The following is a 57671-nucleotide window of genomic DNA, read 5'->3' as shown; positions in this document are numbered from 1 at the left end:
CCCTGATGCCTGAGCGGCAGGTCGGCCGCCGGGCGTCACCCCGCCTTCTTTCCCGGAGGGTTGCCGCCCGGCACGCCGTCCAGCCCCCGGGAGAACTCCTCCAGGGCGTCGAGCAGCAGCCCCGCCCCGCTGCGCACGACCGGGTCGGCGCCCCCCTCGGCCGCTTCCTGCCGCGCGTCCCACCGCGCGAGTACCTCGCGCACCTCCGTCCAGTCCGGTACCCGTCGCTCCCGCACGTCCTTCGCGGCCCGCTCGGTGGACCGGCGCAGCGCCTCGGCCAGCGGCCCGGCCTCCGCTACGGGGGTGGCGGCGCCGCACGGGAGATGCGCCTCCAGCAGCATCGCGACCCGCCCGAACTCGGCCAGGGCGTGTTCGGTGTCGTCCGCGGCGGCACGGGAGAGACCGCGGCTGCGCACGGGTTCGTGCTGGGCGGCGGCCACCGCCTCCTGCCAGGCGACCCGGGCCTCACGGGTGTCGAGCAGGGCGGACCGCACCTCGTCCGGTCCGCGCTCGGCCGGTACGGCGTACTGGCCGACGACCGTGGCGGCGTACTTCCCGCCCGCCTTCAGCCAGTCACCGAGCCTGCCGCGCAGCCGCGGGGTCTCCCAGGCCGGGTAGACGGCGTACGAGGTCATCGCGAGGAGACCGCCGACGAGGGTGAGGATCACCCGCTCATGCACGGTCTGCGACAAGTTGTCGCCGCCCATGCCCAGCAGGAACACGACGTAGGCGGAGACACACACCTGGCCGACGACGTACCCGGTGCGCATCAGCAGGTACATCAGCAGGGCGCAGCACACGGCGAGCACCGCCGAGAACGTCACACCGGGGTGGGCGTTCCGGACGATCGCCGTCGCGAGCGAGACCCCGACGATCGTGCCGCCGAAGCGGGCCACGGCACGCCCGTAGGTCTTGGAGAACTCCGGCCGCATGGTCATCACGGCCGCCATCGGCGCCCAGTAGCCGTGGCCGAACGGCAGCGCGGTACCGATGAGATATCCGACGGCGGCGACGACGGCGACCCGTACGGCGTGCCGCAGGATCGGGGAGCCGGGACGCAGTTCGGCACGCATGGCCCGCGCCACGACGGGGACCAGACGCAGCAGCGTCGGACGGCGGCGGTGCGGGCGGTGCGGGGAGACCGGGGCCGCCTCCTCCCCCGCCGCCCTGAGGGCCTCGACGGCCTGTTCGGCACGGGCCTGGTCCTCCTTCGTCCCTTCGCCCTCGGCGGTCTCGATGACGTCGGACAACAACTTGTCGAGCCGCTCGGCGGCGCGGCGGGGCGGGCCTTCGAGGAGGGAGCCGGTGTCGGGGGTCTTCAACGCGGCGACGGCCGAGGGGGACAGCTTCACCGGGTCGCCGTGGCGGATCGCGCCGGCCGCCGAGTCGAGCACGGAACCGGCGGCGGCGAGAAGTTCGCGGACCCGGTCCCGCTCGGGACCCTCGGGCGGTACGCCCATCGCGGGGTCCGCGAGCGAGGCGAGCACCGGCCTGATCCGCTCGGCGACACCACGCGAACCGCGCAGCTCCGGCGGACGGCGGCGGGCCTGCCAGGGCGTGACGGCGGCGGCACTGCGGGCGGTCATCAGCGGTACCGGGTCGAAGGGGGCCAGCGGGTCATGGCGCAGCCGACGGGCGTAGTCGGCCTCGGCGGCCAGTGCGTCGGAGAGGGCGTCGCGCTGGGCACCCCATCTGCGGACCGGGAACAGCACGATCAGGGTCGCCTGCACGACGCCGCCGAACAGGATCACCGCGGCATGCACGGCCGAGTTCGCGACGGACGTGGGCAGGGTGACCGTCACCAGCATGATCGCCACGTTCGACGACGCGATGAGCCCGCCCGTCGGCCCCGCCGCCCATGCCAGGCCCGCGAGAAAGGTCCAGAGCACCAGCAGGGCCAGGAACAGCGGCAGGTGGGCACCGGTGAGGTAGCCGAGAAAAGTCGACACGGCGAGGCTCGCCCCGGAGACCAGGGCAAGCACGGGCCGGGGGCGCCAGCTGCGCTGGAACGTGGCAACGGCGGCCTGGAACGCGCCGAACGCGGAGCTGGCGGCGACGACCGGCCCGAAGAACACGAGGCTGATCCCGATGACGAGGGCGAGGCCGGCCGCACCGCGGATCGCGACGAGCGGCTCGAGACGCCGCCGCTCGATCGTCAGCCCCGAGCGGGCCGTCTCCTTCAGCGCCCGGAGCCAGCTCACGCCCAGAGCGTAACCGGAATTATCCTATTCACCCGACTTGCTCGACTTTGGGGTCGCATCCCCTCGCACCGGTGCTCCGTATCTCGACGTCCCGCATCTCGGTGTCCCGTGGTGCAGCACATGTTCGGGGACCGGCGTCCCGTGCTTCAGTACGCGCCCAGGCGTCCGGCATCCCGTGGCTCGGCGTCCCGGTGATTCTCCCGGCGCCTGCGGTCCCGATGCCCGCGGGCCGGTGCCCGCCGCCTCAGTACGCGCCCAGGGGCCCGGCATCCCGGCGCCATGGAACCACCGCGCCCCGGTACGCCGGGGGCTCGGCCTCCCGCCTCACGTCCGCCTCCCGGACCCGCGGCGCGGCTTGCGCCCGTCGGGAAGGCCGGGCCCCGGGCCGCCCGTCCTGGCACGGTCGGCGGCGGCCGTTCCGTCGTTCCATCCGTCGAGGTCGGTGACGCCGCGGACCCTGGTGGTCGTGGTCTGCGGGAACATCCGATCGGCGGCCTCCGTGACGGCGACATCGCGAGCCGCGAGGACCGGAAGCAGCCGGGCCGCCGAAGCGCCTTCACCCCCGGCCCCGGTTCCGGCTTCCGTTTCGGCCTCGGCCCGGGCCTCGGTGACGCGGGCGGTGTCGGCCGCGAGCCGGTCGCCCAGACGCTGGGCGTACGCCATGAGGAAGGACTGCCGGAACGTCTTGGTGCGCTTGCGCCCACCGGCCCGCTGCCCGGCCTCCGCCTTCGTCATCGCCGCCGTGCCCTGGACCAGCAGGGACGTGTACAGCAGTTCCGCGGCCTCCAGGTCCGGCTCGAAGCCGACCACCGTGGAGAAGCCGAGGTCGCCGTTCCACACCGCGCGGCAGCGGTTCGCCGAGGCGACCGCGTCGAGCAGGATCGCCTTCGCCGTCTCGTACGGAGCGTCGACCCCGATGCGGCACGCGCCGGGGGCTTCCGCGCGGTGAGTACGGGCGGCGAGCAGGGCCTCGTCGATGGAGTGCCGGGCCATCAGCTCCTGCGCCTTGGTGGTCAGGGCCTCCGCCTCCTCGGGGTAGCCGGTCGCCTCCGCCTTGGCGAGCAGGGCACGGATGCGGGTGAGCATCCGGGGTTCGTCATGCGCGGGCGGCAGGGGCCGCACGAGGGAGGAGGTGCCGGGCGGCGGGCCGACGGGTTCGATGGCGGGGAGCCGAAGCAGCAGCCGGTAGAGCCCGAGGAGGGCGGAGGCGTAGGAGAACCGGTCGGGCCGGTTCCGGGCGGGCGCGTCGGGCAACCTGTCGATCTGCCCCCGCCAGCGGGGCGGCAGCCCCTCGTACCGTCCGGTCTCCGAAACGATCAGCCCTGCGACAAGTCCGACGGCCGTCTCGCCGAGTTCACGACGGACGAAGCGTATGAGGTCGGCAGGCTGCCAGCCGCGTTCCCAGGCTCGGCGGACGAACTCCTCGCCGCGCCGGACGAGCTCCGCGTCGGCCGCCGGCGCGGCGGCCAGGAACGAGGCCCCGGTGTCGAGACCGGCGTCGCCGTCCGAGTAGAGGGCAGCCGCGAATGCCTGGTCGATCACCGATTCCATGAGGTCAGCGTAGGCAGGGCGCCGGACGGGCGGGGCACCGGACGGATCCGGCCTGCCCCCGTCCCGGCAGGTCGGGCGGTCTGCCCACACCGCCGTCCACAACCTGTGGATATCGCGGTCTCACATGATCACCGGCCGCTCCTCGCCCCGCCTCCCCCTCCTCTCCCACCATCCGCCCGACCACTCACCGGCCGGCTCAGGTCCGCGGTTCCCATCGGAAGCGGCGGGCCGCGATCCAGGCGAACACACCGGTCCAGGCGAGAGCGAGTACGGACCTGCCCAGCACACCGCTCATGGACAGCTCTCCGGTCCACCCCGAACGCACGAGATCGACCGTGGAGGAGAGGGGGGCGAACAGCAACGCCTCACCCAGGGCGTCCGGCAGCACCTCCCGGGGGATGTAGACCCCGGAGATCATCGGCAGGATGAAGATCGCCGGCAAGGTGGCGACCAGTACGGATTCGACCGTACGACACAGAGCCGCCGTGGCCGCCGCCATCGCCGTCATGAGCGCGACCCCGGTGATCAGCCCCATCACGGCCGAGAAGGGCTGCCGCGGGACCGCTCCGAACATCACGGACAGCACCACCGCCACCGCGACGATCTGAACCACACAGATCGCGACGTACATGGAGGCGCCACCCGCGAGGATCACCGGATCGGACACCTCCCCGGTGCGCAGCCGCTTGAGGACGAGCTCCTCCCTGCGCGCCACGTACAGACCGGTGACGGACGAGTACAAGGAGAAGATCAACAGAATCCCGGTGGCGGTGGACACCATCAACGGCCCGGGTTGGAGACCGTGCTCCCCCAAGTCCAGCTGTTCCTGCACGAACCGCATCGCCATGAGAATCATGACCGGGACGAGAAGCACGAAGATGTAGTTGGACTTGATCCGGTTGAACAGCTTCCATTCGATCCGGAACAGGGTCCGCATGTGCCGCATGGCCGTACTGTTCACACCGCTCACGCCGCCCGCGTCATGATCGCCGCCCGTGCGTTCCACCTCGTCCACGCCGCTCACACCGCCCCCAACGCTCACACCGTCCACGCCGTCCACGCCGCTCACACCGCCTCTTCCTGTCGTCGGCCCTCTTGTCGCCGGTCGTCCTGCCGCCGGCCCTCCTGCGGCTGGTCCTCCTGCGGCTGGTCCTCCCGCCCCTGGCTCCCGCCGACGCCCGCGATGCTGATGAACGCCTCTTCGAGGGAAGCGGGCCGTGCGGTGAACCGGTCGAGCACCACATCGTGGTCCTCGGCCCACGCGAGAAGGCGGGCGGCGTCCTTCTGCAACTGCCCGGTGGTGACGGTCACCCGGCCGTTGCGTTCCCGCACCGTCCCGCTGACGGGCAGTTCGGCGGCCGTCCGCCCGTTCAGCCCGAAGGACAGGGTGGACGGATGATCGGCGACGATCTGCGCGACCGAACCCGAGGCCGCGATCCGCCCACGGTGCATGATCGCCAGTTGGTCGGCGAGGGATTCGGCTTCTTCCAGGTAGTGCGTGGTGAGCAGGATCGTCGCCCCCCGGGATTGCAGCTCCCGTATCAACTCCCAGGTCGCATGGCGCCCTTCGGGGTCCATGCCGGCGGTGGGCTCGTCGAGGAAGAGGATCTCGGGCCGCGACAGGGTGGAAATGGCCAAATCCAGCCGCCTCCGCTCCCCGCCGGACAGGTTCTGCACCATCACATCGGAGCGATGGGAGAGGCCCGCGAGCTCCAGGGCCCGACCGACCGGGCGCGATCTGGAGGTCAGCTCGGCCCACATCCCGACCGTCTCCCGCACGGTCAGATGGGAGATGAAACCTCCCTCCTGCAACATCGCGCCGGTACGCGGACGCACCCGGGCACGGTCGGCGACGGGGTCGAGAGAGCCGAACAGGCGGATGCTCCCCTGCCGCGGCGCGGCCAGACCTTCCAGGAGTTCGACGGTGGAGGTCTTGCCGGCCCCGTTGGTGCCGAGCAGGGCGAACAGCTCACCCGGCCGCACGCTGAAGCTGACACCACGCACGGCGTCGAACGCGTTCTTCCCGCGTCCATATCGGCGCCAAACATCGTGGACATCGATATGAGCGGCTTTCGCTTCCTTCACTTCCGCCATGTTCTCGTCCTCCTCGCATGCGGGGGTGAGGCGTAACAGATCCTCACACGACGACCGCCTTCCAGCTAACCGGATTGAGTGATTCCGAATTGCCTACCAGGCACAAACCTCTCCTCTTTGAGCTTCCCTTGAGGTTCGAGCCCCTTTACATTTCCCGAGACCTCAAAATTCGGACATTTTACCCGATCATTAACAAATGGCAATACATAAAGGTTTCGCCAAGTTGACCTTGACTCATGCTTTGCGGTCGATTAGCTTCATGTCTCGCAGGACGGCTTGGCCATCTGACCTGGGCACTTGCCGTCAAGCTCAACGGGGTACGGGGAATCAAAGCAAATGGTTGGGCATTACCATGCCCGAATCCATTCGCCATCTTCCCCGATTTTCTTCACCACCCCTTTGCCGCCCACTGCACATCATGAAGCCTGACCGGATTTTTCCCTCAGGCAGCAGCGCGTAATTCATCACAGGCCATGAGAATTCATATCCGCCGCCTTGATTGAACAATGCGACGGGATTCTCCACGCCTGAACACACGGAAAAGGGAATCCATGCTCACCAAGAAGGTAAACGCCAACTCGTCCCTCGCGGGAATCCTTGAGGCAGGCGCCCCTGCCGGCGGTGCGGCCCCGGTCATGGCCACCCCGGCCCTGATCGCGACGCCCGTGGTCGCCAAGGCTGCCGGTGCCGTCGTCGGCGCCGCCGCGGTGACCGGTGCGGCCTACGTGGCGTACAAGGTCGCGACCGGCTGACCCTGGTGACCGCGCCCGCTCCGGGCGCCGGCCATGGGCCGGCCCGTGGAAGGGCCGTTCACCACGCACCACCCCCACACACCCGCTCGGCACGGTCGTTCCGGCGCATGGACGGCATCGGCCCACGCCCGGGAAGCAGTCATTGCCCGGGCAGCCATTCCCTGGCAGTCGTTCCTCGGGCGGCCGTTCCCCGGCGCCCGTCCGCTCATGGCCAATTCTGTTCGGTCCGTTGCGTGAGCGTGTGGTGGACCCCATCAGCAGCCCCGTTCGGGCTGCGCCAGACGGTCCGGTTCTGGCAGGCAGTGCTGGTGCCTGCCAGAACCGGCCCCAGTCCGATTTACCAGATCAAAGGAGGAAGCACCATGTCCGTGCTCATTGAGAAGGTCAACGCCGGTATCGGCCAGTCGGCCGACGGTTCGGTCGCCCCTGTCATGGCCACCCCGGCCGCCTTCGTGGCGGGCGTCGTGGCGGGCGCGAAGGCGTCCGCCATCCTCACCGCCGCCGCCGGTGTCGGCGTCGCGGTCAAGACCGCCCAGAAGTAACGGGGACACCGGCGGGGAGCCCTCTGGTCAAGGGCTCCCCGCCTCCTCCTTGCTCCGCCACCGCAACAGCCAAGCGATCAGGAACAGATCATGTTGTCACGTCTCCGCAAGGTGGCTGAATCGGCATGCGCCAAGCCGCTCACCACCGCCGAACGGCTGTCCGCCGCCACGCATCTCCTGTCCAGCCTCGAATACATGGTGCGCAGGACGGACCGTGAACCGGGCGGTCTGAACGACTGGACCCACACCAGGGCACAGGTCCCGGCCCGGACCCGGGGAATGCAGGCGGTCAGGGACTTCATCGCCCGCGAACCAGTCACCCAGGCCATGCACGGTTCCCGCGCCCTGGCGGCGGCGCTGCTCATCTCGCCGGTGCGGAACAACAAGGTACGGATGGCCGCCAACGCCTATCTGGCCGTCAGCCAGGTCCTGGTATACCCCCGGCATCTCTTCGGCACCGACGGCTCCGACCAGGTGTCCTTCCTGGTGCAGACCGCGGCGGCGCTCGGCCGCGCGGGCGGTACGGACGCCACCCGCCGCGCCGCCGTGCAGTTCATCGGCGCCCAGACCGTGTTGTCGTACGGCGCGTCCGGATGGGCCAAACTCCCCGGTGACGCCTGGCGCTCGGGCGACGCACTGGCGAAGATCATGCGGACGCAGACCTACGGCGACGAGTGGTTCTTCAAGCAGCTCGACCGGTATCCCGCCGTGTCCCGCGCGATCTGTCACGGGGTCCTCGCCCTGGAGTCCGGTTTCCCGCTGCTGCTGCTCAAAAAGGGCAAGTACATCGACGCCGGTCTGCTGGTGATGGGCGCCTTCCACCTGGCCAACGCCCGCTTCATGGGTCTCTCCCGCTTCGCCTGGGCCTTCGTGTCGACCTACCCGTCCGTGCGCGCACTCGCCAAGGGCACCGGGGAGGCGTCGTGAACACGCGACCGGCACTGACCTTCCCCACACTCACGACGGCGGGACTGGCGGCGTGCCTGGCCGCCGGCCTGGCCCACCGGACGTACGCCAACTTCGTTTCCCGCCGCGGCCACGCGGGGTTCGAGGAGCACCGACGGCGCTGCTCCAGCGGCAACATCCTCACGTACCACACGCGCCGCGGCACCCCGGGGGGACCGACCCTCGTCCTCGAAGCCGGGCTGATGAACACCTCGGCGTCCTGGCTGCTCATGGCCGACCACCTCGACCCCGGCATCTCCCTGCTGCTGTACGACCGTGCCGGGTACCGCGGTTCGCTGCGCCGCTGCCCCGAGGACTACTCCCTGAACGAGTCCGTGAACGATCTCCTGGAGATCATCGACGAAGGCGTGGGCAACGACGGCCCCTGCCTGCTCGTCGGTCACTCCCTCGGCGGCTACCTCGTCCACCGCACCGCGGCGGCGGCCCCCACCGGCCGGATTCACGGCCTGGTCCTCGTCGACCCGACCCACCCCGGCGAGCTGTTGAACTCCCGCAAGCAGCGCGAGGGTTCGCGCGGTGTGAACCTGACGATGAAACTCGGCCCCTGGTCGGCGGCGTTCGGCGGCGGTCTGCTGATCGACAAGAAGGGCCTGTTCGCCTTCGCCGAGGGCAGCCCGCACTACCGGACCCTGCGGCTCGAAAGCTCCTCCACCTCGACCTGGCACACCACGCGCCGGGAGTGGGACTACTCGTACGCGTTCATGCTCGACGGCGGCCGACCCCTCGACTCCCTGGAGATGCCGGTCCGGGTACTGGCCGCCGAATCGACCATGCGGAGCACACCCGAACACGGCGAACTGTACGAGGAGTACGTCGCCTCGGGCACCGGGGGCAGCGTCCTCACCATCCCGGGCTCCACCCATCTGTCCATCACCGGCGGGACCGAGCACGCCCCGCTCACCGCCCGGGCGATCGAGGACGCGGTGGCGGAGGTCACCAGCCGGTTCTCCGCCGGGCACCAGCAGCAACCGCAGGAGGCAGTGTGAGCAGGACGGCGAAGGCGATGGAGCGGGCGGTTCCCGCGATCTTCGCCGGATGGTTCGTGGCATCCGTGCTGGCCCAGCACCCCGACCGCGGCTTCGACAAGGTCCGCAAGGCGGACAAGACCGGCACCGGGATCGCGATCCCCAACTGGCGGTTCTTCGCGCCCACGCCTGCCATGGAGGACCAGCACTTCCTGTACCGGCTCGCCAGCGAGGACAAGAAGCGGCACACGGAGTGGCGCGAGGTGTACGCGATCAACCCCCGGAAGATGATCCACGCCTTCTGGTTCCCTGGCCGCCGCATCGAGAAGGCCATCTTCGACGTCGCGTCGACCCTCGTGCACAACCCCGGCGCGATGACCCCGTTGCACGAGGAGGCCAAGAAGTCGGCCTACCAGCTCGTCAACGAGTTCGTGCGGACCCGTCTGACGCCCGAGCCGGACTATCCGCTGTTCCAGGTCATGCTCGTGCGCTACTCCGGCTACGACCACAGCGAGGACCCCAAGTACGACCTGGTCTTCGACTACGAAAAGGTGAACCCGTGACCCACGACGTGCAGTACGGCACCGCGGTGGCGTCCGTCTACGACTCCCTGATCGCCCCGGCCATGCCGACCGAGGAGGCCGTCGACCGGCTGCGCCCGTACGTCACGGACGCGCGGGTGCTGGAGATCGGCGTGGGCACCGGCCGCGTGGCGCTGCCGGTGGCCGGCATCGCCCGCGAGGTGACCGGCATGGACAACTCCCCGGCGATGCTGGACGAGTTCCGCCGCAAGGACGTTCCCGAGAACGTGACGCCGGTGGAAGGCGATTTCCGCCGCCCCCTGCCTTTCGACAGCCCCTTCGACGCGGCCTACTCCACCATGGGCTCGCTCGCCTGCGTGCGCTCCCGTGAGGAGCTCACGACCGCCTTCGAGCACATCTTCCAGGTACTCGCGCCGGGCGGTTCCCTGTCGCTGGAGTACTACTCCACCAGCGCCTACCGGCCCCTCGTGGAGCAGCACACGCTCACCGTTCCCATGCCCCACCATGGCGGAACGACCACCTTCACCGTCGTCCTCGACGAGGCGGACGTGCTCACCATGGACACCCGTGTCGACAAGGACGGCGAACCACCGGTCGAGTTCAGCGAGCGGATTCTGCTGATCGAGCGTGAAGAGGTCGAGGCATGCCTGGTCGAGGCCGGGTTCACGATCGACCGCGTCTATCCCGCCGAGGGCTTGCAGCCCTATGACTGGTACGTGGCGCACCGCGCCGACTAGGAAGGAGCCGGCCAGTGTTGACAGCAAGCCGCGTGGCGTGGTTCTTCTCCGCCCTCGCGTTCACCGTGCCGAGCATGTTGGTGCTGTTCAGAGGGGACGGCGGACTGACCCGGCGCACATGGGTCCTGAGCCTGATCTTCGCGGCCTGCATCGCCGCGATCGTCGCGATCTTCTTCGGTGAGGGCAAGTCGTGAACATATCCGTGATCGTGCGCCGCCACCGGCTGCTGCTGGCCGTCGGCATCTTCCTCGGGCTGCTGGGTACGGCCGCCACCCTGCTGCAACCTCTGCTGATCGGTGAACTGATCGAAGCGGTCGCGCTGGACGAATCGGTGGGCCGGCCCATCGCGTTCATCGCCGCCCTGTTCGCCGCCGACGCGTTGCTGGCGGCCACCCACTTCTACCTGATCGGACGGGCCGGCGAGAACATCGTCCTGGACATGCGCACCACGCTCACCGGGCGACTGCTGCACGCCCGGGTGAGGGAGTTCAACAAGCTCGAACACGGCGATGTGTTCACCCGCACCGTGGCCGACACCTCCATCGCCCGGGTCGCCCTGTCGTCGTCCGTGGCCCAGGTCGTCACGGCCGGGTTCACCAGCGTGGGATGCATCGTCGTCATGGCCTGGATCGACTGGCGGATGCTGCTGGTCACGGCGGGCTGTCTGGGTGTCGCCTCCGCGGTGGCCCTGGGGCTGGCCCGAGCGGTCCGCAAGGCGGCCGTGACCAACCGCGAGGACACCAGCGACTACGGCTCCGGGCTGCTCAGGATCCTCGGCGCGCTCACCACGGTGAAGGCGTCCCGCGCCGAGCGGCGGGAGGCCGACCGCCTCAAGGAACTCGCCGACGCCGCGCGTGACAGCGGTGTCCATGTGACCCGCCTGTCGGCCATGCTCATGCCCGCCATGAACGTGGGCACCCAGGTCTCCCTTGCCGTGGTGATCACCTGGGGCATGGCCCGGACCGCCACCGGGGACCTGCCCATCGAGGACCTCACCGCGTTCATCATGTACCTGTTCTACCTGGTGTCTCCGCTGGTGATGCTGTTCATGGCCCTCGGGGAACTGCAACAGGGCCGGGCCGCCATCGACCGGGTCCGGGAGCTGGCCGCGGTGGAGCAGGAGACCACCGAAGGCGACGCCGAGGAGAGCGCCGATTCCGCCGCCGGCACGGATGTCTCCGGCAAGGATGTCTCGGTCGTGGCCGTCACCGCCGAGGACGTGTCCGTCGCATTCGACCAGGTGACCTTCGCCCACAGCGGTCAGACCGTCCCCGCCGTGCAGGAGGTGTCGTTCTCCCTGCCCCCCGTCGGCGTGACCGCGATCGTCGGCCCGTCCGGCGCGGGCAAGACCACACTGTTCCAGCTCATCGAGCGCTTCTACGCCCCCGACCGAGGCACTGTACGCGTCGCGGGCCGCGACATCACCGCCATGCCGCTCACCGAGCTGCGGGGCCGGATCGGCCTGGTGGAGCAGGAGGCTCCGCTGATGCGCGGCACCGTACGGGAGAACCTGGTGTACGCCCAGCCCGATGCCACCCCCGAGGACATCGCCGAGGCCCTGCGGGCGGCTCATCTCACCGACGTGATAGCAGCCCTGCCCAACGGCATGGAAACGGAACTCGGCGAGGGCGGCCACGGCCTCTCCGGCGGCCAGCGTCAGCGCCTGGCCATCGCCCGCGCGCTGCTGACCAAACCAGACGTCCTCCTCCTCGACGAAGCCACCTCCAACCTCGACTCCGACTCCGAGAACGCGCTGCGGGACGCGCTCACCACCATCGGCGCCCACTGCCAGGTCCTCACGATCGCGCACCGTGTGTCCACCACCGTCGGCGCCGATCACATCCTGGTCATCGAAGACGGCCGGCTGCGCGCCCGCGGCACCCACGCCGAGCTGATGGACCGGGATGCCACCTACCGCAGGCTGGTCACCCGTCAGCTCGCCGCGGCCGAGGCCGTGTCATGACCGACGCGGCGGTCGTCGGCACCGGACCCAACGGACTCGCAGCTGCGGTGACCCTCGCCAGAGCGGGCCTCCAGGTCGCCCTGTTCGAGAAGGCCGACACCATCGGCGGCGGCCTGCGTACGGCGCCGCTGTTCGACAGCGACGTAGTGCACGACATCTGTTCGGCCGTGCACCCGATGGCTGCCGCCTCGACGTTCTTCCGTGCGTTCGATCTCGGGGCCAGGGGAGTACGGCTCCTGCAGCCCGGCATGCCGTATGCGCACCCTCTCCCCGACGGGCGCGCCGCGGCGGCATGGCGTGACATCGCACGCACCGCCGAGGGCCTGGGCGCGGACGGCCCGCGCTGGACCCGGCTCATGGCTCCGCTGGCCGAACGGTCCGGCGCGGTCGTCGACCTGGTCCTGTCCTCTCAGCGTTCCCTGCCCCGGGACCTGACGGCCGCCGTGCTGCTCGCCTCCCGCGCCCTGGCCCACGGCACGGCACGTACTCCGTTCGCCACCGAAGAGGCGCGGGCTCTCCTGACCGGAGTGGCCGCCCACGCGGTGGGGAAACTCCCTTCACCGACGTCCGCGGTGGTCGCGCTGCTCCTGGGACACGCCGCCCACAGCAGTGGCTGGCCGCTCGCGGAAGGCGGAAGCGCGCGCATCGCCGACGCGCTGGCGGCCGACATCATCGCTCACGGCGGCACCATCCACACCGGTCACCATGTCCGCGACCTGGCCGAACTCGGCGATGTCCCGCTGGTCATGCTGGACATCAGTCCCAAGGAATTCCTCGCCGCCGCCGGGCAGCGGATGCCCAGCCGCTACGCACGTGCCCTTCGCCGCTACCGGTACGGACCGGGCGCGGCCAAGGCCGACTTCCTCGTCAGCGAACCCATCCCCTGGGCCAATCCCCTCGTACGGCAGGCCGGCACCGTACACCTCGGCGGTACCCACAGCGACATCGTCCGGCAGGAAACGGCCACCGCGGCAGGTCGCGCGGTTCCCGACCCCTTCGTCCTGGTCGTGGACCCCGCCGTCACCGATCCGTCGCGCGCGGCGTCGGGCAGGCGGCCCGTATGGGCCTACGCCCACGTCCCTCATGGTGACGAGCGCGACCCGACCGACTTGATCCGGCGGCGCATCGAGGAGTACGCGCCCGGCTTCAGCGACACCATCGTCGCCTCCCGGGGGCTGCCCGCCGCCCAGTACGAGGAGTACAACCCGAACTACGTCGGGGGCGACATCGCCGCCGGTGCCATGACGCTGCGCCAGTCCCTCGCCCGGCCCGTGGCACGCTGGGACCCGTACAGAACGCCACTCCCAGGCGTGTATCTGTGCTCGGCGTCCACGCCCCCCGGGCCTTCCGTACACGGCATGTGCGGCTACCTCGCGGCCCGGTCCGCACTCCGGACCCGTTACGGGCTGCGCACCCCACCCGATCTCTCCCCGAAGCCGAAGGAACGCGTCTGATGCTCAGATGACGCCCAGGCGTGTGCCGTGGCCGCAGCACCCACGTGCTCCGCGTCGGACACACGCCGTTCCACCATCTTCCCACCGGCCACCCGGTGTTCGCGGCAGGGGGCGCCATGCGTACCGTGCCCCCGCGCCTCGCCACAGGGCCGCGTCCGGTGGGCAGTCAACGGGGCCGCTCACGCCCCGTCCCCCCATGAAAGGAACAGAACCATGAACGGCATCGACAAGAACACCCTGGACGAGGTCATCGCCAAGACCTTCAAGGAAGTCAAGACCGCAATCGACACGCACAGCGAGAAGAGCATTCACATGTACAGCGAGGCTCTTCGCGCGCTGGTGGAACTGCGGCAGCAGGTCGTTTCCGAGGAGCGCGCCAACGGCTGACACCGCCATGCGCGGTGGTGAAAGCACCACGTGAGGAAACCTCATGCGTGCTCGGTCCTCAGCCCCGTCCCCGGTCGGGGCTGAGGACCGAACCCTTTGAGGGCGGAAGCAGTGTGGCCGGGGTGCGGAAGGTCCACGACGGTCACACCACACAGCTCCCGGTGAAGCCGGGAGGCGAGCATGCCGAGAAACCGGGCTTGTCGTACGCCGACAGCACATCGCGCTCGGACGTGCGCCATCCGTCGTCCGTCAGGCGGTAAGGGGTGCCCGATACCTCATGGAGCCGGGGTTTCCGCACGCGCAGTACGACGTACTCGGCCTTGCGCAGGAACGGGCACTGCCGGGGACCATCCCCGCGTGCGCGCGGCTTCTGACACAGCGCCAGTTTTGACAGCCTCCCTTCCGCCCCTCCCACCCCAAGCACTTGGCGGCCACACCACCGGCCGCCCGTACAACCCTCCGGGAAAGCAAAACCAATCGGCGTGAACGGGCGCGACCACCGCCCCCGTGGCGTCGCACGCGTTCGTCGCCGCGCCGCGGCGACAGGGCGGGAAGCGAAGCGCCCGACAGGGCATCCGGTGAGGCCATTGGGCCATCCGGCCCGACCCGCTGACGATGTATCCGCTTTCATTCTTTTGTCCGCGTTTCACGTGTTTTCATCGCGCCATGGAGGCGATCACGTGAAGACCGACAGCAGGACCGGAGACCGACAGCACGACACGAATGCACAGGCGTTCACATCACGACGCCGAGTGCTGGCGGCAGCGGCGCTCGCGCCGGCGCTGACCGCCGCAGGGGCGTCCACCGGCGCCGCCACCGGCACCAGCAACAAACTCACAGGGCGCACCAACCCGCGCGGCGGGCGGGTCTCGCCGGTGCCCACCGCGCTGGAGGACTGGGCCGGCGTGGCACGGGCGCTGGGTCGCGCGGGCAACATGTTGCGCGGGACCATCTACCACACGGGCTTTCCCCGGCGGGACCTGCACGTGGTCTCCGAGGGGGTGAACGTCACCCCGGGGCTCGCGCTCGGCACGCACGTGGCCTTCGTCCGCTACGCCGACGGCAGCACGATGCTCATGGGCGACGTAGCGGTCACCGAGGACGAGTTGCAGCGGGTGACCGACGCCTGGCTGGCGCACGGGATCGGGCAGACCGCGCTTCACAAGCACCTGCTCGCCCAGACCCCGGACATCTGGTGGACCCACGTCCACGCGCACGGCCACGACCCCGTGGCCATGGCCCGTGGCCTGCGCGCCGGGCTCGACCGTACCGGCACCCCGCCCGCCCGGCCGCCGCGGCCGTCGGCCCCGGTCGACCTGGACACCGCCGGGATGGAGGCAGTGCTCGGCACAAAGGGAACCATCGAGGACGGGCTCTACAAGATTCTCTTCATCCGCCGCGAGACGATCGCGGACGGTCACTTGATCCTGCCGCCCGGCCTGGGTTCGACCAGCGCGTTCAACTTCCAGCCCCTGGGCGGCGGCCGGGCCGCGCTCAGCGGCGACTGCGCCATGCTCGCCGACGAGACACCGGCCGTGTTGAAGGCCCTGCGGCGGGGCGGGATCAAGCTCGTCGAGCTGCACAACCACCACCTCGCCGAGGACCCCCGTCTGTTCTTCACCCACTTCTGGGCCGTGGACGACGGTGTCGCACTCGCCCGCGCGATCCGGCCGGCCCTGGAAGCGGCCAACGTCGTACCGGCCCCGATCGGCTGAGCCGCCCCGAACCCGAACCCGTACCCGTACCTGTACCGCCGGTACAGCCACCGCGACGCGCGCCCGGTCCGCCGCCCGTGACACCGCGAGCACCGGCCCGGCGCATCCCGGCCCGCCGAACCTCCACTCCACCCCGCCCCCGCCCCACCCCGCCCCACTCCGCTTCGCCTTACCCGCCCGCGCGCCGGATCCGCCGGTCCAGCGAACCCGGACACGCCCGGCCGTGGGATCCGTTCTGCATATGGACCAATATGTGGACCAATCGGACCCCGACGGCGCGTGCCCTTGTGGGAGACCGGGCACCCATGTCCCGTCCAGCCCACCCGCCCCTCCTCCACCTCCTCGAACCACCCCGTCAGTCTTTCTCCCTCTGGAGCTCCGTATGGAACCAGCCACCGGCGCCCGGCTCTGCCCGTTCGACTACGCCGAGGCCCTCGAATTCGACCCGGTTCTCAGGCACTTGATGACCGAAGAACCCGTCTCCCGCATCCGGTTGCCGCACGGCGACGGCGACGCGTGGCTCGTCACCGGCTACGACGACGTGCGCACGGTGACCACCGACCGGCGCTTCAGCCGGAGCGCCATCATCGGCCGGGACTTCCCGCGCATGACCCCTGAGCCGATCGTGCAGGACGAAGCGATCAACGTGATGGACCCGCCGGGCAGCAGCCGGCTGCGCAGCCTGATCTCCAAGGGCTTCGCCCCCCGTCACATGGAACGCATGCGGGTACGCACCCAGCACGTCGTGGACGAGTTGCTGGACCGGATGGAGGAGCACGGCGCCCCCGCGGACCTCTTCGAGCACCTGGCCGCTCCGCTGCCACTGACCACCATCTGCGAGGTGCTCGACATCCCCGAGGGCGACGACGCACAACTGCGCGCCCACGCCCGGACCATGATGGACACCACCGTCGAGAACCGGGACAACGCGGTACGGTCCAAGGCCGACCTCCGCGCCTACTTCCAGAAGCTGACCGCGGAGCGCCGCGCGAACCCCGGCGACGACCTGATCAGCGCACTGGCCACGGCGCGCGACGGGGACGAGATCCTCAACGACCAGGAACTGACCGTGATGGCCATGGTCCTGCTCATCACCGGCCAGGACACCACCACATACGAGCTCGGGAACATCTCCTACACCCTGCTGACCAGGCCCGACGAGCTGGCCATGCTGCGTGAGCACCCCGAGAAGCTGCCGCAGGCCATCGACGAGATGCTGCGTTTCATCCCCTTCCGCAAGGGCGTCGGCATCCCCCGGGTCGCCACCGAGGACGTGGAGCTGAGCGGGGTACTGATCCGGGCCGGGGACATCGTGCACGTCTCCTATCTGACGGCCAACCGCGACCCGCGGAAGTTCGACCGCCCCGACGAGCTGGACCTGGAGCGCGAAGGACCGTCGCACATGACCTTCGGCTGGGGCGGCCACCACTGTCTCGGCGCGCCGCTCGCCGCCACGGAACTGGAGGTCGCCATCGGAACGCTGCTCAGGCGCTTCCCCGCGCTGAAACTGGCGACGCCAGCCGAGGAAGTGCGCTGGAACAAGACCTCGATCTGGCGCTACCCCCTCGAACTGCCCGTCACCTGGTAACCGGTCAGCCTCCGCCCGGTCGGCCGGGCACGGGTCGGCCGGGCACACCGCGAACGGCCCTCGGCCTGTTGTCGGCGTCATCCCTGACGTCGTCGGCCGTCGCTCCCGGCGTTGCCGAAGTCTTCTCCGACGTCGTCGGCGTCTTCTCCGACGTCGTCGGCTGTCATTCGTGGCTCGTCGATCGTCATTGCTGACGTTGTCGGCCGTCGTCCCCGACGCGACCGTCATCGATGATGCGGCCCGGTGATGCGCCCGGCAACCGGAAGGGCCCAGGATCGGGCCCAGTACAAGCCCGGCCCGGGAACGGGCCCCCGCACGCAAGGCACCACCGGGCGCATCGGACACATGGGGCACATCAGGCGCACCAGCCACGTCGGGCCCGCGCCGAGCACACCAGCCATATCGGGCCCACTCCGCGATCCCGTCCTGCCTGCCCCGCCCCGCCCCACCCTCGTTCGCCCTCCTCGGCTTCGTCCCCACCGCCCTCACCCCGCCACAGCACGGCGGGGTGAGGGCGGTGGGGACGGCGTTCGGCGTCTCGACGTGCGGCTCCGATCCACCTGCCGTAGCGTGTTCCCGACGGCCACCCAAGCCGTGGCGGACCAGGGTCCGCCCACGAACGGCGAGAACTCAGTCTTCGACGGTCGGCCCGTCCGCGCCCGCTCCAGGGGTATTGAGACCGGCGCGGGATTTCCCCCCACAGTCCCTCTCGCACGACGCGGTGCGCGGGGGTCGTGGTGGGCGGATCCCGCCCTTTCTCTCCGTCTCCCGCCGTCGGCGGACACTCCTCGACCGTTCCGGGCCCGGCCGTGTGGACCAAGTCCGCTAGGAGGAGTTCCATGGCGGTTCTCTGCAAGCCGGCAATCGAGGTCCCCGAGTACGTCATCACCAACGAGGAAACCCTCGAACTGGCTCGACGGCTGCACGGCGACCACCCACAGCTCGGCCTGGTCCTGCGCCTGATAGAACACACCGGGGTGCAGAAGCGGCACCTGATCCAGCCGATCGACAAGGTGCTCCAGCACCCGGGCTTCGACGCCCGCAGCATCACGTACGAGCAGCACACCAAGGCACGCGTCCCGGCGGTGGTGCGCCGGGCGCTCGATCAGGCCGAACTGGAGCCGCGGCAGATCGACCTGATCGTGTACGTCTCCTGCACCGGGTTCATGATGCCGCCGCCGACGGCGTGGCTCATCGGCGAGATGGGCTTCCGGCCGGAGACGCGTCAGCTGCCCATCGCCCAGCTCGGCTGTGCCGCGGGCGGCGCCGCCCTCAACCGCGCCCATGACTTCTGCCGGGCGTACCCCGACGGCAACGTCCTGGTGGTCGCCTGCGAGTTCTGCTCGCTCTGCTACCAGCCGACCGACCTGGGCGTGGGCTCCCTGCTTTCCAACGGGCTGTTCGGCGACGGCATCGCCGCCGTCGTGCTCCGGGGCCGAGGCGGCACCGGGGTCCGGATGGAACGCAACGGCTCGTACGTCATCCCGGACACCGAGGACTGGATCTCCTACGCGGTGCGGTCCACCGGGTTCCACTTCCAGCTCGACAAGCGGGTGCCCGGAACGATGGAACCCCTCGCCCCGGCCCTGAACGCGGTCGCCGAGGAGCACCAGTGGAACGCCGGGAAGATGGACTTCTACATCATACACGCGGGCGGTCCGCGCATCCTGGACGATCTGAGCCGCTTCCTCGATGTACCGCCCGAGGCGTTCCGCTTCAGCCGCGCGACACTCACCGAGTACGGCAACATAGCCAGCGCGGTGGTGATCGACGCCCTCGGTCGCATGTTCGATGAGGGGTCGGCCCTGGACGGCCATCGCGGCCTGATGGCGGGCTTCGGACCCGGCATCACCGCCGAGATATCGCTGGGCACCTGGACGACGGACTCGTAGCCGTACGCCGTCGGCCGACCCCGTCGGCCTCTCCGGTGCGGGAAGCCGGTGGCGGGACGAGGGTGAGGCCCAGGACCTCATCCCCGTCCCGTCACCGTACGCATCCAGGACACTCACTGTCCGTGTCCATTGTCAGTGGTGGGTGCCAGAATCGATGGCATGTCTGAACGCTGGGCCCTGGCCACCATGGAGAACGGCGGCGCGCTCCTCGCCCCGCTGGACGCTTCCGGCGTGCCCACCGGACCGGTCCTGGCCGAGCCCGACCTCGTGGCGGCCGTCCGCTCCCGGCCGGAGGTCACGCGCTGGGTCTGGCGTTCCACCGCCGAGACGTACCCGCGACTGCTCGCGGCGGGCGTGCCCGTGGACCGCTGTTACGACATCGAGGTCGCCGAATCCCTCCTCCTCGCGCACGAGGGCCGCCTGGGCGAACCCCGCTCCGCTGCCGCCGCCCACGCCCGCCTGCACAACGCCCCCGTGCCTCCCGATCCGCCGCCCCGCGCCGCCGAGCCAGGCTCCCAGTCCGCCCTCTTCGAGCCGCGCCCCGGCACGGACCTGCCCTTCGAGGACCTGATCCAGGTCTACGCCGACCAGCTCCGCCGTCACGACGCCACCGCGCACCCGGGCCGGATGCGCCTGCTGACGGCCGCCGAATCGGCCGGGATGCTGGTGGCTGCCGAGATGAACCAGGCCGGCCTGCCCTGGCGCGCGGACGTGCACCGGGAGGTGCTTCAGGAGCTGCTCGGCGAGCGTTACGCGGGCGGCGGGGAGCCCCGCAGACTGGCCGAGCTGGCCGACGAGGTCTCGGCCGCCTTCGGCAGACGCGTCCGCCCCGACCTCCCCGCCGATGTCGTGAAGGCGTTCGCGCAGGCCGGGATCAAGGTGAAGTCCACGCGGCGCTGGGAGCTGGAGGAGCTGGACCATCCGGCGGTGGCACCTCTCATCGCGTACAAGAAGCTGTACCGCGTCTGGACGGCGCACGGCTGGGGCTGGCTCCAGGACTGGGTGCACGACGGCCGTTTCCGCCCCGAGTACCAGCCGGGCGGCACCGTCAGCGGCCGGTGGACGACCAACGGCGGCGGTGCGTTGCAGATCCCCAGGGTGATACGCCGGGCGGTCGTCGCCGACGAAGGCTGGTGCCTCGTCGTGGCCGACGCCGACCAGATGGAGCCCAGGGTGCTGGCCGCGATCTCGCGCGACCCGGGCCTGATGGAGGTGGCCGGCCACGGCGGCGATCTCTACACGGCACTGTCCGACCGGGCGTTCCACGGCGACCGGGACCACGCCAAGCTCGCCCTGCTCGGCGCCATCTACGGCCAGACCTCGGGCGACGGCCTGAAGAACCTCGCCGCCCTGCGCCGCAGGTTCCCGCTGGCCGTCGCCTATGTCGACGAGGCCGCGAAGGCGGGCGAGGAAGGGCGCCTGGTACGGACGTGGCTGGGCCGGACCAGCCCGCCCGCGGTCGGTGGGGGGGCGGAGGACGACGAGGCCGGCATCCCCCAGGAGGAGCCCGCACACCTCTCCGCGGACGGAGCCGGAAACGGATCCGCTTTCGGGTCCGCCGACGACTCCGGGGGTTCCACCAGCGGCGGGTTCACGCCCGGCTACGCGTCGTCCAGCGCCCGCGCGCGGGGCCGTTTCACCCGCAACTTCGTGGTGCAGGGCAGCGCCGCGGACTGGGCGCTGCTGCTCCTGGCCGCCCTGCGCCGGGCGATCGGTTCCGCCGGACTCCGGGCCGAACTCGTCTTCTTCCAGCATGACGAGGTGATCGTGCACTGTCCACGCGAGGAGGCGGAGGCGGTCGTGGAGGCGATCCGGGCGGCCGGTCACACGGCGGGGCGAACGGTCTTCGGCGAGACACCGGTGCGTTTTCCGTTCACGACGGCGGTGGTGGAGCGCTACTCGGACGCGAAGTAGGGGCCCGCATGCCGACGGCTGACGTCAGCCGGAGCCTGCTCCGGGGCCCGGGTTGGGATTGGGGCTGGGGCTGGGGTTGGGGCTGGAGCCGGTATCGATACCGCTACTGGGCCCGTTGTCGGTACCGGTACTTGGGTCGTTGCCGGTGCCGGTACCGAGGCCCGCTCCGGTGCCGGTACTTGTGCTGGTGTCTGTCCCGGATGTGCTGGTGTCTGTCCCGGATCCGGAAGCGTCGGCTTCCTGCCGTCCGGCCACGTCCTGCCGCTCGGCCACGTGATGTCCTTCGGCCATGTCCCGTCGCCCCAAAGCCGTGCCGGGGGCCGGGCCCGACGCGGGGCCGTCACCGAACCCGGCCAGGCCGTGGTCGTAGTGCGCGGGACGCAGATGCTGATGCCGGTGCCGGGTGTTGAGCAGGTGGATGACGAACGCCGCGATCGCGATCATCGCCAGGACGACCACGACATTGATCAGGGTGTCCATGCGTCACGGCCTCCTTTGACGTGCGGGCCCACACGACCGGCTCACCTCACCGGGAAGCCGTACACCCCCAGGCTACTCCGCGGCCCCGCCGCCACCCCCGGCGTCGGTGGTGGAGACGGTCGGGGCGGCGTCGTCACCGCTCACTCGCGCCCCGGCGAGGTCCGCACCGAGGGAACGCTTCAGGCCGGCCGCCGGCAGGCCCGAGGGCTCTGGTGGGTGCGTGTGCTCTGATGGACTCGCACTCGCCGGTGAACTCACACGCCGGTGAACTCCCCGTCGCACGCGCCTACCCATAGGTTCGTCCCATGCGAATAGGTGAGCTACTGGGGGCCGGGCGTACCGCCAACGTGTACGCGCTCGACGAGAACTGGGTCCTGCGGCGCAACCGTGACGGGCTGGACGCCACTCATGAGTGGGCGGTCATGTCCTACCTCAGCGCACACGGCTACCCGGTCCCCCGGCTCGGTCCGCGCGACGCCACGACGGCCCCCTGCGACCTGATGCTGCGGCGCCTGACCGGCCCGACCATGCTGGTGTCCCTGGAGTCCGGCGGCCTCGCCACGTCCGAAGCCGCCACCGTACTGGCCGGGCTCCTCACCGAACTGCACACCGTCCCGGCGCGGCTCTCCCCGCGCTCCGAGGACCGGATCCTCCACCTCGACCTGCACCCGGGCAACGTGGTGCTGACGCCCCAGGGACCGGTGGTGATCGACTGGAGCGACACGGCGGAGGGCGCGCCCGCCCTGGACCGCGCCATGACGGCCCTGATCCTGGCACGGACCGCGGTCGCCCCCCGGGCCAGTCGAGCGGCATCGGCGTGCGCCCTCGCCCTGTTGAACGCCCTGGTGCCGCACTTCTCCGCCTCCGGTGGCATCCCCGCCGCCCGTCTCGCGGAGGCCGCCGCACGCCGCACCGCCGACGCGACGCGCGGCGGTGCGGCTCACAAGGGGCACGACAGCACCGACAGCACCGACAGCAGGAACGAGGCGGGCCTGTTCGACCGTGCGGTCGCTCTCGTCACCGAGGTGATGTGACACCACGACACCGACACGCCGGAGACACTGGTACGCCGGAACGGGCGCCGGGACGCATCACACGCTCCCGACCCTCGGACCCGGCTCCCGGCCCCGGTCCCCGGCCACACCTGCCCGCCGACCCATCCACCGCTCGGCTCCGCCCAACGCTCGCGCCCCACCCACCGACCGCGGCTGTCTGTCCGTCTGCCTACCGACCGCCGCTCCGGCCCCCGCCGTCAGGGTGGAGGACGACCTCCGTCCAGCCCGCGTCCCGGTTGTCGAAGTGCTCGTACCCCTGCGCCGCCTCCGCAAGCGGCAGTTCGTGAGAGACGATCCAGGACGGCTTGGCCTTCCCCTGCTGGATGAGGTTGCACAACTGACGGTTGTACGCCTTGACGTTGGCCTGACCGGTCCCCATCGACTGGCCCTTGAACCAGTACATGCCGTAGTCGAAGGCGATCTCTCCCTCGTCCTTGTACAGCTTGTCCGGACTTCCGGGATCGTGGGGCACGAAGACGCCGACCACACCAATGGTGCCGGTGAACTTCACGGACTGCACCAGGTTGTTCAGCGTCAGGTTCGGCTGCTCGTGGCCCTGGGCGTCATGCGCCTGGTAGCCCACGCATTCGCAGCCGCGGTCCGCGCCCAGTCCGTCGGTGAGGTCGTTGACCCGGTCGATGGGCGAATCCCTGGAGTCGTCGATCGGGATGGCGCCGATCTCCTCGGCCAGCCGCAGCCGGTCCGGATGCCGGTCGATGACCATGACCTTCGCCGCGCTCTTGAGGGTCGCGGACAGCGCCGCCATCAACCCGACCGGACCCGCACCGTAGATGACCACGGTCTCGCCCGGCCGCACCCCGGCGAGTTCCGTGCAGTGCCAGCCGGTCGGGAAGACGTCCGACAGCATCACGTAGTCGGTCTGCTTCTCCCACGCCTCCTCCGGCAGGACCAGGCAGTTGGAGTCGCCGTACGGCACCCGCAGGAACTCCGCCTGTCCGCCGTTGTAGGGGCCCATCCCCGCGAACCCGTACGCGGCACCCGCCATCCGCGGATCCGACGGCGTGGTCAGGCAGAACGCCGTCAGCCCCTGCTCACAGTTGCGGCAGAACCCGCAGCTGATATTGAACGGCAGGCACACCAGGTCGCCCACCTTGACCCGGTCCACGCCGTCTCCGACCTCGATCACCTCGCCCATGTTCTCGTGGCCCAGGACACGCCCCTTCTCCATGTCCGTGCGCCCCTCGTAAATGTGCAGGTCCGAGCCGCAGATGTTCGTCGAGGTGATCTTCACGAGCACATCCGTGGGCCGCTCGATCCTCGCGTCCGGTACGTCCTTGACGCACACCGAACGTGGCCCTTCGTACACCAACGCCTTCATGGGACTGCCTCCGCGTTCGTCGGGCGGGAACGCCGTCCGGCGGGAATGCCTCTTCAACCGTCCCACCGGGCCGTCGCATGTCAAACGCAGAGCGCCCCCGGAACGGCCCGTGACAAGGCACGCACCAGAGGCGTTGGCGAAACCACCGCGACACGATCCGCGCGGGACGTGACCACCGCCCCGCGACACCGCGGCGCGAGCATCGGAGTCGGCCCGCGGTCGGTCGCAGGGCGCTCGGCGCACGGTCGGCTGAGGCCCCAGCTGGGACCGCGGCTGCGTGTCGGGGCCCGACAGCGGGAAGAACGCGCAGTCGCCGATGGCCGAGATGCACGGATCGCCGGTCAGCAGCCCGGCGTCGACCACGGTGCCGCCGGAGACCGCCAGCCCGCCGCCTCGGCCGGTTCCGTACGGGGCACGACGCCGATGCCGACCAGGACCAGGTCCACCGGCAGTCGGCGCGGCCGTCGGCCGTCCCCGAAACATGCCGGTGCCCGCGGCCCCGACGGCTGGGTCACCAGCAGCCCCAGTCCCGCGCGCTCTCCCCCGTCCCGCACCCTCCACCGGCTCCGGCTCCGAACCCCACTCCAACTCCAACTCCGGCTCCGGCTCCGAACCCCACTCCGATTCCGACGGTACGGCGACGTCCGCGGCCGCTCGGTACGCTCCCGGAACCCCGCCCGGTCCAAGACTGTCGTAACGGCCGTACAGACGGCGGCGATCCCGACGGCCGACTGGTAACCGTGCGGGAAGGAGCCGAAGGCCGGTTCTGCCGGGCCACGTTCAATACCCCGGAAGCCGTTTCGGAGACACCGGAGGGCACATCACGCATGACCACATGGGTCACGGCGGGTACGAACGTGCCGAACCCGCCGCCGTACAACGCGTATCCGAGGGCGCTGACCTCGAAGGGGACGATCCCCGCCCGGCCGAGGATGAGAGCGTGATGATCGACAGCCCAAGGGCCCGACATCGCCGCGCCCCGGGGCCCTGCACGGCACGGCACGAGAGGCATGGAATAGGAGCGCGGACGGGTGCCGTCCCAGGAACCCCGAGCACAGGAACGCCGAGCAACAGAAAACCCCAGATAAGAGAGCATCTGACCTGGGGTTTCTCTGAGCCGCCTTCGGGATTCGAACCCGAGACCTACGCATTACGAGTGCGTTGCTCTGGCCAACTGAGCTAAGGCGGCACGCCCGTCGCACTATGGTGCGATCAGCGGCGTCGCCAAGTCTACACAGTTTCCGGAGGTGCTCCGTACCACCCCGGATCCGGGCCGTCTCCGCAGGTCAGCGACCTAAAGGCGGCGAAGGGGGCGGAACGGGGGCATGAGTGGTCAGGAGCAACGCTTGCCGTCGGTCGGCGGGGTGCCGTCCAGGAGGTAGGTGTTGATCGCCGTGTCGATGCAGTCGCTGCCGCGGCCGTACGCGGTGTGGCCGTCGCCTCGGTAGGTGAGGAGCGTGCCGGAGGAGAGCTGGTCGGCGAGCGACTCCGCCCACTTGTAGGGGGTGGCCGGGTCACGCGTGGTGCCGACCACCACGATCGGGGCCGTACCCCTGGCCTCGATGCGATGAGGGGTACCCGTGGGGCGGACCGGCCAGTGGGCGCAGTTCAGGGCGGCCCATGCGAAGGACCGGCCGAAGACCGGCGACGCCTTCTCGAAGTCGGGGAGCGCACGGGTGACGGCTCGGGCGTCGGCGAAGGCGGGCGGCTGGTCCAGGCAGTTCACGGCGGCGTTGGCGAACATCAGGTTCGCGTACGTGCCGTTCGGCTCGCGCTCGTAGTAGCTGTCCGACAGGGCGAGCAGACCGGAGCCGTCGCCCTTCGCGGCGCCGACGAGCGCGTCGCGGAGCTGCGGCCAGGACGATTCGTCGTACATGGCGGCGATCACCCCGGTGGTGGCGAGGGACTCGGTGAGTTCGCGGGTGTCGCCCGCGGGGATCGGCTTGGCGTCGAGGGCGGCGAAGAGCCCCTTCATGCGGCTGGCCGCGTCGGCGGTGGAAGTCGTGCCGAGCGGGCAGTCCGTCCTCTTCACGCAGTCGGCGGCGAAGGACTGGAACGCGGTCTCGAAGCCCGCCGTCTGGTCACGGTTCACGTCGAGGGCGGAGAGCGAGGGGTCCATCGCGCCGTCCAGGACCATCCGGCCGACCCGGGCCGGGAAGAGTTCGGCGTATGCGGCACCGAGGTAGGTGCCGTACGACGCCCCGACGTAGTGCAGCTTCTCGTCGCCCAGCAGCGCTCTCAGCATGTCCATGTCGCGGGCGGTCTCGGCGGTGGAGACATGCGGGAGCACCTGAGCCGAGTGCTGCTCGCAGCCGCCCGCGAACCTCTGGTACGCGGCGCTCAGCCGGTCGACCTCGGTCTCGTCGTCGGGCGTCTGGTCGACCTGGGTGTACGAGTCCATCTGCGGGCCGGTGAGGCACTCGACGGGCTCGCTGCGAGCGACCCCGCGCGGGTCGACGGCCACCATGTCGTAGCGCGCCCGGACCGGGGCGGGGTAGCCGAGGGCCACGAAATTCTGGAGGTAGCCGACGGCCGAGCCTCCCGGGCCGCCGGGATTCACCAGGAGCGAGCCGATCCGCTCCCCGGGGCCGGTGGCCCCGGCGCGGGAGACGGCCAGATCGATGTCTCCGCCGTCCGGATTCGCGTAGTCCAGGGGCGCCTTCATCGTCGCGCACTGGAAACCCTCGGCCCCGCAGTCGCGCCACTTCAGCCGCTGCTCGTAGTACGGCTGGAGCGCGGCGGGGACTGCGGGGGCGGACGGGGACGGGTTCGCCGAACCGTCGCCGCTGCAACCGGAGACAAGGAGGCCGGCAAAGCCGAGCGCGGGGGCGAAAGTGCGGAGCGGGCGCCTGGTGTCCATCCCCGGAGCGTAGTCGCCGGACGGCGCCTCGCCCGCTTTACCGCCCATACGGGTGAAAAATCAGTAACGAAACGTGACGAACGGTGACATCGGTGATGGCGCGGTGCGCTAGTGCTGTGACCGGGAAGGTTCACCGGCTCGGATGGTGCTCGGGCAGTGCACTGCCGATGGCGATGCAGTGCACTGCCGATGGGGGTGCCAGGGACGATGGGGATGGGACGGAGGTCGTGGCGGAGCTGGGTGACGGCGGTGGTGATCCAGGACGGAAAGCGGGAACGGGACGGCGGCGCCGTACGTCAGCCCGCGCGCAGCGCCATTGTCATCGCCTCCACCGCGAGCAGCGGTGCGACGTTGCGGTCCAGCGCCCGTCGGCACGCGATCACCGCCTCTATCCGGCGCAGGGTCCGCTCGGGGGTGGAGGAGCCGGCGACGCGGTCGAGGGCGTCCTGTGCGTCCGCGTTGGCGATGGCGATCCGCGAGCCCATCTGCAGAGCCAGCACATCGCGGTAGAAGCCCGTCAGCTCGCTGAGCGCGAGATCGAGGCTGTCGCGCTGGGTACGGGTCTTGCGGCGCTTCTGCCGGTCCTCCAGCTCCTTCATCACGCCCGCCGTCCCCCGCGGCATCCGGCCTCCGGCGACGGCGCCGAGGGCGGCCTTCAGTTCTTCCGTCTCCTTGGTGTCGACCTCCTCCGAGACCTGCTTGGCGTCCTCCGCGGCGGTGTCGATCAGTTCCTGGGCGGCCTTGAGACAGCCCCCGATCTCCTCGATCCGCAGCGGCATCTTCAGCACGGCGGCACGCCGGGAGCGCGCCCGCTCGTCCGTGGCGAGGCGACGGGCCCGGCCGATGTGGCCCTGGGTGGCACGGGCAGCGGACGCGGCCCGCTCCGGATCGATGCCGTCGCGCCTGATCAGCACGTCGGCCACCGCGTCCACGGAGGGCGTGCGCAGGGTGAGGTGGCGACAGCGGGAACGGATGGTGGGAAGCACGTCCTCGAGCGAGGGCGCGCAGAGCAGCCAGACCGTGCGGGGAGCCGGTTCCTCGACGGCCTTCAGCAGGACGTTCCCCGCGCCCTCGGTGAGCCGGTCCGCGTCCTCCAGCACGATGACCTGCCAGCGACCGCCGGCCGGGGACAGCTGGGCGCGTCGGACCAGTTCGCGGGTCTCCTTCACGCCGATGGAGAGGAGATCGGTACGGACCACCTCGACATCGGCGTGTGTACCGATGAGGCTGGTGTGACAGCCGTCGCAGAAACCGCACCCCGGCGCGCCGCCCAGGGCCCGGTCGGGGCTGACGCACTGGAGGGCGGCGGCGAAGGCCCGGGCCGCGGTGGAACGGCCGGAGCCGGGGGGACCGGTGAACAGCCAGGCGTGGGTCATCTTCGACCCCGGCGGCACCGGCTCCCCCGCGGAGTGGGCGGTGACCAGCGCATCGGCGTCCCGGGCGGCGGCACCGAGCTGCTCCTGCACCCGGTCCTGCCCGACCAGGTCGTCCCATACGGTCATGGGTCACCGCCCTTCCGGTGGTGTGCGTCCTCGTGGCCGCACATTGTCGTGCTGTCCGCTGTCGTGCGCGGTGCTGTCGTACGCCGTGCTGACGTGTCGTGCGCCGTGCTGTCGTGCACCCGTGCTTGTCGTGCCGTGTGCCGTGGTCTCGTGCTGTGGCCTCATGCGCCGGGATGTCGCGCGATCCGGTCGCACGGCCCGCGCGACGGGGTGTCGTTGCGCGGGCCGTGCGACCGCACCGACCGCGCCCGAACCCCACCCTGCTGGTCCCGGCTCATGTCCGGACTCCATTGTGAGGGACGGGTCTGACAATCCCGGCAGGGCCGGGCGGGACCGGTCTGGACCGCACTCCGACCAGTCCGGCGGGCCTGCGGGCCGGCGAAGCAGCAGACCTGCGGACGGGACATCCGCTCCGCAGGCCGGCAGATCGACGGCCCCGCGGCCCGGACCCTTCGGCCGGCCACACGGACGTCCCGTCCCTCACGCCGCACCGCCTCAGCGGCGCGGGCGGCGTCCCCGTCCCAAGGAGCCCGGGTCCTCGCCGTCCCCGTGGTCGCCGCCCAGCAGCTCGTCCGCCAGCGTCGGCAGGTCGTCCAACGGGGTCTCCTCGGCCCAGTCGGGGCGCGGGCGCCGTGAGCGGCGCTCCTGGCCGTCCCAGTGGTCCCGCGCCTGCTGCGCCCCGGCGCCGCCCGCGTGCGGGTCGTCGATCTGCGGGAGCTCGCGCGTGCGCTCGTTCTCGCTCTCCGCCGCGAAGCCCGCCGACGGGCGCTCGTCACGGAAGATGCCCCGCGGAACCCGGTCTGCCGGATCCGCCGAGCGCGCGTCATGCGCACCCCAGGCATCCCTCGACTCCCGCACGTCACGCGTGTCACTCGCAGCCTCCGTGTCACGAGGACGCCGCGCGTCCCGTACCGGGGGCTGCCCGTCCCGTACCGGAGGAAGGATCGCCGTCTCGTCGTCGTCGGAGCGCACGGGACGCGTGGTCGGCGAGGGCACCTGCTGCGTCACGTCGTTCGGGTCGACGATCGGTGTCGGCACGGTGATCTCGTTGTCCGGCACGGACGCCGCCGCAGCCGCCTCGGCCCTGGCCGCCTCGGCCCGGCGCCGGGCCTCCTCGGCGCGCAGCAGGGCCGCCTCGGCGGCCCGCTGCTTCTCCAGACGCTGTTCCTCGGCCTCCTTGCGCTGTCTGGCCTCCTCCGCGGCCCTCTTGCGCAGCCTCTCCTGCTCCGCCTCGCGGGCCGCCTCCTCGGCCTCCCGCTTGGCCCGCTCCTCCTCGGCCTTGCGCCGCGCCTCCTCGGCCCGCTGCCGGGCCTCCTCCGCCTGGCGTTCGGCCTCGCGCCTGCGCGCCTCCTCCAGCTCGCGGCGCTTGCGTTCCTCCTCCTCGGCCCGGAGCTTGGCGAGCTGTTCCTGCCGCTCGCGCTCCAGCCGCTCCTCCTCGGCCTTGCGGGCCGCCTCTTCCTCGGCCTTGCGCCGGGCCTCCTCCTCGGCCTTCCTGCGCGCCTCCTCCTGGGCCTTGATCTCGGCCTCGGAGAGCGGAAGGAGCTGATCGAGGCGGTGGCGTACGACCGTGCTGATCGTCTCCGGGTCCTGTCCCGCGTCCACCACCAGGTAGCGGGCCGGGTCGGCCGCGGCCAGCGTCAGGAAGCCGGCCCGTACCCGGGCGTGGAACTCCGGCGGCTCGGACTCCAGCCGGTCGGGCGCCTCGGTGAACCGTTCCCTCGCGGTCTCCGGGTCGACGTCCAGCAGGACGGTCAGGTGCGGTACGAGCCCGCCCGTGGCCCAGCGCGAGATCCGGGCGATCTCGGTCGGGGAGAGGTCACGGCCCGCGCCCTGGTAGGCGACGGAGGAGTCGATGTAACGGTCGGAGATGACGATTGCACCGCGCTCCAGCGCCGGGCGGACCAGCGAGTCGACGTGCTCTGCGCGGTCGGCTGCGTACAGCAGCGCCTCGGCCCGGTTGGAGAGTCCGGCCGACGACACGTCGAGCAGGATCGAGCGCAGCCGCTTGCCGACCGGGGTCGCGCCCGGCTCCCGGGTGACGACGACCTCGTGGCCCTTGGCACGGATCCACTCGGCGAGCGCCTCGACCTGGGTGGACTTTCCGGCGCCGTCGCCGCCCTCCAGGGCCAGGAAGAACCCGGTCTTCGCGGGCGCCACGTCCGGTTCCCCGCCACGCAGTGCCTCGCGCAGGTCACGGCGCAGCGGCACGCCGGAGCGGTCGTCCGTCTTCGCGAGGACGATCACCGCGACGGGCAGCAGCAGCGCGCCGATCAGCATCAGGGCGAAGGCCGCTCCGCCGTGGGCGAAGACGAACGTCCCCGACTCCAGCCGGTGCGCGCCGATCGCGGCGGACAGCAGCGGGCCGACGAGCGCGCCGAGCCCGACGACGACCCGTACGACGGCCTGGAGGTGCTCCGTGATCCTGGCCCAGCGGGACTCCTCGGTCTCCTGGTCGATCAGGACGTGGCCGGTGCGGGCGGCGACCCCCGCCGCGTACCCGGCGAGCACCGTGATCACCACGACGGTCGCCGTGTCCGGCACCAGGCCCATGGCGAGCAGCGCGACGCCCGTGACGGCGACGGCCAGCGCGAGCAGCCGCCGCCGCGACAGCGTGGGCAGCACCTTCCCGGCGGTACGGATGCCGACGCCCGTGGCACCGGTCAGTCCGAGGATCAGCAGGGCGAACGTGACGGGTCCGCCGCCCAGCTCCCCGGCGTGCAGGGCGGCGACGGCAGCGGCGGCAGCGATGGCCCCGGCGACGGCGGCCGACGCACCGATGATCACCGGTACGGCACCGGTGCGGCCCCGATCGGGCCCGCCGTCGGCCGACGGCCGGCGCAGGCCCTCCAGCGGCGAGCGCGGGCGGGGCGTCTGCGAACCAGGCAGTTCCAGGAAGTACAGGGTGGAGACCGAGGCCGCGAACAGACCGGCCGCGACGTAGGAGCCGAGCGCCGCCTGATGGAGCGAGAACCACTCCAGGCCCGAGCCCAGCAGGTTGCCGACCAGGGTGGCGGCCAGCAGACCGGCCCCGGCGACCGGGATGGCGGCGAAGTCGGTACGGAGGGAGAGTCGGCGCAGGGCGTCGAGGTGGTCGGGCAGGGGACGTACCGCCGCGCCCTCCGGGGGCGGCGCGGGCAGCAGCGCGGGCGCGGCGCCGTCCTTGGCGACCGTCCACAGACGCTCGGCCGCACCGACGACGAAGACGGTGATGAGGATCATCATGAGCGCCTGAGCCGGCATCCAGTCGATCCACAGCGGTGCGACGACCAGCAGCGCGAGCCGCAGCCCGTCCGTCCCGATCATCAGCCAGCGCCGGTCCAGCGGTCCGCCCGGCGCGGTGAGCGTCGTCAGCGGACCGAGGAGTACGGCCCCGAAGATCAGGGTGGCGAGAATCCGGGCACCGAACACCGCGGCGACGGCGAACGCCGCCCCTCGATATCCGGCTCCGAACGAGCCCTCCTGGACCGCCGCTTGCAGCGACATCAGCACCAGCACGAGAAGGGCGAGGGCATCGCCGATGCTTCCGACGAGCTGGGCGCTCCACAACCGCTTCAGCGGCGGGACACGCAACAAGGCTCGTACGGCGCGCTCGCGTGAGTCTGCGGCAAGTGCGTCGGAGGTGGGGCTCACGACCGTTGGCTGCTCGGCTCGCGTCATCCGCCCAGCCTATCCGGATCGGACGGCTCCCCGGATGCCACGCCCGAACATGTGGACGACGAGGGCGCGGCATGTGGCAGCTCGGGCGTGGGACAGGAGCACGGACGACCCGTCATGGAGGTGGCCCGGCCGCAGCCGCCCACGCCTCACGCCCCGCCGGACCGGCGGCGTCCCCGTACGAGGACCTCCCGCCGGAAATTCCCCGTACGAAAACCGGGCAGCCTTCCGCACGGGGACGGTCCGCCTCCCCTACGGAACGGCCTCCTGCACGGGACGGGCCGCCCCCGAACCGGACGGGGCGGCCCGCACTGAAGCCGGACGCCCCTCCGTTCAGCTCACGGTCCCCGGCCCCGGCCCCGGCCCCCGGCCGGCCCGCCGTTGATCCAGACCCGGTCGGCCCACCGATACCGGGTCCCCGGTCAGCTCTCCCCGGCGGCCGCGGACGCCGCCGTGGTCTCCTTCGCGGCGGCCGTCTTCTTCGCCGCCGTCTTCTTCGTGGCCGTGGTCTTCTTCGCCGTGGTCTTCTTCGCCGCCGTCTTCTTGGCGGTCGTGGTCTTCTTGGCCGCCGTCTTCTTCGCGGCCGCCTTCTTGGCCGGGGCCTTCTTCGCCGTCTTCTTCTTCGCGGGCCCCTTGGCACGCTTCTCGGCGAGCAGCTCGTAACCGCGCTCCGGCGTGATCGTCTCGACGCTGTCGGCGGTCCGCAGCGTGGCGTTGGTCTCGCCGTCGGTCACGTACGGGCCGAAGCGGCCGTCCTTGACCACGACCGGCGCCCCGCTCACCGGGTCCGTGCCGAGCTCCTTCAGCGGCGGCTTGGCAGCGGCGCGACCGCGCTGCTTGGGCTGCGCGTAGATCGCGAGGGCCTCTTCGAGGGTGATGTCGAAGAGCTGCTCCTCGGAGGCGAGCGAACGCGAGTCCGTTCCCTTCTTCAGGTAAGGGCCGTAGCGGCCGTTCTGCGCGGTGATCTCCACGCCGTCGGCGTCCTCGCCGACGACGCGCGGCAGCGACATCAACCGGAGCGCGTCGGCCAGCGTCACCGTCTCCAGCGACATGGACTTGAAGAGGGAGGCGGTCCGCGGCTTCACCGCGTTCTTGCCGGTCTTCGGGGTGCCCTCGGGCAGCACCTCGGTGACGTACGGGCCGTAGCGACCGGCCTTGGCGACGATCTGGTGCCCGGTGATCGGGTCCGTACCGAGTTCGAAGTCGCCGCTCGGCTTGGCCAGCAGCTCCTCCGCGTACTCCACGGACAGCTCGTCCGGAGCCAGGTCCTCCGGAACGTCCGCGCGCTGGTGGCCCTCGGCGTCCTTCTCGCCGCGTTCGATGTACGGCCCGTAGCGGCCGACCCGCAGCTTGATGCCGTTGCCGACGGGGAACGAGGAGATCTCCCGGGCGTCGATCGCGCCGAGGTCGGTGACGAGCTCCTTCAGGCCGCCGAGGTGGTCGCCGTCGCCGTTGCCCGCGTCGGAGGCCGCGCCCGCGCCCGCCAGGTCGTCGCCGCCCGCGCCGAAGTAGAAACGCTTCAGCCACGGCACGGCCTGGGCCTCACCCCGCGCGATACGGTCGAGGTCGTCCTCCATCTTCGCGGTGAAGTCGTAGTCGACGAGTCGGCCGAAGTGCTTCTCCAGCAGATTGACCACGGCGAACGAGAGGAAGGACGGGACGAGCGCCGTGCCCTTCTTGAAGACGTAGCCGCGGTCCAGGATCGTGCCGATGATCGAGGCGTACGTCGACGGGCGACCGATCTCGCGCTCTTCGAGCTCCTTGACCAGCGAGGCCTCGGTGTAGCGGGCCGGCGGCTTGGTGGCGTGCCCGTCGGCCGAGATCTCCTCGGCGGACAGCGCGTCGCCCTCGGCGACCTGCGGGAGGCGGCGCTCGCGGTCGTCGAGCTCGGCGTTCGGGTCGTCGGCGCCCTCGACGTACGCCTTCATGAACCCGTGGAAGGTGATCGTCTTGCCGGACGCGGAGAACTCGGCGTCCCGGCCGTCGCTCGCCCGGCCGCCGATCCTGACGGTGACGGAGTTGCCGACCGCGTCCTTCATCTGGGAGGCGACGGTCCGCTTCCAGATCAGCTCGTAGAGCCGGAACTGGTCGCCGGTGAGGCCGGTCTCGGCGGGGGTGCGGAAGCGGTCGCCGGACGGGCGGATCGCCTCGTGCGCCTCCTGGGCGTTCTTGACCTTCCCGGCGTACGTGCGCGGCTTGTCCGGCAGGTAGCCGACCCCGTACAGCTGCGTGACCTGCGCCCGAGCCGCGGCGACCGCCGTGTCCGAGAGGGTCGTGGAGTCGGTACGCATGTACGTGATGAAGCCGTTCTCGTACAGCTTCTGCGCGACCTGCATGGTGGCCTTGGCGCCGAAGCCCAGCTTCCGGCTCGCCTCCTGCTGGAGGGTCGTCGTGCGGAAGGGGGCGTACGGGGAACGGCGGTACGGCTTCGACTCGACGGACCGCACGGCGAACGCGCTGTCGGCGAGCGCGGCGGCCAGCGCGCGGGCATTCGCCTCGTCCAGGTGCAGCACCTGGCCGGAACCGGACTTCAGCCGGCCGTCCGGGCCGAAGTCACGGCCCTGGGCGACACGGCGGCCGTCGACCGTGTTGAGGCGGGCGGTGAAGGACGACGGGCCGGAAGCGTCCGCCCCGTTCGCGCCCGTTCCGGTGGAGAACGTTCCGGTCAGGTCCCAGTACTCGGCGGAGCGGAAGGCGATGCGCTCGCGCTCCCGCTCGACGACGAGACGGGTCGCCACGGACTGGACGCGCCCGGCCGACAGCCGCGGCATGACCTTCTTCCACAGGACCGGCGAGACCTCGTAGCCGTAGAGCCGGTCGAGGATGCGGCGGGTCTCCTGGGCATCGACCATGCGCTGGTTGAGCTCGCGCGGGTTGGCGACGGCGGCTCGGATCGCGTCCTTGGTGATCTCGTGGAAGACCATCCGGTGGACCGGGACCTTGGGCTTCAGGACTTCCTGCAGATGCCACGCGATGGCTTCGCCCTCGCGGTCCTCATCGGTGGCGAGGAAGAGTTCGTCGGACTCGGCAAGAAGCTGCTTGAGCTTCCTGACCTGGGCCTTCTTGTCCGCGTTGACGACATAGACGGGCTGGAAGTCGTGCTCGACGTCGACGCCGAGCCGACGCACCTCGCCGGTGTACTCCTCCGGGACCTCTGCGGCACCGTTCGGCAGGTCGCGGATGTGCCCGACACTCGCCTCGACGACGTATCCGGGGCCGAGGTAGCCCTTGATCGTCTTCGCCTTGGCAGGCGACTCGACGATGACGAGTCGGCGGCCGCCCTGTGCGGTCTCGCTGGTCGGGGACAACTTCGCTCTTCTCTCCGGTCGACGCTCGGTGGGCATCCGGACAGCGGCATGACGCCGCCGACGGTGCCGTCGCTGCGGAGTGTGACGGTACAACCCGCCCCCGTGTCAAACGGCAAAAGCCCGCAACGGCCACTCGAACGGTAACCCGACTCCCGGCATTCCTGCCGCCCGGAGTACCCGGTCCGTCGGGCGTACGACCGCCGCCTGCCGGTTCCCGACCACTGCGGCACCACCACCGGCGGCGTGTGGTGTCCGCCACCGGCACGGGCCCTCCGGGCGTGTTCCTCACCCTGCCCCGCATGTCCCACACCATGTCCCGCCGGGCGGGATCCGCGACGCCTCCGGGGGTCCGCCATGCGTGGCGACGCTCCGGCGGAAACCCGTGGGTCCCGGTGGGAAGTGGATCAGATGCGGGTGAAGCACCACACACCGAGAACGAGAAAAAGTACGCCGAACAGAGTGGCGAGCGTGGCGGAAGCGAGGGGGCTCACTCCCTGCGCCACCGGCGCGCGGTGCATCACGCGCGCCCCCGTCCACAGCAGCAGCGCGGCGCCGAACAGCGCGAACACCGCTCCGGCGAGAAACGCTGGTCCGCTCTCCATGTCCGTCCGCCTCCCTGTCGCTGTTCCGCCGGGGCCGTGCCATCCGGTCAGGTGGAGGCTGTCACCCCCGGGCGTCGCGGACACGAACCCTGGGTGAATGGCCGGATTCACCCGCCACCGGGCCGACGCGGCCCCCGGCCCCCGGCTCGGGCCCCGGACGCCGGCTCGGGCCCCGGACGTCGGCTCGAGCCCCGGACGCCGGTTCGGGCGCGGCCTCGGCCCGGGGCGCCGAGCCGAGGCCCGGCCCTGAGGCGCGAGACCGGTCCAGAGGCCGATCAGAGGTGGCGGCCGGTCCGGAAGCCGCTCAGGAACGCCACACCGAGCCGGAGCCGGGAGGCAGGTCCGGAAGCCGCTCGGGGCACCGGTCCGTTCCCCGGGCCGACCCGGAATCGATCCGGAACCGAACCGGCGGCGGGCATCGGACACCACCCCGTCCCGGCTCCGGTCCGGCGTACGGGCCCCGTCACCGAGCACAACCGGAACACGAGGCACGACGGCGGGCCGCTGGGCGACAAGAACGGCACCGCTGGTGAAGAGGACATTCACCATGCACAGCGGCACGCCCCGCCCCGGAACCACTCCGAACCGGAACGACACGCCCTAGAACAGAACGGCCCCTTCCGGATCACGGCGACACCGTCAGCCGGCCGACCCCACCGGCTCCAGGAACCCTTCCTCCACCAACAACCGGATCGCCTGCGGGGTGCGGTCGCGCAGCAGCACCGGGTCCTCGTTCATCAACTGGGCGATCGCGTCCAGGATCCGGCCCGCAGGCAGCGTCCCGTCGCACACGCCGGCGAAGCCCGCGCCGACGGCATCGACCTTCGTCGCGCGCCGCATACCGCGGTTCTGACGGAGCACCACGTGCTCGGGGTCCTCCGCTCCGGGCAGGCCGACCTGCTCCTGCACGACCTCGGCGGCGAGCGCGAACCGGCCGGCCAGCAGCGCGGCGTCGTCCTGCTCGCGGAGGTAGTCCTGGCGGGCGAAGTGGGCCTGCACGGCCGGTCCGAGCGGCTGCTCCACCGCATGCGGCCATTCCTCGATCACGACGGACGGATTCCCGGCCGCGGCCGCGGCGGACTTCCGCAGGGTGATCCAGCCGAAGCCGACGCTCCTGGTCTTGCGGGCCTCGAACTCGTCCAGCCAGGCGTCGTACCGGGCCGCGTACTCGGCGGGGTCCGTACGGTGGTCGCCGCTGTCGCGCAGCCACAGCTCCGCGTACTGCGTGACGTCCTGGACCTCACGCTGCACGATCCAGGCGTCGCAGCCGTACGGCACCCAGGAACTCAGCCGGTTCTGCCACTCCTCGCCCTCCACGTGCTGCCAGTTGGCCAGGAAATGGGCGTATCCGCCTTCGTTGAGCCGGTCGCCCGTCTGCTGCACCAGGGTCCGGCACAGGTCGTCGCCGCCCATGCCGCCGTCGCGGTAGGTGAGACGGGCGCCGGGCGAGATGACGAACGGCGGGTTGGAGACGATCAGGTCGTACTTCTCCGTGCCGACCGGCTCGTACAGGGAGCCCAGGCGCAGGTCCGCTGCCGGTGCGCCGGACAGGGCGAGCGTCAGCCGGGTGAACTCCAGCGCGCGCGGATTGAGATCGGTGGCCGTCACCCGACCGGCGTGCTGCGAGGCGTGCAGCGCCTGGATGCCGGAGCCCGTACCGATGTCGAGCGCGGAGGCGACCGGCGTACGGACAGTGATTCCGGCGAGGGTGGTGGACGCCCCGCCGACTCCGAGGACCACGCCCTCCTCACGCGAACCGATGCCGCCCGCGCCGCCGACCGAGCAGCCCAGATCGGAGACGATGTACCAGTCCTGCCCCTCGGGCCCGCTGTACGGACGCACGTCGACCGCGGCCCGCACCTCGTCGCCGACACGGACCACCCAGCCGTCCTCCATGCACTGCGCCAGCGGAAGCGCGGCTCGGGCCCGCTCGTAAGGCACGGGGCGCTGGAGCAGGAAGAGCCGCACCAGAGTGTCGAGCGGGGACGCCCCCCGGGTGGCACGCAGCGCCGGAACCGTCTCGCCGCGGGCGAGAGCGGCATAGGCGGGCGCGCCGAGCAGGTCGAGGAGCCCGTCGGCGGTGAAGGCGGCGCCGAGAAGGGCTTCGCGGAGCCGGGGCGAACGGTCGGGCACGGGAAGGCGGGTCGTACTCACCCGACCATTGTGTCCGCTCCCGCCGACAACGGCAGCGGCCCGGCACCCATCGGACTGTCCGGACCGCTCACGTCGTCCGGCCTACCGGGCCGGACGGATACCGGGCCGACCGGTCAGGACTCCTCGCTGGGCGAGGTGGACGGCGACGCCTGGGCGCCCGATCCCGTGGTGGTGCTCTTGGGCGGCGCCGAGGCCGTCGGCTTCTGGCAGCCCTTCTGCTTCGCCATCGCGGTGGCGACCTCGCCGGACTGAAGCCTCTTCAGGGCCTGGTCGCCATTGGAGCTGATCTTGTTCAGCTCGTCCGCGATGCTCTTGAGGCCGTCGGCGAACTTCGCCTGGTCCTTCGTATCGAGGGCGTCGACCTTCTTCTGCAGGTCCGCGTACGCCGCGGAGGAGGTGTTGAGCTCCTTCACGGCGTCCTTGTGCGTGGCCTCGCCGTTGTCGACGGGCGGCGGGCCCGCCGACTCGACGGCCTTGCCCAGCGCCTTGTACGCCTGCGAGATCTGCTGGAAGGCGGCCGAGTCGGTCTTCTGGACGTCGGCGGGCTTGCTGTTGTCGGCGGTCTGCTGCTGAATGGCGGCGTTGGCGTTCGCGATCTTCTGCAGCTGGGGCTGGACCTGGTCACAGACCTTCTTGGCCCAGGCGTTCACCTTCTCGCTCTTGTCGTCGCCACCACAGCCCGACAGCGTGAGTACCAGTACCGCACCGCCGGACAGCGCGGCCGCAAGCTTCTTGTTCACCGGATCGGTCCCTTCCACGGCTCTCGGCCCCGGAACTTACACGCCAGGCGCACTCCATCCGGGTGCCTCCCGTCCGATAGATGACCTTTTGTAGCCATTTGCACCAAGGGAAACGAGGGAGATACAACTCACCCGCACAGCTACCGAAATCGGGAACACCCGAGCGAACAGCACTACACAGCACACATGTACACACACGCATGCGTACAGGTGCGGGGACCTACACGCAGCGCACACCCCACGAACCACCCGACACCGGCACCGGCACCCTGCTGCACCACCGCCCCACTCCGCCCTCTCCCCGAACCGCCACACGGCCGACGAGGCCGACCGGGCCGACCGGGCCGACCGACCACGGTGCCCCCGGTGAGTGACATCGGCCGGGCGGACGGGGCATCAGCCCCCTTCGCCCGCCCGGCCGTTGATCCTCCCTCTCACCACCTCACGACACGGCCGCCCGTCCGGGACAGGCGTGGCTGCCGCCGCCCCCGTCCCCGTCCCCGTCACCGGGCTCCTCCGCATCCCCGACGGCGATCCCGCGCCGCTTGGAGACGTAGACCGCGTACACGATGACGACGACGGCGAGCGCCGCCACCACCGCCCGGACCGCGGGGCTGGCGTCCTGTCCGTAGCTGAACTGCACCACCGCCGGGGCGATGAGCAGCGCGACCAGGTTCATCACCTTCAGCAAGGGGTTGATGGCCGGTCCCGCGGTGTCCTTGAAGGGGTCGCCGACCGTGTCACCGATGATGGTCGCGGCATGGGCCTCGCTGCCCTTGCCGCCGTGCCGGCCGTCCTCGACGAGCTTCTTGGCGTTGTCCCAGGCGCCACCGGAGTTGGCGAGGAACACCGCCATCAGCGTCCCCGCGCCGATGGCACCCGCGAGGTACGAGCCGAGTGCCCCGACGCCGAGGGTGAACCCGACGGCGATCGGCGCCAGCACGGCGAGCAGGCCGGGCGTGGCGAGTTCGCGCAGCGCGTCCTTCGTGCAGATGTCGACGACACGGCCGTACTCCGGCTTCTCGCTGCGATCCATGATCCCGGGATGCTCGCGGAACTGCCGCCGCACCTCGTGGACCACGGCCCCGGCGGACCTGGACACCGCGTTGATCGCCAGTCCGGAGAAGAGGAAGACGACCGCGGCGCCCAGCATCAGGCCCACCAGGTTGTTGGGCTGCGAGATGTCCAGGCTGAGGGACATCGCCCCGGCGCCGGCCCCCACGTCTTCGGTGGCCCCGGCGATCGCGTCGCGGTACGAGCCGAACAGCGCCGACGCCGCCAGGACGGCGGTGGCGATGGCGATGCCCTTGGTGATGGCCTTCGTGGTGTTGCCGACGGCGTCCAGGTCGGTGAGGACCTGCGCGCCCGCGCCCGTGACGTCGCCGGACATCTCCGCGATGCCCTGCGCGTTGTCGGAGACCGGTCCGAACGTGTCCATGGCCACGATGACCCCGACGGTCGTGAGCAGACCCGTCCCCGCCAGGGCCACCGCGAACAGCGCCAGCATGATCGACGTGCCGCCGAGCAGGAACGCCCCGTAGACGCCCAGGCCGATCAGCAGCGCCGCATAGACGGCGGACTCCAGTCCGATGGAGATGCCCGCGAGCACGACGGTGGCCGGGCCGGTCAGCGAGGACTTGCCGATGTCCCTGACCGGGCGCCGGTTCGTCTCGGTGAAGTAGCCGGTCAGCTGCTGGATCAGAGCGGCCAGCACGATCCCGATGGCGACGGCGACCAGAGCGAAGATCCGCGGGTCCCCGTCGCGCGAGGTGATGGCGGTGTCGGTGACGCCGTCCAGCTCCGCGTACGAGGACGGCAGGTAGGCGAAGACGCCCCCGGCCACCAGCGCCAGCGAGATCACGGCGGAGACGAAGAAGCCGCGGTTGATGGCCGTCATTCCGCTGCGGTCCGCGCGCCGCGGGGCGACCGCGAAGATCCCGATCATCGCGGTGATCACGCCGATCGCCGGAACGATCAGCGGGAAGGCCAGCCCGAAGTCCCCGAAGGCGGCCTTCCCGAGGATGAGCGCGGCCACGAGCGTCACGGCGTAGGACTCGAAGAGGTCGGCCGCCATGCCCGCGCAGTCGCCGACGTTGTCGCCCACGTTGTCGGCGATCGTGGCGGCGTTGCGCGGGTCGTCCTCCGGGATCCCCTGCTCGACCTTGCCGACGAGGTCGGCACCGACGTCCGCGGCCTTCGTGAAGATGCCGCCACCGACCCTCATGAACATGGCGATGAGGGCGGCACCGAGCCCGAAGCCCTCCAGCACCTTCGGGGCGTCCGCGGCGTAGACGAGTACGACGCAGGAGGCCCCGAGCAGCCCGAGCCCCACGGTGATCATGCCGACCACACCACCTGTACGAAAAGCGATCTTCATCGCCTTGTGCGAGACGGTGGTGAGGTCCTTTTCCGGTTCGCCTTCTTCCGGAGTCGCCTCACGCGCAGCGGCAGCCACACGGACATTGCTGCGCACGGCGAGCCGCATGCCGATGTATCCGGTGGTCGCCGAGAAAAGCGCGCCCACCAGAAAGAAGAGCGAGCGGCCCGCACGCTGCGACCAGTTTTCAGCCGGAAGCAGAAGGAGCAGGAAGAAGACCACGACCGCGAAAACGCCGACGGTACGCAACTGCCTGGCCAGGTACGCATTCGCGCCCTCCTGAATGGCGGCCGCGATCTCCTTCATCCGGTCGGTCCCCTCGCCTGCCGCCAGCACCTGGCGCAGCAGCAACCGGGCGACGACCAGTGCGGCGACGGCCACGGCCGCGACGACGACCACGATGACGCGATTGTCATCGGTGAGCACCGCGGCCGCGAGGGAAGACGGCCGGTCCGAAAGTGCGGAATCTTGCGCCAGTCCTGCCAGTGGGGTGTTGAAGATGTCCGCCATACGTCCTCCTTGACGCTCAGCGCTCAAGACGTGGACGAATTGTAAGGAGACCGGACCGAGTGAAACAGTGCACTGCGAATGTAATTGACGTTCACGACCTGATCGATAAATGATCGGGTCACAGATCACTCCGAATGCAGTAATGCGGCAGAACCATTTTCCACGGACCGCCGATCACACAGAAATGAAAAAGACCCCGCTCAGCGGTGCTCAGCGGGGCCATGAGGCGGATCGAGGAATCGGCAGGACCGGGAATCGGGAGCCGTCATGGGCGGCGGCCCGCCGCCCATGACGGCTGTGGCGCTCGTCTCAGGGAAGCGTCGGCGCGGGCATCCTGGGCCAGGTCATACGGATCACTCCGCCGTTGATCCCGGATCTGACCTCCATGTCGTCGACGAGGCCGCTGATGACCGCGAGACCCATCTCGTCCTCGCCATCGGCCTCGGCGCCGGGTTCCGGCTCGTCGAGGCCCGCGCGGGGTGTCGCACCATGGGCCCCGGGGCCCGCGCCGGGAGCGGGCTCCGCACCCGGTCCGGGCACCTCGTCCCCGACCTCGATGGAGAAGGACTTCTCCTCCTCGGTCAGAGCGACGGAGACGGGAGCGGTGATGCCATGACTGCGATGCAGCCCCACCGCGCGGCTGCAGGCTTCGCCGACGGCGAGTCGGACCTCGTCGAGCACGGCTTCATCGACACCTGCGCGGCGCGCCACGGCGGCGGCCACGAGGCGCGCCGTCCTGACGTGCTCGGGCTGGGCGCTGAAGCGGAGTTCAACAGTGGCCATGCGATCCCCCTCAGACGTACGGGCGTGCATGCCGGGAGCCCGGGCACGCCGCCCGCCGCTCCGGCTCTTCTTCCGGTATTCCTCTGGTCTTCATCTCGACCATCGCCGGGTCGGCCTCCAGCCTGCCAGGCGCTGGTCCCGCGTCCGCCCGTTTCCGTGCCCATTTCCGCGTCCGGTTCCTTCGTCCGGCTCCATGCCCAGGGCTTCGTACGGAACCGGCTCCGGGCCGCCGCCGCTCCCTTCCCGGGCTTGTCCCGTCCTGCGGACGAGCCCATCGGCCGAGGGGCCCGTCGGCGGCCACCGGACGTCCGTCGCGGCCGACGTGCAACCGCCGACCGCACGGGAGACCCGGCCCACGGCACCGATTCGTCCGGCGGTCGGCCTGTCAGCCGGCCGACGAACGGCCCGAGGCACACACTCCACGCAGACCACGCAGACCACGCAGACCACGCAGACCACGCGGAACGGCCGACCGGCGACCTCCGGATCAGTCGGATGGCCGATCCGAATGCCCGGCACCCGACCGACCGGTCGGCGGACATCCGCCGGTCGTGACACCCGGTCGCTCAGGACCGGATGCGACGCTCCGGCCGACGTGCCCGACGCTCGACATGCCCGAGCAGGCGGCCGGGCACGTGCTGGCGCACGCCGACAGACGGCCGCCGGACGCACTCGCTCCGCACGGCCGCTCGTCGGCCGACGGGCACGCGGACCAGCGGCCAACGGATACGCCCGCCGCGTACCGGACCGGCTGCTGTCGGCCGGTCCGGTCACTGGAGCGAATGCGGAACTCGACGGACCGTCGCCGCCCCGACGCATCAGGGCGGACCGGACCATCAGTCCGTATCGGGGCGAACCGACCCGGACCGTCAGTCGGTGGCCGCGACCGCCTCGTCGACCGTGGTGTGAATCGGGAACACCTTGGTCAGACCGGTGATCCGGAAAATCTTGAGAATGCGCTCCTGGTTGCACACCAGGCGCAGCGAGCCCTCGTGGGCCCGGACACGCTTCAGGCCGCCCACGAGCACGCCGAGGCCGGTGGAGTCGAGGAAGTCCACGCCTTCCATGTCGACAACCAGGTGGTAGCTGCCGTCATTCACCAACTCGACCAACTGCTCGCGCAGCTTGGGCGCGGTATACACATCAATCTCGCCACCGACCTCGACGACCGTACGGTCGCCACTAGGGCCGGACACATTGCGAGTCGACAAGGACAGGTCCACGGATCCTCCAGCACCTTGCTATCGAGCGGTCGCCCCTCGGTCTCCCCGGCGGAGCCAGGGGACGGATCGCCAGCCGCGATGGCATTCAATCACTTACCAGCAACCATGCACGACGCCTTGGGACCATTGTCCGTCACGCCAGTGACACACTCGGTGCCGATGGCCAAGAATCAGCGACCCAGTCGACCGCCCGGGAACACGGACTCCGGCCCCTCTCCCGCCATGGTCCTCGACCGGCTCGCCGCAGCGGCGGGCCGGTCCGCGCGCATCACTCATACGGAGCACTTGCCCCCGCGTACGGGAACCCATGCCATCTGGCCCGATCGCATCCGGCCAGAAGTGATCGCCGCGATCCAGCAGGCCGGAATCGACCGCCCCTGGGTGCATCAGGCGGTGGCCGCGGAGCACGCTCTGGACGGGGATTCCGTGATCATCGCCACAGGGACGGCGTCCGGGAAGTCGCTGGCCTACCTCGCCCCGGTGCTCTCCGCCCTGCTCGACGGTTCCGAGGCCCTGAACGGCCGAGGCGCGACCGCCTTGTACCTCGCCCCCACCAAGGCCCTGGCCGCCGATCAGCGGCGCGCCGTGAAGGAACTCGCGGCCCCCCTCGGCAACGCCATCAGGCCCGCGGTGTACGACGGCGACACTCCGGTCGAAGAACGCGAATGGGTGCGCCAGTACGCCAATCACGTCCTGACCAATCCCGACATGCTGCACCGTGGGATACTCCCCTCCCACTCTCGTTGGTCCTCCTTCCTGCGCGCTCTGCACTACGTCGTCATCGACGAGTGCCACACCTACCGGGGCGTCTTCGGCTCCCACGTCGCCCAGGTCGTACGGCGGCTGCGCCGCCTGTGCGCCCGCTACGGGGCGGATCCGGTCTTCCTCCTCGCCTCGGCCACCGCCGCCGAACCGGCCGTCGCGGCGGGCCGCCTCACCGGGCTCCCCGTCAAGGAGGTCTCCGACGACTCCTCGCCCCGCGGCGAACTGGTCTTCGCCCTGTGGGAGCCGCCCCTGACCGAACTGCGCGGCGAGAGGGGCGCACCGGTGCGCCGTACCGCCACCGCCGAGGCCGCCGACCTCCTCACCGACCTCACCGTCCAGGGCGTCCGCTCGGTCGCCTTCGTACGCTCCCGCCGCGGCGCCGAACTGATCTCCGTCATCGCCAAGGAACGCCTCGCCGAAGTGGACCGCTCCCTGCCGGCCCGGGTCGCCGCCTACCGGGGCGGGTACCTCCCCGAGGAGCGCCGCGCGCTGGAACGTGCCCTGCACTCCGGCCGACTCCTCGGTCTGGCCGCCACCACCGCCCTGGAGCTCGGAGTCGACGTCTCCGGCCTGGACGCCGTCGTCATCGCCGGCTACCCCGGCACCAGGGCGTCGCTGTGGCAGCAGGCCGGTCGCGCCGGACGCTCCGGCCGTGGCGCCCTGGCCGTGCTGGTGGCCCGCGACGACCCACTGGACACCTTCCTCGTCCACCATCCCGAGGCGCTGTTCCAGCAGCCTGTGGAATCGACCGTCCTGGACCCGGACAATCCGTACGTCCTCGCCCCGCACCTCTGCGCCGCCGCCGCGGAGCTCCCGCTGACCGAACCGGATCTGGAACTCTTCGGTCCGGCCGCCGCCGGACTGCTGCCGCAACTGGAGGCCGCGAAGCTCCTGCGCCGACGGGCATCGGGCTGGCACTGGACCCGTCGTGAACGCGCCGCCGATCTCACCGGCATCCGGGGCGAGGGCGGCCGTCCCGTCCAGATCGTCGAGGAAGGCACCGGCCGGCTACTGGGCACGGTCGACGAAGCCGCCGCGCACACCGCCGTCCACGAAGGTGCCGTCCATCTCCACCAGGGCCGCACCTATCTCGTCCGGAAGCTGGATCTGGAGGACTCGGTGGCCCTGGTCGAGGAGGCGGCACCGCCGTACTCGACGACCGCCCGCGACACCACCTCCATCGCCGTCCTGGAGACCGACACCGAGATCCCATGGGGTGACGGGCGGCTCTGCTACGGATCCGTGGAAGTCACCAACCAGGTCGTCTCCTTCCTGCGCCGCAAACTGATCACTGGCGAGGTGCTCGGCGAGACCAAGCTGGACCTGCCGCCCCGCACCCTGCGCACCCGCGCCGTGTGGTGGACAGTCACCGAGGACCAACTCGATGCCGCCCGCGTCAACCCGGAGATCCTCGGCGGCGCCCTGCACGCCGCCGAGCATGCCTCCATCGGGATGCTGCCGCTCTTCGCAACCTGCGACCGGTGGGACATCGGCGGTGTCTCCGTGCCATTGCACCCGGACACCCTGCTGCCCACGGTCTTCGTGTACGACGGCCACCCGGGCGGTGCCGGATTCGCCGAACGGGCCTTCCACACCGCCCGTGCGTGGCTGACCGCAACCCGCGAGGCCATCGCGTCCTGCGAATGCGAGGCGGGCTGCCCTTCCTGCATCCAGTCCCCCAAGTGCGGCAACGGCAACGATCCGCTGCACAAGCGCGGTGCCGTGCGCCTCCTCAGCGAACTCCTCCGGTCCGCTCCACCGGAACCGGAGAAATCAGGTCCCCAGGCGCCCACGAATCCCCCAGCATCACCGGCGGCCGCAGACCCGGAGACGGCAGATTCGGGGGTGACGGACCCGGAGGTGGAGAAGCCGGAGTCGGCAGAACCGCTGATCCGGGAGAAACCATCGGAAGCGACGCCGATGCCCCAGGCCCAGGAGGAACCATCGGAGGGCCGGCCCGAGACCTGACCTCCGGTTCGTACGGCCCGAAACCCGCCCGGGCAGTGACGTCGGCGATCTCCCCGCGCACCATGCATCGCACCACCGTCGCCCCCTGTGCCGCGGCCACCCTCTCGGCCGCCCCGCACGCCTGCTCGGCCCCTCGAAGGGCGCGGTCGGCGGCTGCCAGGGCCGCGAGGTCCGCCGCTCCCCCGGCCCGGTGCTTGACGACCACCACCTGTCCGAGCGCCAGCACGACAACGAACACCGCGCACAGGGTCGTGGCCGTCATCGCCACCCACACCGTCGCCAGCCCGTCGTCCTGGCCCGCCCGTCTCCGGGCCCGTCCTCGGTCCGGAGCCCCGATCCGGACCGGAACGGATTCGCGGTCCCGGACCGATCCGCAGCCCCGGACCCGTGCACCCTCCGGGTCCGGATCGCAGTCGGGGCCGTACTGAGGCCCGGCCCCAGGCCCGAGCCCGGGACCATCAGTCCCATGAGGGCTCGGCCCGCCGGCAACGGCCTTCCGTTCTCTCCCTTCCCCGGTCACGACTCCTCCGTCAGTCATGCCCCCACCCCCACCGTGTCCTCGGCCAGCGCCGCCGCCTCCGCGTGAAGTGTCAGGGCCAGAGGGCCGAGGCCGGGCATCGGCGCCGCCACCCGTACCCGCCACAACTCGCCGGTCCGTTCCATCGAGACCTCGGCTCCACCGGGTGCCGCCGCACGGGCGGCCTCCAGCGCCTGGGCCTCCGGTTCCGAGCGGGCCGCCGCCCGCGCCCCGGCCCTGGCCGCGTCCACGCACCGGATCTGGGCTGCGGCGGCCATCAACGCCCACACCAGCGACAGGGCGAACACCAGCAGCACCGGAATCGCCATGGCAGCCTCCGCCGTCACCGCACCCCGGTCCTCGTTCCTTCCCTCGCCCCCGCACCCACCGACGGTTCCGGGCCGGCCCTTGTCCTCCGCGCCGCGGCCATCCCTAGAACTTCGCATCAAGCGCGTCCTTCAGCAGTGACTGCAGCGCGGACATGACCGGCTGGCTGGTGACCACCTTGTAGAGCACCGCCGCGAACGCACAGGCAGCGATCGTCCCCACCGCGTACTCGGATGTCGTCATTCCGTCGTCCGACCGGATCCGACGCATCAGGCCCCGCACCCAGCCACTGATTCGCTGTGCCATTCCAACCCCCAAAACATGCACGGTTCACACAGATATTCATTGGTTCACATTGATTCATGCTGGTTTCGAATCGATTCGCACAAAATCGGAAGGTCACGGACCGCTCTATGTCAGTCGGTGTGCAGCAGACCGGTCGCCAGGCCGATCACCACCGGCGCCACTCCGACGGACAGGAAGGCGGGAAGAAAGCAGAGCCCCACCGGCGCGGTGATCAGCACACCCGCCCGCTGCGCACGCGCCACCGCTGTGCTCGCCCGCTCCGCCCGCATCGCCTCGGCCAGTCGCGCCACCGGTTCCGCTGCCGGGGCCCCGGTCGACCCCGCCCGGTCCAGGCATCGGGACAGGGCGCGTGCACCGGGTATCTCGCCGAGCCTCCCCCAGGCCGCCGTGGGGTCACCGCCCAACCGGATCTCCGCGGCGGTCCGCGCCAATCGCACGCCCACCGGTCCGCCCAGCGACTCCCCCACGGCCTCCGCCGCCTCCCTCGGCCCAGCACCAGCAGAGATGCAGGCGGCCAAGAGATCTGCCGCGAGCGGAAGTTGACACACCACCTCCGCCGCCTCCGCAGCGTCCGGCTCCGCTTTCCGGCAGCGCTGCTTCCGTTGCCACCGCCATGCGCCGTACGCCGCCACCAGGCCGGCCATGCACCCTGACAGGCCACCCACCAGAACCACGCCCGCCACAGCAACCCCCACCGGCGCCACCCACTCCTTCACCCGGACACCGGGCACCATCCGCCCGCTGCCGCGCGTTTCCGGGCCGGTCCCGAACAGCAGCGCACCTCGACGGCGTCCCTCACGCCTCCGTCGCCGCTCCACCAGGGCGAGTACCAGACACACGGCCATGCCCACACCAGCCGACACGACCGCCACCCCGTAGACGACTCCACCGGTCACCACGCTCATGCCGTCTCCGCCGCCCGTACGATCCGGGCGGCCCAGCAGAGCCCGGCCACCTCCAGCGACGCACCCGTCACCAGACAGGCCAACCCGGCCGGAGTGTGGAGCAGCACCCGCAACGGTTCGGCCCCCAGGGCAGCCCCCAGCCCCAGTCCCAGCACCGGCAACAGCGCCAGCACGGCCACCGTCGACCAGGCTCCGGCCAATTGGGCCCGCAATTCCTCCCGTCTGCGCCGCTCCGCACGCAAAGCACTCTCCAACCGGTCCAGACCCGCCGCGAGACCCGCACCTCCGTCCACCGCCACGCGCCAGCAGGCCGCCACCCCGGCAAGCCCGTCCAGCCCCGGCACCCGGGCTGCCTGACCAAGTGCCGTCGGCACATCCCCGCCGAATCGCGCGGCAGCGGACACACCGGCCTCCGCCGCCCCCAGCACCCCGGCCCCTCGCACCGCGACGAGCAACGCCCTTCCCGGCTCGTGCCCGGCCCGCAACTCGCCCGTGACAACACCGCACAACGCGACCACCCCGTCGGCCCGGCGTTCCCGCTCACGCCGCAGAGCCCGTCGTCGCCGCCACCGCCGCACCAACGGAACCGCGACCACTCCGGCCGGCACCGGAAGCACGGACCGCCCCAGCACGGCGACGATCAGCGCCGCCAGGAGGCATAACCACTCCTGCCGCTCCCGCGTCCGCTTCCGGAGCCGGGCCCAGGTCCGCTCCCCCCAATGGCGAAGCGGCGACTCCACCGCGTCGGCGAACAGCACCCGGGCTCTGCGCCGCCCCCGGCTCCGCACCACCAGCGACCAGACCACCATGGCGAGGCACAGCACTGCCGCGCAGTTCGCGCCGGGTGACAGCCCCGCCGTCACACCCCCGCTCACAGCGCACCTCCGATCAGCGACCGCAGCCGCTCCCAGCCCCGCTCCCGGGCGAAACCGTCGGTGCCCCAGCGCAGTGCCGGCTCGGTCACAACCAGCCCGGACGTGTTCCTGTCCAGGACGTGCACCTCCGCGATCCGCCGCTGTCCGGTCCGGTCCCGCACGAGATGAACGACCACCGACAGTGCCGCTGCCAACTGGCTGTGCAGAGCCGTCCGGTCCAGCCCCGCCGCCGTTCCCAGCGCCTCGAGACGGGCCGGGACGTGCTCGGCGGCATTCGCGTGAACCGTCCCGCAACCGCCTTCGTGCCCGGTGTTCAGCGCCGCCAGCAATTCCGAGACCTCGGCGCCCCTCACCTCTCCGACCACCAGCCGGTCCGGCCGCATGCGCAGCGCCTGCCGTACCAGATCGCGGAGGGTCACCCGCCCCGCTCCCTCCTGGTTGGCGGGGCGGGACTCCAGGCGCACCACGTGCGGATGGTCCGGCCGCAACTCCGCCGAGTCCTCGGCGAGCACGATCCGTTCCCGTTCCCCGACCGCCCCCAGCAGGCTCGACAGGAGCGTCGTCTTCCCGGCGCCGGTCCCACCGCTGATCAGATACGAGACCCGGGCCTCGACCAGTGCCCTCAACACCCGGTCACCGCCGGGCGGCACGGTCCCGGCCTCGACCAGTTCCATCAGTGAGAACGCCCTGGGCCTCACCACACGCAGCGACAGACACGTCGAGCCGACGGACACAGGCGGCAGAACGGCGTGCATGCGGGTGCCGTCCGGCAGTCTGGCATCCACCCAGGGCCGAGCGTCGTCCAGTCGTCTCCCCGCCACAGCAGCCAGCCGCTGCGCCAGCCTGCGCACCGCGGCGGCATCCCGGAACGTCACCCCGGTGAGTTCGAGACCACTGCCCCGGTCCACCCACACCCGGTCCGGTGCGGAGACGAGTACGTCCGTCACCGCAGAGTCGGCAAGAAGCGGCTCCAGCACCCCGGTCCCGACCAGTTCGCCCCTCAACTCGTCAGCCGCACAGAGGACTTCGGTATCTCCGAGCAACCGTCCCTGGGCTCGCAACGCGGCCGCCACGCCCGCAGGCGTCGGCGCCGCGCCGCTCTGCGCCAACCGTTGCCGTACAGCGTCGAGCAGTGTCTCGGTCATGACGCGCCTCCCGCACCGAGTCCCGCCACGCCGTCCGGAACCGAAGCCCGCTCCCAGAACGCCGCGCAGAACCTGGCCAGCGGATCACGCGGACCGCCACCGGGAGGTGCGCCACTCTCCTGCGCCACCGACAGCCCCGCGTCGAGCGGAAGTTCACCAGCGAGCGGCAGCCCCAGCGCCTGCGCCACCCACCGGTCGTCGAGTCCCGCCGCGTAGGGGCCGCGGGCCACCACCCGCAAGTCGTCCAGGATCATCCCGACCGTCGATGCCACCCGCTTGGCCGCCGCGACCGCGCGGAGCTCTCCGGGCACCACCAGCAGCCCGATGTCCAGCTGGCCGAGCGCCTCGGCCACCGACTCGTCGACCCGGCGCGGCAGATCCACGACCACCACACCGCCGAGCCTGCGCGCCGCCGCCAGGACCGCCCGCATGGCCGGCGGCGGAATGACCACACAGTCGTCGCGGCCCCAGCTGAGCACCCGCAACCCATGCAGCGCCGGCAGCGACTCCTCCAGCGCACCGGCGCCGACCCTCCCCCTGGAATGGGCGAAATCCGGCCATCGCATGCCCTCGGCTCGCTCGCCGCCGAGCAGCACATCGATGCCTCCGCCGAGCGGGTCGCCGTCGATCAGCATGGATCGCCGCCCCGCCCCGGCCGCGGTCACCGCGAGGGCACAGGCCAGCGTGGAGGCCCCGGAACCTCCCCGGCCGCCGATCACCCCGACAGTGAGCGCGGGCCGGCCGACACCTTCTGCCGCATTGGCGATCTGGTCGACGAGCCACCCTTCGGATTCGGGCAGCCTCAGCACGTATTCGGCACCGATCTCCACGGCACTGCGCCAGACGTCCGGTGCGTCCTCGTCCCTCCCGACGAGCATCACCCCGCGCCTGCGCACGGCCCCGCGGCACCTTCGCACGGCGTCGTCCCCCACGAGAACCATCGGGGCCTGTTCCCAGCTGCCCCTGCGCTCGGGCAACGAGTGATGAACTTCAGGTTCCGCACCGGCAGCGGCGCACAGCCGCAGCAGATCATCGAGGAGTTCCACGTCCTCGGTCACGATCAACGGTCCGCCCCGCCGCGCTCCGGCGGTCGGCAGACGGTCCCGAGCGATGGATTCAGCCACGATCTCCGCCCCCTTCTCACTGCACGTTCATCGCGGGTTCGCAACGATCTCGGGAGGTTTCCGAGATCAGCGATTCCGCAACCCGCGGACTTCGCGGCTGGAATCACCGTGCAACGCTTCCGGAAATCTTGTGGATCTTGCTCAAAAACTGTGGACAACTCCGCCCCTGTGAATAACTCCGTCACCCGTACCGATGACTTCCGGAGAGCAGCCCTTCCGTCACCGAACGTGACGGATCACGATGGAGGAGATGGAGACGGAAGCGAACCGGCGCGCCCGAAATGGAGGCAGAATGCTTGATTCCGTGCCACAGAAACGTGCCCGGACATGCGACGACCCCCGCCGGGGGGGAGAGCGGGGGTCGTCCCCACGGCCGACTCGGGGGGGGAGGAGCCGGACCGGGTTAGCACGGTCGCGAACGATCCGTGACTTCCATGGTGTACCCGAGAGCCTTCTCAGGCAAACCCACGCGCCGGAGTTTACGCCGAATGGTGGGCCCCTATGCTCTGCGTTGTGGAAAACCGCTTCTTGCCGCGCACAGCAGCCTTCTTCGACCTGGACAAGACGGTCATTGCGAAGTCTTCGACGCTGACCTTCAGCAAGTCCTTCTACCATGGCGGACTGATCAACCGCCGCGCCGTACTGCGCACCGCGTACGCACAGTTCGTGTTCCTTGCCGGAGGTGCAGATCACGACCAGATGGAACGGATGCGGGAATACCTCTCCGCGCTATGCAAGGGCTGGAACGTCCAGCAGGTGAAGGAAATCGTCGCCGAGACCCTGCACGACCTGATCGACCCGATCATCTACGACGAGGCGGCGACGCTCATCGAAGAGCACCACACCGCCGGACGCGATGTGGTGATCGTCTCCACCTCGGGCGCGGAGGTCGTCGAACCGATCGGTGAGCTGCTCGGTGCCGACCGGGTCGTCGCCACTCGGATGGTCATCGGCGACGACGGCTGCTTCACCGGAGAAGTCGAGTACTACGCCTATGGACCGACGAAGGCCGAGGCGATCAAGACGCTCGCCGTGTCGGAGGGGTACGACCTCTCACGCTGTTACGCCTACAGCGACTCCGCGACAGACGTACCGATGCTGGAGTCCGTCGGGCACCCCCACGCGGTGAATCCGGACCGCGCCCTGCGCCGCGAAGCGACCCTTCGCGAGTGGCCGATTCTCGTCTTCGACCGCCCGGTCCGCCTCAAGCAACGGCTGCCCACCTTCGCCATGCCGCCGCGTCCGGCGCTGGTCGCGGCCGCGGCAGTGGGCGCCGCCGCCGTCACGGCGGGACTGGTCTGGTACACCTCCCGTCGCCGAAGCACCACGACGTCCCTCTGACAGCGGGCACGAGGGCCCGGCAGTCGGCACGATGTCCCGCACGAGCCGCCGCCAACAGAACTGAACGCCACGGGACCGGACACCACGGGCCGGGCGGCGCCGCCTCACCAACCCCGCTCAGGCGGGCGCCCGGCCCTCTCGCTCCTCGCAACCCGCGAGCGGCCGAACCATCGGCCTCCTACGTGCTCCGATTCATGCACCGAGTCAGGCATTCATGCACCGAGTCAGGCCCGATCAACCGATCCGACCAGTATGCGCAACTCGCCCGTAATTGAACACAAAAGTAAAGAAGTGCGGCCGCCACTACCGCTCACCTCGGCTCTGGAGTACAAAGGACTCAACGGCCCGCGAGACCAAGGACATCCGAAAGGATTACCTGTAACGCACAGAAGGCCCCACGGACCGAGCATGAAAACCGAGTACCCACGCGACGTCGACCCGTCGATTACGGGCCAGCCGCACCAGGAATCGGGCAAGGACCCCGGCCTGATGGGCACATATCGAGGACGCTTGGTAACTGGGTAGACATGCCAGCGGCGGTACCGAGGACGGTACCGCCGCAACCCTTTTGTGGCGGCCCCGTTCCTCGCCCGACGAGACGCGCGCCGCCTGCGGGAACAAGGCACGCCTCGCCCGAGGCGGCGCCACGGCCGCGATACCACCGCTGTGAAGTCACGCGCGGGTGCAGGTGCCCCGGCCCGGGGGTGGTGCTCCCCCTTGCCCGTACCAGCGCGTTCGTTCGCCGGTCCGGCTCCTCGGAACCGTCACCGTGCCGCGCGGCCCCGCCGTCGAGTCACGCTGCCCCGCGCTGCAGCGCCTCGCAGACCGCCGTCGTTTCCCTGACACCCAGTTCCACGGCTTTTCCGCAGTGCGCGATCCAGGTCGCCATCCCGGCCGGCGTCCCCGACAGGTACCCCTCGAACGCCGCAGCGTACGCCGCTCGTCCCTGCTCGGCGTACCCCACCTCGGCGGGGCAGATCGACTTGGGGTCGAGCCCGCTCCCGATCAGGACGATCCGCTCGGCGGTCCTGGCGACGAGACCGTTGTACGAGCAGAAGGGACGCAGGGCCAGAAGTTCACCGTGCACGACCGCCGCCGTCACCAGCGCGGGCGCGGCAGTACCCGAAAGGATCAATGCGGAAAGCCCGTCCAGTCGCCCGGCCACCTCGTCAGCATCGGGCAGCGGCGCTTCGATCAGCGGTTCGTCGACGCGTTCGCCCGCGAGCCGCGGTCGGCCGACGGCGTCCTCGGGCTCCGCCCGTCCGGCCGCGACCAGATGCAACCGCGCCAGCACCCGCAACGGCGACTGCCGCCAGATGGAAAGCAGTTGACCCGCTTCGGCAGTGAGCCGAAGGGCCGCTCCGACGACACGCGCCTCGTCGTCACCGCTGAAGTCGCTGCGTCGGCGCACCTCCTCCAGATTCCAGTCGGCACCGGACAGCGCGGCCGAGCCGCGGGCGCCACGCAGCGCCGCTTCGGCGGTGACCTCGTTGCTGCGGCGCCTCATGATGCGGTGGCCGTAGACCCGGTCCACGGACTTGCGTACGGAGTCCACCGCCTCGGCGACTCCCGGCAGGGCACTCAGGGCGGCGAGCGGATCGGGGGCAGTCGTACTCATAAGTAACGAGGCTACGCGCCTACCACACCGATAACACCCAGGAGTGGGCTTCTTCACGAGGACTGACAGCGGACCGCTGTCATGGCACTACCCTAGGTGAACATGAAGATCGCTTTCGTAGGCAAGGGCGGCAGCGGCAAGACCACGCTGTCCTCGCTCTTCATTCGCCACCTCGCAGCCAATGAAGCCCATGTCGTCGCGGTGGACGCCGACATCAACCAGCACCTCGGGGCCGCTCTCGGGCTCGACGACCGGGAGGCCGCGGCACTTCCGGCCATGGGAGCCCATCTACCCCTGATCAAGGAGTACTTGCGCGGCAGCAATCCGCGTATCGCCTCCGCCGAGACGATGATCAAGACGACCCCGCCGGGCGAGGGTTCACGATTGCTGCGGGTCCGCGAGAACAACCCGGTCTACGAAGCGTGCGCGCGCACGGTCCGGCTCGACGACGGGGAGATCCGGCTGATGGCCACCGGACCGTTCACCGAGTCGGATCTGGGCGTGGCCTGCTACCACTCGAAGGTCGGCGCGGTGGAGCTCTTCCTCAACCATCTCGTCGACGGCCCCGACGACTACGTCGTCGTCGACATGACGGCGGGATCCGACTCGTTCGCCTCCGGGATGTTCACTCGCTTCGACATGACGTTCCTGGTTGCCGAACCGACCCGGAAGGGTGTCTCGGTCTACCGACAGTACAAGGAGTACGCACGGGACTTCGGGGTCACGCTGAGGGTCGTCGGCAACAAGGTTCACGGCAAGGAAGATCTGGAGTACCTCCGCTCCGAGGTCGGCGACGACCTGCTGATCACCGTCGGGCACTCCGACTGGGTCCGGGCGATGGAGAAGGGTCGGCCGAACCGTTTCGAGCAGCTGGAGGCGGAAAACCGGATGGCTCTGCAGGCTCTGCAGAACGCCGCCGACGACTCGTACGGGCAACGCGACTGGGAGCGCTACACCCGCCAGATGGTGCACTTCCATCTGAAGAACGCCGAGAGCTGGGGCAACGAGAAGACAGGCGCCGACCTGGCCGCCCAGGTCGACCCCTCTTTCGTGCTCGACGAGCGGTTCGCACGGGAGGATGCCGTGCAGCCCGTCTGATCGGGTCCCGTCCGGCCGCGGACGGGACCGTAAAAATGTGCTCGGAGGAACTCGCCATCCTCCGGACGCCACTCGGGACGCCCCTCGGGCAGATCGCGCCAGGTCGGCATGGCGAGGGGTTCTCGGACATCGGCTGCGAGCTCGGGTGCGCGGCCGACGCTCGTACGCAGCCGCCGCCCCGCGCATCCGCCTCGTCACCATCAGCGCTCGACGGGTCGGTGTCCGCTCCCACGCCGTCCTGACCGCCCCGCTCGTCGGCCCCCGGCGCCCTGCCAGCATGCGTGTTCGCCCCTGCCTCCAGCCTCGATCGCCCAGTGCCTCCGAGGAATTCCGCCCAGCCCTCAACCGGGGCCTGGCCCACATCGAGCGTGGCGAGTTTCGCCAGCCACCGAATCCTGCGCGTCCAGCCGGTCGGCCAGTTTCCGGAAGGAAACGCGCACCGGACGTCTTTCCTCGCGCAGACTCTCGCGATGGTCTGCTCAACGGCTCGCCTGTACGTACCGCCGTTCCCGGCTCGAAGTGATTGCCAGTGATCAGCGGAGCACGGATTCCGTCGTCGGCACGGTCGAACGCCTCGCGCAGGCCGTCGCGCATCCGATTCCCCCCAGTGTTCGCGCCGCGACGGGTATCCCTGGGGCGTGCCGGGCTGGTTGAACATGAAGTTGCAGTCCATCGAGAGGATCTCGAAATCGCTCCCCGGAACCGGCACGATCTGCATGGACAGGTCCCAGAGGCCACCCTTCCTCTTCGGCCGGACCTGCCTGTTGACGCCGCTGGAGTCGTACCGGAATCCCATCGTCCGCCCTGCGGCCACCGTGTTTTTCCGTCCTTCCGGACACGGGGTGCGGCCACCGACGAGTTCCTTGTCGTCGTCGAAGGGAGGCGGCTTCTCGTCCTTCAGGGCGGGAATGTTGGTCCTCCGGTTCTTCACGAAGGACTTGACCTGGCCGATCTCACTCTTCCGCTGCTTCACGGTCCGGGTGCCGACGCTGCCTTCCGGACCGCAGACGTGCCCGTTGAAGTGGGTGCCGATCTCGTTGCCCTCCCCCCAGGCGCCTCGTAGCCGAGCGAGGGTGTTCCGGATGCCGTCGGTGCTGTTGAAGCCGATGTCCGAGCTGCCGATGCCATGCTTCGGCGGGTCGTAGAGCTCCAGCTTCCCTTCCGGCAACATGTACACGCCACTGAGGAAGTAGGTCATGCCGGCGCGGCACTTCCTGCCCACCTCGCGGAAGCGCGAGAACAGCTTCTGGCTGTCCTCCCTCGCATCGCCCCAGGTGAACACCACGAACTGCGGCGGCTTCTGACCGGATGCCAGGCGCCGCGCCACCGGTTGGTTCGGCTGACTGCTGGTGAAGGCGGTGGAGCCGTCGCCGATGAGCCGCATCACACTCCTGGGCACGTACCCCCGGAACTTTCTTCGTCACCGTCTTCTTCGCTTGCGCTTCCGGCTTCACGGCGCCGGGCCCGGCGGCTCCGGCCGACGCGCCGGGTTCGGACGAGCAGCCGGTCACCCCGCCAGCGCAACAACCGCGGCGCACAGACCACCCCATCCGGGCGGCGCGTCTCGTCGCGGCTCCCCTCTTCGTGGCACCACCCTTCTCGACGCCGTTCTTCTCAGCACCACTTCTTTTGGCGTCGCACATGCGCCCCACGGCAGCCGGCATTCGCCCGGCCTCTCCCTCGCAGTAAATCTGCGCTGTATGTACTCATATAGAGCGATTTGGGCTACACCACCTAGTACTCCAGCCGTAGATCGTGACTGGCTGGAGTTGGCTCATGCTCTCCGGGGCTTGCGAGGCTTGGCCCAGTTGCCGTGTGGTCGGTTTCGTTCC

Annotated in this window: 41 protein-coding genes, 1 tRNA gene and 2 pseudogenes; 18 read left to right on the top strand and 26 right to left on the bottom strand. The window is 70.6% G+C overall.

What is annotated here, in order from left to right; genetic code table 11:
• Positions 1–35: 35 nt before the first annotated feature.
• The 4 genes from ACFYXM_RS23630 to ACFYXM_RS23615 form a co-directional block, all read right to left on the bottom strand.
• The gene (locus ACFYXM_RS23630; protein WP_389292086.1) at positions 36–2201 is read right to left on the bottom strand and encodes an FUSC family protein; all 2166 of its coding nucleotides are present in this window, start codon (positions 2199–2201) and stop codon (positions 36–38) included.
• Between the two features lie 324 nt (positions 2202–2525).
• A complete protein-coding gene (locus ACFYXM_RS23625; protein WP_389292084.1) occupies positions 2526–3752 on the bottom strand; it encodes a DUF2786 domain-containing protein in 1227 nt (408 codons plus the stop codon).
• 196 nt (positions 3753–3948) lie between these two features.
• Positions 3949–4821: an ABC transporter permease gene (locus tag ACFYXM_RS23620; RefSeq protein ID WP_389292083.1), complete on the bottom strand. Its 873-nt coding sequence runs from the start codon at positions 4819–4821 to the stop codon at positions 3949–3951.
• Complete coding sequence (locus ACFYXM_RS23615) at positions 4818–5846, bottom strand: ABC transporter ATP-binding protein (RefSeq protein WP_389292081.1); 1029 nt, start codon at positions 5844–5846, stop codon at positions 4818–4820. Before ACFYXM_RS23615 ends, ACFYXM_RS23620 begins: the two co-directional genes overlap by 4 nt.
• Positions 5847–6397: 551 nt before the next feature.
• Between ACFYXM_RS23615 and ACFYXM_RS23610 the strand changes: the two genes are divergently transcribed.
• From ACFYXM_RS23610 to ACFYXM_RS23545, 14 genes are all read left to right on the top strand, one after another.
• Entirely contained in the window at positions 6398–6598 is a 201-nt protein-coding gene (locus ACFYXM_RS23610; protein WP_362626349.1) for a hypothetical protein, read from the top strand.
• Positions 6599–6960: 362 nt separating this feature from the next.
• Positions 6961–7140: a hypothetical protein gene (locus ACFYXM_RS23605; RefSeq protein WP_389292079.1), complete on the top strand. Its 180-nt coding sequence runs from the start codon at positions 6961–6963 to the stop codon at positions 7138–7140.
• A gap of 90 nt (positions 7141–7230) precedes the next feature.
• Positions 7231–8067 (top strand): hypothetical protein, encoded by an 837-nt coding sequence (locus tag ACFYXM_RS23600; RefSeq protein ID WP_389292078.1) that lies wholly within the window; start codon positions 7231–7233, stop codon positions 8065–8067.
• On the top strand, positions 8064–9092 hold the full coding sequence (locus tag ACFYXM_RS23595; protein WP_389292076.1) for an alpha/beta fold hydrolase: 1029 nt from the start codon (positions 8064–8066) through the stop codon (positions 9090–9092). The genes ACFYXM_RS23600 and ACFYXM_RS23595 overlap by 4 nt, the downstream gene beginning before the upstream one ends.
• On the top strand, positions 9089–9634 hold the full coding sequence (locus tag ACFYXM_RS23590; protein WP_389292075.1) for a hypothetical protein: 546 nt from the start codon (positions 9089–9091) through the stop codon (positions 9632–9634). Before ACFYXM_RS23595 ends, ACFYXM_RS23590 begins: the two co-directional genes overlap by 4 nt.
• Positions 9631–10350 (top strand): class I SAM-dependent methyltransferase, encoded by a 720-nt coding sequence (locus tag ACFYXM_RS23585; RefSeq protein ID WP_389292073.1) that lies wholly within the window; start codon positions 9631–9633, stop codon positions 10348–10350. Before ACFYXM_RS23590 ends, ACFYXM_RS23585 begins: the two co-directional genes overlap by 4 nt.
• A 17-nt stretch (positions 10351–10367) precedes the next feature.
• Positions 10368–10544: a hypothetical protein gene (locus tag ACFYXM_RS23580; protein ID WP_389292072.1), complete on the top strand. Its 177-nt coding sequence runs from the start codon at positions 10368–10370 to the stop codon at positions 10542–10544.
• Positions 10541–12313: an ABC transporter ATP-binding protein gene (locus tag ACFYXM_RS23575; protein WP_389292071.1), complete on the top strand. Its 1773-nt coding sequence runs from the start codon at positions 10541–10543 to the stop codon at positions 12311–12313. Before ACFYXM_RS23580 ends, ACFYXM_RS23575 begins: the two co-directional genes overlap by 4 nt.
• A complete protein-coding gene (locus ACFYXM_RS23570) occupies positions 12310–13767 on the top strand; it encodes a phytoene desaturase family protein (RefSeq protein ID WP_389292070.1) in 1458 nt (485 codons plus the stop codon). The genes ACFYXM_RS23575 and ACFYXM_RS23570 overlap by 4 nt, the downstream gene beginning before the upstream one ends.
• Positions 13768–13980: 213 nt before the next feature.
• Positions 13981–14154, top strand: coding sequence for a hypothetical protein (locus tag ACFYXM_RS23565; protein ID WP_362626325.1), 174 nt, complete (start codon positions 13981–13983; stop codon positions 14152–14154).
• Between the two features lie 680 nt (positions 14155–14834).
• Positions 14835–15869 carry a DUF1259 domain-containing protein gene (locus ACFYXM_RS23560; protein ID WP_389292068.1) on the top strand — a complete coding sequence of 345 codons (1035 nt, stop codon included), beginning with the start codon at positions 14835–14837 and terminating at the stop codon, positions 15867–15869.
• Positions 15870–16251: 382 nt separating this feature from the next.
• A complete protein-coding gene (locus tag ACFYXM_RS23555; protein WP_389292066.1) occupies positions 16252–17457 on the top strand; it encodes a cytochrome P450 in 1206 nt (401 codons plus the stop codon).
• An 839-nt stretch (positions 17458–18296) separates the two neighbouring features.
• Positions 18297–19349: a type III polyketide synthase gene (locus tag ACFYXM_RS23550; RefSeq protein ID WP_389292065.1), complete on the top strand. Its 1053-nt coding sequence runs from the start codon at positions 18297–18299 to the stop codon at positions 19347–19349.
• 159 nt (positions 19350–19508) lie between these two features.
• The gene (locus ACFYXM_RS23545) at positions 19509–21263 is read left to right on the top strand and encodes a bifunctional 3'-5' exonuclease/DNA polymerase (protein ID WP_389292064.1); all 1755 of its coding nucleotides are present in this window, start codon (positions 19509–19511) and stop codon (positions 21261–21263) included.
• Between the two features lie 24 nt (positions 21264–21287).
• On the opposite strand, the gene ACFYXM_RS23540 is transcribed toward ACFYXM_RS23545, so the two are convergent.
• On the bottom strand, positions 21288–21743 hold the full coding sequence (locus ACFYXM_RS23540; RefSeq protein ID WP_389292062.1) for a hypothetical protein: 456 nt from the start codon (positions 21741–21743) through the stop codon (positions 21288–21290).
• 305 nt (positions 21744–22048) lie between these two features.
• Here ACFYXM_RS23540 and ACFYXM_RS23535 point away from each other — a divergent pair, with 305 nt between their 5' ends.
• Positions 22049–22777, top strand: coding sequence for a phosphotransferase (locus ACFYXM_RS23535; protein WP_389292061.1), 729 nt, complete (start codon positions 22049–22051; stop codon positions 22775–22777).
• A gap of 190 nt (positions 22778–22967) precedes the next feature.
• Here ACFYXM_RS23535 and ACFYXM_RS23530 read toward each other — a convergent pair whose 3' ends face one another.
• The 12 genes from ACFYXM_RS23530 to ACFYXM_RS23475 all read right to left on the bottom strand — a co-directional run bounded on the left by ACFYXM_RS23530 (position 22968) and on the right by ACFYXM_RS23475 (position 43850).
• Positions 22968–24137, bottom strand: coding sequence for a glutathione-independent formaldehyde dehydrogenase (locus tag ACFYXM_RS23530; RefSeq protein ID WP_389292058.1), 1170 nt, complete (start codon positions 24135–24137; stop codon positions 22968–22970).
• 1115 nt (positions 24138–25252) lie between these two features.
• Positions 25253–25326: transfer RNA gene (locus ACFYXM_RS23525), tRNA-Thr, on the bottom strand.
• 144 nt (positions 25327–25470) lie between these two features.
• Complete coding sequence (locus ACFYXM_RS23520) at positions 25471–26997, bottom strand: alpha/beta hydrolase (protein WP_389292057.1); 1527 nt, start codon at positions 26995–26997, stop codon at positions 25471–25473.
• 296 nt (positions 26998–27293) lie between these two features.
• Positions 27294–28499 carry a DNA polymerase III subunit delta' gene (locus ACFYXM_RS23515; protein WP_389292055.1) on the bottom strand — a complete coding sequence of 402 codons (1206 nt, stop codon included), beginning with the start codon at positions 28497–28499 and terminating at the stop codon, positions 27294–27296.
• A gap of 495 nt (positions 28500–28994) precedes the next feature.
• Positions 28995–32156, bottom strand: a complete 3162-nt coding sequence (gene tmk / locus ACFYXM_RS23510) for a dTMP kinase (RefSeq protein ID WP_389292054.1) — start codon at positions 32154–32156, stop codon at positions 28995–28997.
• Between the two features lie 419 nt (positions 32157–32575).
• Positions 32576–35461: a type I DNA topoisomerase gene (topA, locus tag ACFYXM_RS23505; protein ID WP_389292052.1), complete on the bottom strand. Its 2886-nt coding sequence runs from the start codon at positions 35459–35461 to the stop codon at positions 32576–32578.
• 404 nt (positions 35462–35865) lie between these two features.
• Positions 35866–36063: a hypothetical protein gene (locus tag ACFYXM_RS23500; protein WP_389292050.1), complete on the bottom strand. Its 198-nt coding sequence runs from the start codon at positions 36061–36063 to the stop codon at positions 35866–35868.
• 639 nt (positions 36064–36702) lie between these two features.
• The gene (locus ACFYXM_RS23495; RefSeq protein ID WP_389292048.1) at positions 36703–38217 is read right to left on the bottom strand and encodes a methyltransferase; all 1515 of its coding nucleotides are present in this window, start codon (positions 38215–38217) and stop codon (positions 36703–36705) included.
• Between the two features lie 113 nt (positions 38218–38330).
• A complete protein-coding gene (locus ACFYXM_RS23490) occupies positions 38331–38957 on the bottom strand; it encodes a small secreted protein (RefSeq protein WP_389292046.1) in 627 nt (208 codons plus the stop codon).
• Positions 38958–39399: 442 nt separating this feature from the next.
• Complete coding sequence (locus tag ACFYXM_RS23485) at positions 39400–41844, bottom strand: sodium-translocating pyrophosphatase (RefSeq protein WP_389292044.1); 2445 nt, start codon at positions 41842–41844, stop codon at positions 39400–39402.
• Positions 41845–42153: 309 nt separating this feature from the next.
• A complete protein-coding gene (locus ACFYXM_RS23480) occupies positions 42154–42627 on the bottom strand; it encodes an ATP-binding protein (protein WP_389292043.1) in 474 nt (157 codons plus the stop codon).
• Between the two features lie 869 nt (positions 42628–43496).
• Complete coding sequence (locus ACFYXM_RS23475) at positions 43497–43850, bottom strand: STAS domain-containing protein (protein WP_126885862.1); 354 nt, start codon at positions 43848–43850, stop codon at positions 43497–43499.
• Positions 43851–43928: 78 nt separating this feature from the next.
• Between ACFYXM_RS23475 and ACFYXM_RS23470 the strand changes: the two genes are divergently transcribed.
• Positions 43929–46583, top strand: a complete 2655-nt coding sequence (locus ACFYXM_RS23470; protein ID WP_389292041.1) for a DEAD/DEAH box helicase — start codon at positions 43929–43931, stop codon at positions 46581–46583.
• Positions 46584–46623: 40 nt separating this feature from the next.
• On the opposite strand, the pseudogene ACFYXM_RS23465 reads toward ACFYXM_RS23470, so the two are convergent.
• From ACFYXM_RS23465 to ssd, 7 genes and pseudogenes are all read right to left on the bottom strand, one after another.
• A pseudogene (locus ACFYXM_RS23465) lies at positions 46624–47121 on the bottom strand (Rv3654c family TadE-like protein); the annotation flags it as partial.
• Positions 47118–47546, bottom strand: coding sequence for a TadE family type IV pilus minor pilin (locus tag ACFYXM_RS23460; RefSeq protein WP_389292040.1), 429 nt, complete (start codon positions 47544–47546; stop codon positions 47118–47120). The gene ACFYXM_RS23460 and the pseudogene ACFYXM_RS23465, both read right to left, overlap by 4 nt.
• The gene (locus ACFYXM_RS23455; protein ID WP_199883307.1) at positions 47533–47733 is read right to left on the bottom strand and encodes a DUF4244 domain-containing protein; all 201 of its coding nucleotides are present in this window, start codon (positions 47731–47733) and stop codon (positions 47533–47535) included. Before ACFYXM_RS23455 ends, ACFYXM_RS23460 begins: the two co-directional genes overlap by 14 nt.
• A 110-nt stretch (positions 47734–47843) precedes the next feature.
• Positions 47844–48638 (bottom strand): type II secretion system F family protein, encoded by a 795-nt coding sequence (locus tag ACFYXM_RS23450; RefSeq protein WP_389292038.1) that lies wholly within the window; start codon positions 48636–48638, stop codon positions 47844–47846.
• Entirely contained in the window at positions 48635–49447 is an 813-nt protein-coding gene (locus ACFYXM_RS23445; RefSeq protein WP_389292168.1) for a type II secretion system F family protein, read from the bottom strand. Before ACFYXM_RS23445 ends, ACFYXM_RS23450 begins: the two co-directional genes overlap by 4 nt.
• A gap of 62 nt (positions 49448–49509) precedes the next feature.
• On the bottom strand, positions 49510–50658 hold the full coding sequence (locus tag ACFYXM_RS23440) for a TadA family conjugal transfer-associated ATPase (RefSeq protein WP_389292036.1): 1149 nt from the start codon (positions 50656–50658) through the stop codon (positions 49510–49512).
• A complete protein-coding gene (ssd, locus tag ACFYXM_RS23435) occupies positions 50655–51782 on the bottom strand; it encodes a septum site-determining protein Ssd (RefSeq protein ID WP_389292035.1) in 1128 nt (375 codons plus the stop codon). Before ssd ends, ACFYXM_RS23440 begins: the two co-directional genes overlap by 4 nt.
• 501 nt (positions 51783–52283) lie before the next feature.
• On the opposite strand from ssd, the gene ACFYXM_RS23430 reads away from it, so the two are divergent.
• Complete coding sequence (locus tag ACFYXM_RS23430; protein WP_389292033.1) at positions 52284–53123, top strand: HAD family hydrolase; 840 nt, start codon at positions 52284–52286, stop codon at positions 53121–53123.
• Positions 53124–53916: 793 nt separating this feature from the next.
• Here ACFYXM_RS23430 and ACFYXM_RS23425 read toward each other — a convergent pair.
• The gene (locus ACFYXM_RS23425; RefSeq protein WP_389292031.1) at positions 53917–54741 is read right to left on the bottom strand and encodes an oxidoreductase; all 825 of its coding nucleotides are present in this window, start codon (positions 54739–54741) and stop codon (positions 53917–53919) included.
• A gap of 102 nt (positions 54742–54843) precedes the next feature.
• Here ACFYXM_RS23425 and ACFYXM_RS23420 point away from each other — a divergent pair, with 102 nt between their 5' ends.
• On the top strand, positions 54844–55839 hold the full coding sequence (locus ACFYXM_RS23420; protein WP_389292030.1) for an ATP-binding protein: 996 nt from the start codon (positions 54844–54846) through the stop codon (positions 55837–55839).
• A 262-nt stretch (positions 55840–56101) separates the two neighbouring features.
• On the opposite strand, the pseudogene ACFYXM_RS23415 reads toward ACFYXM_RS23420, so the two are convergent.
• A pseudogene (locus tag ACFYXM_RS23415) lies at positions 56102–57389 on the bottom strand (hypothetical protein); the annotation flags it as partial.
• Between the last annotated feature and the right edge of the window lie 282 nt (positions 57390–57671).

Source organism: Streptomyces sp. NPDC002476, assembly GCF_042889785.1.
Classification (GTDB): domain Bacteria; phylum Actinomycetota; class Actinomycetes; order Streptomycetales; family Streptomycetaceae; genus Streptomyces.
Note: the sequence above shows the minus strand (reverse complement) of the source record. Positions and strands in the feature narration are given on the sequence as shown.

Excerpts from the sequence above, each read along its gene's own strand:
- ACFYXM_RS23445 (WP_389292168.1), bottom strand. The coding sequence starts at position 49,447 with ATGGTGGTCTGGTCGCTGGTGGTGCGGAGCCGGGGGCGGCGCAGAGCC.
- ACFYXM_RS23565 (WP_362626325.1), top strand. The coding sequence starts at position 13,981 with ATGAACGGCATCGACAAGAACACCCTGGACGAGGTCATCGCCAAGACC.
- ACFYXM_RS23455 (WP_199883307.1), bottom strand. The coding sequence starts at position 47,733 with ATGGCACAGCGAATCAGTGGCTGGGTGCGGGGCCTGATGCGTCGGATC.
- ACFYXM_RS23500 (WP_389292050.1), bottom strand. The coding sequence starts at position 36,063 with ATGGAGAGCGGACCAGCGTTTCTCGCCGGAGCGGTGTTCGCGCTGTTC.
- ACFYXM_RS23615 (WP_389292081.1), bottom strand. The coding sequence starts at position 5,846 with ATGGCGGAAGTGAAGGAAGCGAAAGCCGCTCATATCGATGTCCACGAT.
- ACFYXM_RS23515 (WP_389292055.1), bottom strand. The coding sequence starts at position 28,499 with ATGACCGTATGGGACGACCTGGTCGGGCAGGACCGGGTGCAGGAGCAG.
- ACFYXM_RS23470 (WP_389292041.1), top strand. The coding sequence starts at position 43,929 with ATGGCATTCAATCACTTACCAGCAACCATGCACGACGCCTTGGGACCA.
- ACFYXM_RS23550 (WP_389292065.1), top strand. The coding sequence starts at position 18,297 with ATGGCGGTTCTCTGCAAGCCGGCAATCGAGGTCCCCGAGTACGTCATC.
- ACFYXM_RS23480 (WP_389292043.1), bottom strand. The coding sequence starts at position 42,627 with ATGGCCACTGTTGAACTCCGCTTCAGCGCCCAGCCCGAGCACGTCAGG.
- ACFYXM_RS23430 (WP_389292033.1), top strand. The coding sequence starts at position 52,284 with ATGCTCTGCGTTGTGGAAAACCGCTTCTTGCCGCGCACAGCAGCCTTC.
- ACFYXM_RS23555 (WP_389292066.1), top strand. The coding sequence starts at position 16,252 with ATGGAACCAGCCACCGGCGCCCGGCTCTGCCCGTTCGACTACGCCGAG.
- ACFYXM_RS23450 (WP_389292038.1), bottom strand. The coding sequence starts at position 48,638 with ATGAGCGTGGTGACCGGTGGAGTCGTCTACGGGGTGGCGGTCGTGTCG.
- ACFYXM_RS23535 (WP_389292061.1), top strand. The coding sequence starts at position 22,049 with ATGCGAATAGGTGAGCTACTGGGGGCCGGGCGTACCGCCAACGTGTAC.
- ACFYXM_RS23605 (WP_389292079.1), top strand. The coding sequence starts at position 6,961 with ATGTCCGTGCTCATTGAGAAGGTCAACGCCGGTATCGGCCAGTCGGCC.
- ACFYXM_RS23485 (WP_389292044.1), bottom strand. The coding sequence starts at position 41,844 with ATGGCGGACATCTTCAACACCCCACTGGCAGGACTGGCGCAAGATTCC.
- ACFYXM_RS23440 (WP_389292036.1), bottom strand. The coding sequence starts at position 50,658 with ATGACCGAGACACTGCTCGACGCTGTACGGCAACGGTTGGCGCAGAGC.
- ACFYXM_RS23520 (WP_389292057.1), bottom strand. The coding sequence starts at position 26,997 with ATGGACACCAGGCGCCCGCTCCGCACTTTCGCCCCCGCGCTCGGCTTT.
- tmk (WP_389292054.1), bottom strand. The coding sequence starts at position 32,156 with ATGACGCGAGCCGAGCAGCCAACGGTCGTGAGCCCCACCTCCGACGCA.
- ACFYXM_RS23530 (WP_389292058.1), bottom strand. The coding sequence starts at position 24,137 with ATGAAGGCGTTGGTGTACGAAGGGCCACGTTCGGTGTGCGTCAAGGAC.
- ACFYXM_RS23460 (WP_389292040.1), bottom strand. The coding sequence starts at position 47,546 with ATGCGAAGTTCTAGGGATGGCCGCGGCGCGGAGGACAAGGGCCGGCCC.
- ACFYXM_RS23425 (WP_389292031.1), bottom strand. The coding sequence starts at position 54,741 with ATGAGTACGACTGCCCCCGATCCGCTCGCCGCCCTGAGTGCCCTGCCG.
- ACFYXM_RS23545 (WP_389292064.1), top strand. The coding sequence starts at position 19,509 with ATGTCTGAACGCTGGGCCCTGGCCACCATGGAGAACGGCGGCGCGCTC.
- ACFYXM_RS23570 (WP_389292070.1), top strand. The coding sequence starts at position 12,310 with ATGACCGACGCGGCGGTCGTCGGCACCGGACCCAACGGACTCGCAGCT.
- ACFYXM_RS23610 (WP_362626349.1), top strand. The coding sequence starts at position 6,398 with ATGCTCACCAAGAAGGTAAACGCCAACTCGTCCCTCGCGGGAATCCTT.
- ACFYXM_RS23600 (WP_389292078.1), top strand. The coding sequence starts at position 7,231 with ATGTTGTCACGTCTCCGCAAGGTGGCTGAATCGGCATGCGCCAAGCCG.
- ACFYXM_RS23540 (WP_389292062.1), bottom strand. The coding sequence starts at position 21,743 with ATGGACACCCTGATCAATGTCGTGGTCGTCCTGGCGATGATCGCGATC.
- ACFYXM_RS23420 (WP_389292030.1), top strand. The coding sequence starts at position 54,844 with ATGAAGATCGCTTTCGTAGGCAAGGGCGGCAGCGGCAAGACCACGCTG.
- ACFYXM_RS23625 (WP_389292084.1), bottom strand. The coding sequence starts at position 3,752 with ATGGAATCGGTGATCGACCAGGCATTCGCGGCTGCCCTCTACTCGGAC.